This is a genomic window from Cupriavidus sp. HMR-1, from assembly GCF_000319775.1.
GTDB classification, from domain to species: domain Bacteria; phylum Pseudomonadota; class Gammaproteobacteria; order Burkholderiales; family Burkholderiaceae; genus Cupriavidus; species Cupriavidus metallidurans.
This window is the reverse complement of the sequence record NZ_ANKP01000095.1, coordinates 1-56,337: the sequence shown is the minus strand read 5'-3', so window position 1 is coordinate 56,337 and position 56,337 is coordinate 1. Positions and strand designations below refer to the sequence as shown.

Sequence of the window (56,337 nt, the reverse complement as noted above, 5' to 3'; positions counted from 1 at the left end):
CGCTCGACAACAACAAGAAACGGGAATTGCTTGCCGCATGAGCCGCAACGCCATCGACCAATGCATCCGGGATAGCCTGGATACCTACTTTCGCGATCTGGACGGCGAAGTGCCGTCCAACATGTACAACATGGTGCTGGAGGCCGTGGAGCGGCCCCTGCTGGAAGCCGTGATGACGCGCGCCGAGCGCAACCAGTCACTGGCAGCCGCGTATCTCGGCATCAACCGCAACACCCTTCGCAAGAAGCTGCAGCAACACGGTTTACTTTGAATTTGACGCATTCCCCACAGCCATGATCAAGCAAGCTCTTCTCTCCGTTTCAGACAAAACCGGCATCGTCGACTTCGCGCGCGAACTCAATGCGCTTGGCGTCACGCTGCTTTCCACCGGCGGTACCGCCAAGTTGCTGGCCGAGGCCGGCCTGCCTGTCACGGAGGTGGCCGATTACACGGGCTTCCCCGAGATGCTCGACGGCCGCGTGAAGACGCTGCACCCGAAGGTTCACGGCGGCATCCTGGCCCGTCGCGACCTGCCGGAACACATGGCAGCCCTGGCCGAGCACAACATTCCGACGATCGACCTGCTGGTGGTGAACCTGTACCCGTTCCAGCAGACCGTGGCCAAGGATGACTGCACGCTGCCGGACGCCATCGAGAACATCGACATCGGCGGCCCGACCATGCTGCGCTCGGCGGCCAAAAATCACCGCGACGTGACCGTGATCGTCGATCCGGCCGATTACGCGGTGGTACTCGGCGAGATGCGCGCCAATGGCAACAGCGTCGGCTACGACACGAACTTCCGCCTGGCTACCAAGGTGTTCGCCCACACCGCCCAGTACGACGGCGCGATCACTAACTACCTGACCAGCCTCGGCGCCGACAAGTCGCACCAGGCCCGCAGCGCCTATCCGCAGACGCTGAACCTGGCCTTCGAGAAGGTCCAGGAAATGCGCTACGGCGAGAACCCGCACCAGTCGGCCGCGTTCTACCGCGACCTCAAGGCCTTCGACGGCGCGCTGGCCAACTACGTGCAGTTGCAGGGCAAGGAACTGTCCTACAACAACATCGCCGATGCCGACGCCGCGTGGGAATGCGTCAAGTCGTTCGACGCCGCCAACAGCGCCGCATGCGTGATCGTCAAGCACGCCAATCCGTGCGGTGTGGCGGTTGGCGCGAACGCGCTGGAAGCCTACGACAAGGCCTTCAAGACCGACTCGACCTCGGCCTTCGGCGGCATCATCGCCTTCAACGTCGAACTGGACGAAGCTGCCGCACAAGCCGTGGCCAAACAGTTCGTGGAAGTGCTGATCGCCCCGTCGTTCAGCGCGGCCGCGCGCAACGTGTTCGCCGCCAAGCAGAACGTGCGTCTGCTGGAGATCCCGCTGGGCAAGGGCGTGAATCAGTACGACCTGAAGCGCGTGGGCGGCGGCCTGCTGGTGCAGGGCCCGGATGCGCGCAACGTGCAGCCGTCCGAACTGCGCGTGGTGACGCGCCGTCACCCGACGCCGAAGGAAATGGACGATCTGATGTTCGCCTGGCGCGTGGCCAAGTTCGTCAAGTCGAACGCCATCGTGTTCTGCGGCAACGGCATGACGCTGGGCGTGGGCGCGGGCCAGATGAGCCGCGTGGACTCGGCACGCATCGCCAGCATCAAGGCCCAGAACGCCGGCCTCACGCTGGCGGGTTCGGCCGTGGCATCGGACGCGTTCTTCCCGTTCCGCGATGGTCTGGACGTGGTGGTCGACGCTGGCGCGACTTGCGTGATCCAGCCGGGCGGCTCGATGCGCGACGATGAAGTGATCGCCGCCGCCGACGAGCGCGGCATCGCCATGGTGCTGACCGGCACGCGCCACTTCCGCCACTAAAACGGTAGCGAGGGCACACCGCTGCCCTCGCCCCGGCGCCTCTCCCGCGCTACGGGAGAGGCGCGCAACCCCTCCCCTGCGGCGTAATCCTCTACACTACGCCCATCTCCCCCTGCCCTTGCTTCATGCGTATTCTCGGCATTGACCCCGGTTTGCGAACCACTGGCTTTGGCGTGCTCGAAAAGCACGGCAACAAGCTCGCCTACGTCGCGTCGGGCACGATCCGCAGCAATGGCGAGACCAGCCTGCCCGAACGCCTGAAGACGCTTTACGACGGCATCTCCGAAGTCGCGCGGACCTACGCGCCAGACTGCGCGGCGATTGAAAAGGTCTTCGTCAACGTCAATCCTCAATCGACCCTGCTGCTCGGCCAGGCACGCGGCGCGGCGATCTGCGGGCTGGTCGGGCAAGGGCTGCCGGTGTTCGAATATACCGCGCTGCAGCTCAAGGTGGCCGTGGTCGGATACGGCCGGGCCAACAAGGAGCAGGTTCAGGAGATGGTGATGCGGCTGCTGTCGCTGTCCGGCCGTCCGAGCTCCGATGCGGCCGATGCGCTTGGCGTGGCGATCTGCCATGCCAATGGCGGCGACACGCTCGGCACGCTGGCCGGGCTGGCGCCTGAGCTGGCGCGCAAGGGAATGCGCGTGCGGCGCGGCCGGCTGGTCGGCTGATTCGTCGCCGGCGGACCGACGCCGATCGATTGCCATTTTCAGAGCAACGCCTACGGATGACCGCTACGGCCGGCGCTTACAATCGTCGTTCGTGACACCGTCAGGAATGCTCCGATGCACCATCCGTTCATCACCCGATTCTCGCTTGCCGCGCTGACCGCCGGCCTCGTTGCCGGCTGCGCGGCGCCACCTCGTGCGCCCACGTCCACGGCTGCGCCGGAGGTGCCATCCACGGCATCCGTTCCCACCGGCGCCGCGCGGAAGCCCGTGCTGATCATCGGCCATCGCGGCGCCAGCGCGCTGCGGCCGGAACACACGCTGGCGTCCTATCAGAAGGCGATCGACGACAGCGCCGACATCATCGAGCCCGATCTCGTGGCAACGAAGGATGGCGTGCTGGTGGCACGGCACGAGAACGACATCACGGGTACCACCAATGTGGCCGAGGTGCCGGAGTTCGCGGACCGCAAGCGTGTGAAGGTCATCGACGGCGAGCGTCTGACCGGCTGGTTCACCGAGGACTTCACGCTGGCCGAACTGAAGACGCTGCGCGCCCGTGAGCGGATTCCGAAGCTGCGTCCCGCCAATGCGAAGCTCAATGACCAGTTCGAGATCCCGACATTCGACGAAATCCTGAAGCTCGCCGAGCTGGCCGCCATGAAGCGTGGACGGTCGGTTGGGATCTATCCCGAACTCAAGCATCCCACTTACTATCGCGGTATCGGCCTGCCGCTGGAGGAGCGACTCGTAACCGCGCTGCAGGGCAGCGCCTACGCGAAGACCGTGCCGGTCTATGTGCAGTCGTTCGAAGCCACGCCGCTGCGCACCGTCAAGCGATTGCTGGGTAATTCGATGCCCAACGTGATGATCGTCCAGCTTATCGGCAATCCGCGCAGCCGTCCCGCGGACTGGCGTCTGGCAGGTGATACGCGCACGTACGCCGACATGATGAAGCCGATCGGCCTGCGCGAAGTGGCCACCTACGCCAACGGCATCGGCCCCGAGAAGAACAGCGTGATCCCGCGCGACGCCAACGGCAATCTCGCCTCGCCGACCGCGCTGCTCGCCAACGCTCACGCGGCGGGCCTGGTAGTGCATCCTTACACATTCCGGCCCGAGAACGCGTTCCTGCCGAAATCGCTGCGTGCGCCCGGTGACGATGCCACGCGCAACCCGGCCGGCATGATCAGCGAGATCCAGACTTTCGCAGCCGCGGGTGTCGACGGCGTATTCACCGACGACCCGGCGCTGGGTCGTCGCGCCGTGGATCCACCCGCCAACGGCGGCCATTAAGCACGCTCGCCGCGCTACACTTGCGGCCAATTTCGCTTCTTCATCGCACCCACCATGATCGGACGTATCGCCGGCACCCTGCTCGAAAAGAATCCCCCGCATCTGCTGGTCGACTGCCATGGCGTCGGCTACGAGATCGATGTGCCGATGAGCACGTTCTACAACCTGCCGGCGATCGGCCATCCCGTAACGCTGCTGACCCAGCAGATCGTGCGGGAGGACGCGCACCTGCTCTTCGGCTTTGCCACGGCCACCGAACGCAATACGTTCCGGGAGCTGATCAAGATCACCGGCGTCGGCGCGCGCATGGCGCTGGCCGTGCTGTCTGGGCTTTCGGTACCGGAACTGGCACAGGCCGTGACGATGCAGGAAGCGGGCCGGCTGACCAAGATCCCGGGCATCGGCAAAAAGACAGCAGAGCGGCTGCTACTGGAGCTCAAGGGCAAGCTTGGCGCGGATCTGGGCCATGCTCCCGGCGCCACCCCGGTGGCCGATAGCGCCATCGACATCCTCAACGCGCTGCTCGCGCTCGGCTACTCGGAGAAGGAGGCCGCGCAGGCCATCAAGCAGGTGCCGGCCGGCACCGGCGTGTCCGACGGTATCAAGCTCGCGCTGAAGGCGCTGTCGAAAGGCTAAGGACGCACCGCGAACGGCTCGGGGCGGGGGCGCAGCGTAGAATGGCGGCAAATTGCTTCTGACTGCCATGATTGAAACCGACAAGCTGACCGGCGCCGACCGCCTGCCCGACCGCGTGATCTCGGCCACGCCCGCTTCCACGCAGGAAGAAGCGTTCGAGCGGGCGCTACGGCCCAAGCTGCTCGACGAATACGTCGGCCAGGAGAAGGTGCGCGGCCAGCTCGACATCTTCATGCACGCGGCCCGCAAGCGCCGCGAAGCACTGGACCACGTGCTGCTGTTCGGGCCTCCCGGCCTGGGCAAGACCACGCTGGCCCACATCATCGCGCGCGAGATGGGCGTCAATCTGCGCCAGACATCGGGGCCGGTGCTCGAACGCCCGGGCGATCTGGCCGCCCTGCTGACCAATCTCGAAGCCCACGACGTCCTCTTCATCGACGAAATTCACCGGTTGTCGCCGGTGGTCGAGGAAATCCTGTACCCGGCGCTGGAGGACTACCAGATCGACATCATGATCGGCGAAGGCCCGGCGGCCCGCTCGGTCAAGCTCGACCTGCAACCCTTCACGCTGGTGGGCGCCACCACGCGCGCCGGGATGCTGACCAATCCGCTGCGCGACCGTTTCGGCATCGTGGCGCGGCTCGAGTTCTATACCCCGGACGAGCTCGCGCGCATCGTCGCGCGCTCGGCACAATTGCTGAATGCCGCCATCGACCCGGCCGGCGCATTGGAAATTGCCCGCCGCGCGCGTGGCACGCCCCGGATCGCCAACCGGCTGCTACGTCGCGTGCGCGACTTTGCCGAGGTGAAAAGCGACGGAACAATCACTAGAGAGCTGGCCGACGCCGCACTGGAGATGCTCGACGTGGATAGCGTTGGCTTCGACCTGATGGACCGCAAGCTGCTGGAAGCCGTGTTGCATAAATTCGACGGTGGCCCGGTCGGCGTGGACAATCTGGCCGCAGCGATCGGCGAAGCCCGCGACACGATCGAGGACGTGCTGGAGCCCTACATGATCCAGCAGGGCTACCTGCAGCGGACCCCGCGAGGACGTATGGCGACAGCCGCCGCCTACCGCCATTTCGGGCTGGCATCGCCCCGCGACGGTGGTGCCGAGCCCGCCGAAGGGCTCTGATTTTCCGCATCCCGCCCAAGGCCGTTCCACGGCCTTTTTTTTGCGCCTCCAGATGCCCCGGCGACCGTCGGGCGCGCCATTTAAACGTTTTAGCACCCCGTCGCAAATTTTTTCGAAGTGGATTGCTGGCCTCTGGCCGCTTGTCCACAATGGCTGCATCCCCTTTAATTACAGGTGCGCGTTTGCGCCATAAGGATCAGAAATGAATTTGCGAGCCAAACCAACTTCCCTGATCTCCGTACTTGCCGCGGCGGCCGCCCTGGCGATCGGCGCGACGGGCGTGGCGCACGCGCAAAAGCCGCAGGCAAAGACACCTGCGCCGATCGGCGTGGCCGAGGAAGCCGTGGTCAGCGGCAAGGTGGTCGATGTCGATCCGCAGTCGAAGGCCGTACTCGTCCAGGGCCCGCGCGGCAATCTGGTCGAACTCGTGGCTGGCGATGAAGCCAAGAACATCGGCAACGTGCGCAAGGGCGATATCGTGACGCTCACGCGCGGCGCGGCAGTGGTGGCGGCGCTCCAGCCGGTGGACAGCAAGGACACTCCGCTGCTGGAGCAGGTGGAACGCGTTTCCCACGCCGCCGAGGGCGGCAAGCCTGGCGTGATGCGTGAAATCACGACCACGATCACCGCTCAGATCACCAAGGTAGACGTGGCAAAGCGTATGGTGACCTTCCGCGGCCCGCGTGAAACCCTGCGTACCGTGAAGGTGCAGGACCCGAATATCGACCTGGCGAGCATTAAGCAGGGCCAAATGGCCAAGATTGTTGTGCGCGAAGTGGTGGCCATCACCGTCAAGTCGCCGAATGCCGGCTGATTTTCAGCCGGAGAATCCACCTGCCATCCCAATCAGGAGAACAACAATGAATCGACGCAACTTTGTCACCCGTATGGCAGGTTCCGGCCTGCTCGTCGCTACCGCCATGGCTGCAGGTTGCACGACCACGGGCTCCAGCGATTCGAAAGACGCGGCTGCTCGGCGTCAGGAAATCGATGCTGGCGCCGAGGGCGCGCTGAACCGGCTGTTCACGTCGGTCGATGGTTCGCGCGAACTGGCCAATAAGGCGCAGGGCATTCTGGTGTTCCCGCGCGTGCTGGCCGGTGGCCTGGTGATCGGCGGCGAGTACGGCGACGGCGTGCTGCGCAGCAAGGGCGCGAATGTGGGTTACTACCGCACGATCGCCGCGTCGTTCGGCCTGACGGCTGGCGGCCAGTCGCGCTCGGTGATCATCATGTTCATGACGCCGGAAGCCTACAACAAGTTCTTGCAGGCCAAGGGCTGGACGGCTGGCGTCGATGCCAGCGTGGCACTGGCCAAGGTCGGCGCGAACGGCAAGGTGGATACGGTTACGGGCCAGCAGCCGGTGATCGGCTTCGTCCAGACCAATGCCGGCCTGATGTTCGACGTTTCACTGGACGGGTCCAAGATCAGCAAGCTGGACCTGTAATTCGCAGGGTCTCTCCTCCTCTGCGATTGGACAACTCCCGGCCGTGGCCGGGAGTTTTTTATTGCACCGACGCTCGCGGCTGGACGCCCGGGCGTAGTCCGGAGAATCGGATCAGGTAGATAGGATCAGGGGACGCGTCGATCGACTTCGTCCAGCGCCAGCGCCTCTAGGTGGCTGACGTCGGCCCATTGCAGCAGCGTAAGGTGGGCGGTGTCGCACCGCAGGCGGTTGACGCTGGCATTGAGCAGTTCGTGCTCGCGCGGCGCTTCGAGGGTCATGCCCGCCGCCTCGCGGTAGAGGCAGTCGAGCACGCCGCCGTGCGCCACCAACGCGATGCGCTCGCCAGGATGGCGCCGCGACAGATACAGCGCCACCTCGACCGCCCGGTCGTGGAACTCGCGCAGCGATTCGCCCTCGGGCGGCGCGTAGTCGGGCACGCGCGCCTGCCAGCGCGCGAAATCCTCAGGGCGCTTCTCCGCCACTTCAGCGTAGGTCATCCCCTCCAGATCGCCATAGCAACGCTCCCGCAGTCGACGCTCGGGCCGCACCTGCAAACCCAGCGTCTCGGCCAGCGGCGCCGCCGTCTGCATGGCACGACCCAGGTCACTCGAATAGACCGCGTCGATCGGCTCGCCGGCCAGCGCCTCGGCCAGCGCGCTCGCCTGGGCGCGGCCAGTGTCGTTCAGTGGGATGTCGAGCTGGCCCTGCAGCCGCCGCTCGCGGTTCCAGGCCGTCTCGCCATGGCGAATCACGATCAGGTGGGTGTAGGCCAGCGATTGCGGGCCAGTGCTTTGCGACATTGCCGATTCCTCGGGGGGCGACGGTTCGGGCCGGGTCTGACGCCCGGCGGGGCGAACGAGGTTACTTCACGAGCCTCGGGTTAAGGGTGTATGTACCGGTCAGGCTGGCCTCGGCCAGGACATGGCCCTGGATCGCGCGGCGCACGTCGGCACCGGTGAACTTGCCTTCGACCGGAACGCGGTCGATATCGAGCGCGTACACGGTGAATACGTAGTGGTGAATGATCGAATCGTTCCACGGAGGGCACGGGCCGTCATAGCCGAAGTAGTCGCCCTTCATATCCGCGTCACCGGCGAACCAGCCCGTGTAGTCGTTCAGGCCGTGGCGCAGGCCGCCAGCCGTGGCAGTACCCACCAGCGCCTCGGGGCCCGGCTTGCCTCGCGCGATCACGCCGTCGCTGTGCGAGCCTGCCGAGATCGTGTGTAGACCGGGCGGAACGTCGATCAGCACCCAGTGGAAAAAGTCCACGCGCGGCAGCGATTCCGGAACCTCGCGGCCTTCCTGGTTGACGTCGTCGCCCTTGCTCGGCACATCGCGGTCATGGCAGATCAGCACGAACGAACGGGTGGCGGCGGGCACGTCATCCCAATGCAGATCCGGGTTGCGGTTGCTCGACAGCGCGACATGACTGGCCGCGTCGGGCACGCAAAACGCAAACTCGCCGGGAATCGGCGCATTGTCGGCAAAGGCCTTGCTCCAGAGTTTCATGGGGATCTCCTTGGGTGTCGATCTCGGGCGACGTCAGGCATTCGCTGCCGGTGGCACGCGCAGCCAGAACGTCACGGGACCATCGTTGGTCAGGCTGACCTGCATCATCGCGCCGAACTCGCCGGTCTGCACCGACGGATGCGCGGCGCGGGCGCGGGTCACGAAATGATCGTAAAGGCGGCGGCCGTCCTCGGGCGCGGCGGCCGGGGTGAAGCTCGGCCGGGTGCCGCTGTTGGTATCGGCAGCCAGCGTGAACTGGGACACCACGAGTAGCCCGCCTGCGGTGCCCTGGCCGTCCATGTTCTGCACCGGCAGGTTCATCCGCCCTTCCGCGTCGGAAAACACACGGTACGACAACAGCTTGGCCAGCAATCGCTCGGCCTGCGCCTCGGTGTCGCCGCGCTCGGCACAGACCAGCGCCAGCAGGCCCGCGCCGATCTCGCCGGTGGTGCGACCATCCACAGTCACGCGCGCCTGCGAAACGCGCTGGATCAGGGCGATCATCGCGGGCCCGGGCTCAGGAAAGCGTCACGCGCGCGAAGCGGCGCTTGCCCACCTGCACCACGTACGTGCCGGCGGCCACCTTGGTCGCCTTGTCGCTGACCACGGCACCATCGATCTTCACGCCGCCCTGCTCGATATTGCGGTTGGCCTCGGAGGTCGACGGCACGAGATTGGCCTGCTTGAGCAGTTGCGCGATGCCCAGCGGCGCGCCTTCGAGGCTCACGGCCGGGATGTCGTCGGGCACGCCGCCACGGGCGCGATGATTGAAGTCCTCGAGCGCCTTCTCGGCATCAGCCTGGCTGTGGAAACGCGTGACGATCTCCTGGGCCAGAGCCACCTTGCAGTCGCGCGGGTTGCGGCCCAGCGCCACTTCGTTCTTCATCAGGTCGATCTCGCTCATCGGGCGGGACGACAGCAGCGTGTAGTACTGCCACATCAGTTCGTCCGAGATGCTCATCAGCTTGCCGAACATGTCGTTCGGGGCCTCGGTCACGCCGATGTAGTTGTTCTTGGACTTCGACATCTTCTCAACGCCGTCCAGCCCCACCAGCAGCGGCATCGTCAGGATGCACTGCGATTCCTGGCCGTACTCCTTCTGCAGCTCGCGACCCACCAGCAGATTGAACTTCTGGTCGGTGCCGCCCAGCTCCAGATCCGACTTCAGCGCCACGGAATCGTAGCCCTGCATGAGCGGATAAAGGAACTCATGGACCGAAATCGGAATCCCAGACCGGAACCGTTTGGTGAAGTCGTCGCGCTCCATCATCCGGGCCACGGTGTACTTGGCCGCGAGCTGGATCATGCCGCGGGCGCCCAGTGGGTCGCACCACTCGCTGTTGTAGCGGATTTCGGTACGTGCCGGATCGAGCACCAGGCTGGCCTGGCGGTAGTAGGTCTGGGCGTTGGCCTCGATCTGCTCCCGGGTCAGCGGCGGGCGGGTGGAATTGCGGCCCGAGGGATCGCCGATCGTCGACGTGAAATCGCCGATCAGAAAGATCACCTGGTGGCCCAGATCCTGGAGCTGGCGCAGCTTGTTCAGGACCACGGTGTGGCCCAGATGGATGTCGGGCGCGGTCGGGTCCAGGCCAAGCTTGATCCGCAGCGGCACGCCGGTGGCCTCGCTGCGGGCCAGCTTCTGCAACCATTCGGATTCAACAAGGAGCTCGTCGCAGCCGCGCTTGGTGATCTCCAGTGCGCGCATCACCGACGGCGTAAGTGGATAGTTGGCCGCGGCGGCCGGGGACACTTCACTCATGACGTAAGTCTTTGAAATCTATAAAGAATTTGCGACGGACAATCAGATTCGTTCTGGTATAATCCGCGCTTTGCGCCAGACGGGATAAACCGTCGGCCAACCGTCATTCTAGGCGGCATACAAACAACGCCCGCACCGCACCTCGGGGGAGGAAGGCAGACGACACATATCGTCGCGGCAGCGGCCCTAGGTAATACGGAAAGCTTGAATTCTACGTGATGTGGTCTAGTCTCCGCGAAGTTTTCGCGCGCGAGCTGGTGGTACTCGTCGACCCTACCAATCCCCAGCACACGCGTCGCCGCAAACAATTGACCGTCGCCGTTGGCACGGTATTCACCCTTGGCATGGCTGCAGCCATGGGCGTCGCCCCGCGCAATGCCTTCGATGATCCGCTGGCCCCGCGCGTCGAGCAGGCCCTGCGGATGCCGGATGTGCGCCAGCAACTCGAACTGCTCACCGAGACGGATGAGCAGAGTGTCTACGTGCGTCAGGAACGAATGCAGCGCGGCGACACCATCTCCACGCTGTTGCGCCGGCTCGGCGTCGACGATCCCGACGCGCAATCGTTCATCCTCAAGAACCCGACCGCCCGTGGCCTGTTCGGCCTGAATCCCGGCCAGACGGTGCAGGCCGAGATCGACGACAGCAATCTGCTGGTCGCGCTGCAGGCCAACCTGGGCGGCGACGCCGCGAGTTCCCGCGAACTCGTGGTCGAGCGCGTGGCCCCGCAGAAGGACGGCGGCGACTACACGTACAGGGCGCGTATCGCTTCAGTGGACAACGACGTGCACTACGAGATGGCCTCTGGCGCCATCGAGAACAACGGCTTCTTCAAGTCGATGGACGCGGCGAACGTGCCGGACGAGATCGTCAGCCAGATGATCTCGATCTTCTCGGGGGTCATCGACTTCCACCATGACATTGCCCGTGGCGACCGTTTCCGCATCGTCTATGAAGCCGGCTTCCGCGACGGCGCCTTCGTGCGCAACGGCCGCGTGGTGGCGATCGAACTGATCAACCGGAACACGCTGTACCAGGCGCTCTGGTATTCGCCCACGGACGGCGAACCCGGGGCCTATTACACGTTCGACGGCCGCAGCATGAAGCGCCCGTTCCTGCGTTCGCCGGTGGAGTTCTCGCGCGTCTCGTCGGGCTTCGGCGGCCGCGACCATCCGCTGCATCACAAGTGGGCGCAGCACAAGGGCGTCGACTTCGCCGCCCCCACGGGCACCAAGGTGTTCGCCTCGGGCGAAGGCACGGTAGAGTTCGTGGGCCAGCAGAACGGCTACGGCAACTTGATCATCCTGCGACATGCCGGCGGCTATTCGACTTACTACGCCCACCTGTCCGGCTTTGCCGGCCTGCGTGACGGCCAGCACGTCGGCCAGGGCGAGGTGATCGGCTACGTCGGGTCCACCGGCTGGGCTACCGGGCCGCACCTGCATTACGAATTCCGCTACAACGACGTGCCCCAGAATCCGCTGACGACAACACTGATGGAAGCGCCCACGCTGACCGGCAAGTCGCGCTCGGAATTCCTGAACTACACGAGCGCCATGCTGAGCCGGATCAACATGCTGCGCACCTACAACGTCCTGACGGCCAGCAACTGACCATGCCCGCCTCCCCGCAGTCCAGCGAGATGTTTATCGGCCTGATGTCCGGCACCTCCATGGACGGCGCGGACGGCGTGCTCGTCGACTTCTCCGGCGCACAGCCGGCAGTGCTGGCAGCCGCCCATACACCGTTCCCCGCGCCGCTGCGCGAGGCCTTTGGCGCCCTGCAGCAGCCCGGTGACGATGAGGTCCATCGCGAAGCACTGGCATCGAACGGCCTGGCCCGGGTCTACGCCGATTGCGTGGCAACGCTGCTCCGGATGGCCAGTGTGACTGCCGGCAGCGTGGCGGCCATCGGCGCGCACGGCCAGACGATCCGTCACCGGCCGGGCCAGTACGATGGCATTGGATATACCCGACAGAGCCAGCACCCGGCGCTGCTGGCCGAGCTAACGGGCATCGACGTGGTGGCCGACTTCCGCAGCCGCGATGTCGCGGCCGGCGGGCAAGGCGCGCCGCTGGTGCCGGCGGTACACGCCGCGCTGTTCGGCGCTGTCGACGAAACGCGTGTGGTCTGCAACATCGGCGGGATCTCGAACATCAGCATCCTGCCTGCGGCTGGCACCGGGCGCCCGGTGACGGGGTTCGACTGCGGCCCGGGCAATGCGCTGCTCGACGACTGGGTTCATCGCCACCGTGGCACGCCCTACGACGATGGTGGCGTGTGGGCAGCCAGTGGCAAGGTCGACGAAGACCTGCTGGGCCAGATGCTCGCCGAACCCTACTTTCGCGCGTTGCCACCCAAGAGCACCGGGCGCGACCTGTTTCATCCGGGGTGGCTGCAGTCGCTGCTTGACGCATATGGCAATGCTGCCCAGCCGCAGCCGGTGGACATCCAGGCCACACTGGCCACGCTGACGGCCACGGCGATCGCCCAGGACGTGCAACGGTATGCGCCCGAGGCGCGGCGGTTGATCGTATGTGGAGGCGGTGCGCACAACGACTTCGTCATGACGACGATGGCGAGGCAGTTACCGGGTGTGCTGGTGCAGACAACGGCCGATTTCGGGGTGCCAGTGTCGCAAGTGGAAGCCATCGCGTTCGCATGGCTGGCACGGCAGTGCACGCGCCGCGCACCAGGCAACGTGGCCACCGTCACCGGTGCGATGGGGCCGCGCGTGCTTGGCGCCATCTATCCGCGATAGGCTGCGCGCTGATCCGGTCGAGTTGTCGACGGCCCGAAAACAAAAAAGCGCACCGACTGGTGCGCTTTTTTTGGGGGGACGAACCCGGCTCAGACCGAGAACGACGAACCGCAACCGCAGGTGGTCGACGCGTTCGGGTTCTTGATCACGAACTGCGCGCCGTTGATGTCTTCCTTGTAGTCGATCTCGGCGCCCACCAGATACTGGTAGCTCATCGAGTCAATCAACAGCGTGACGCCGTTCTTGACCATCGTGGTGTCGTCTTCGTTCACATCTTCATCGAAGGTGAAGCCGTACTGGAAGCCCGAGCAGCCGCCACCCTGCACAAACACGCGCAGCTTCAGTTCGGCATTGCCCTCTTCCTCGATCAACTGCTTGACCTTGTCGGCTGCGCTGTCGGTAAAGACGAACGGTGCCGGCACGTCCTCGGTTGCGGGTGCCTCTGCGACTGCGTTCATGGGAATCTCCTGGTTAGATACGCCCGTATTCTAAGCGTTACTGACAAATCGTGCCGAAACCCCTTGTTTTCAAGGGGCTCTGGGCCCTCGGGGTACCGCTTGCTTCACTCAGGCCGGCACGCCCGCGCCTTCCGGCGCCTTGTCGTTATCGGCTGCCTGATCCGACGCCGTCGCCTCGCCATTATTGGCCGGCGCATCAGTCTTGGCTTCCGCGGAGGGAACGAGGTTCGGCAGCGCCCTCACCTCGGTTTGCGTCAGTGGCACAAGTCGACCTTCGACGATTGCGCCCTGGTGCATTTCGAGCGCTGCATAGCGCACCTCTCCATACACCCTCGCGTGCGGCTGCAGTTCGAGCAACTCCACGGCATGCACCGGACCGGTCACGGTGCCGTTCAGGATCAGGTGGTCCACACGGATCTCGCCCTCGACAATCCCTTTCTCGCTGATCACGAGCATGCTCGACTTGCCTTCGGCAGCGATCACGTTGCCACGCACCCGACCATCGAGACGAAGCCCCCCGGAAAACGTCACATCGCCTTCGATCGTGGCACCCAGCCCGATCAGGGTGTCGATGGACAGGCCTTTCTTCTTCGAAAACAGCATGCTTTCTCTCCTTTTCGCGCAGACTAGGGCGTAGCCGACTGCGTTGCACGGACTTGGCCGTTCTGGACGATGCGGACCATGACGGCACGTACTTCGACGCCCTGCGGAACCATCAGATCGCCTTCAATACGCTGGTAATGTGTAAGCCTCACTTTTGGCAACGGCGGATCCCCCGGTTGTGGCAAGGTCAATGCCAACGGCTTGCCGTCGCGAACCGCCGAGATAGTGAACTGTAGCTCACCCATGAAATCCGGCTGCTCGACGAAGGCCTTGGACCCACCCTGCATCGCAAGCAGCCGGTAGTGCACGGCACGCGGCTGGGCCTCGTCCAACGCGACCCGGAAACTCCGCACGTGGATGCCCGAGGTGTCCCCGCTGGCCGGGAGCAGCGATTCGAAGAATCCAAGATCCTCCTTGAGCTGCCCGACATCGGCTTCGGCTGTCTTGAGCTGCTGGGCCAGCCGCTCCTGCGCCGCGCGCGCCATCTGCAACTCCGCGCCGGCGGTATTCGCGGTGGCCCGCAGTCGATCGCGCTCTCCAGTGATATCGACCAGTTGCTGCTGCAACCGCGCGATCTCTTCGGAGCGATTCGTGACCGATTTGGCAGCCGGCTTGCCGGCGCGGCGGCCCATTTCATACATCCCCGCCGCCAACGCACCCCCGACCAGAAGCAGCGCGACCACAAGTACCCAGACGCGCCAAGGCCGTTGCTGGCGGATCACCGCCGTATGCGAGCGCAAGCCGCGGCGCGGCCGTAGCGGCCGGTACGTCAAGCCCATCGTGCCATCCCTCGACCCATTGTTCGCCCCCTCATTCCGCAGGCCGGTGATTGTATCGCTGGCTGGTCAGCGCGCGGATGAAAATTGTAGCAATCGGCATACATGGGCCGTGCCAACGTTTGACCTGGGCTTGCTTTGGACGAAAAAAAACCGCACGCCAGGGCGTGCGGTTTTTCTGGATTTGCCGGCTCCGCTTGGCAGAACCTGGCAAATGCGCATTAGCGCTTCGAGAACTGCTTGCGGCGACGTGCCTTGTGCAGACCGACCTTCTTACGCTCGACTTCACGGGCGTCACGCGTAACGTAGCCTGCCTTCGACAGGGTCGGCTTCAGCGTGGCATCGTAGTCGATCAGGGCGCGGGTGATGCCGTGACGGACAGCACCGGCCTGGCCGGTTTCGCCACCACCGGTCACATTGACCTTGATGTCGAACGTTTCGGCGTGAGCGGTCAGCTCCAGCGGCTGGCGCACGATCATCAGCGAGGTTTCGCGAGCGAAGTACTCTTTGATGGGCTTGCCGTTGACGATGATATCGCCCTTGCCCGACTTGATGAAGACACGAGCCACGGCGCTCTTGCGGCGGCCAGTACCGTAATTCCAGTTACCGATCATGGATATTGGCCCCTTTAGATTTCCAGCACCTTGGGCTGCTGTGCGCTATGCGGATGTTCGGCTTCGGCATAAACCTTCAGCTTCTTGATCATCGCGTAGCCCAGCGGACCCTTAGGCAGCATGCCCTTAACAGCCTTTTCCAGGGCGCGACCCGGGAAACGCTGCTGCATCTTGCCGAACGTGGTTTCGTAGATACCGCCCGGGTAACCCGAGTGACGGTAGTACTTCTTGTCCTGTTCCTTGGTACCCGTCACGCGCAGCTTGGCCGCATTGACGATGATGATGAAATCACCAGTATCGACGTGAGGAGTGAATTCCGGCTTGTGCTTGCCGCGCAGTCGGCGTGCCACTTCGCTGGCAACACGGCCGAGGACTTTGTCCGTCGCGTCAATCACGTACCAGTCGCGCTTTACCTCTGCAGGCTTGGCGGAAAAGGTCTTCATGATTTTTCCTGAATTTTGAAAACTGCCCGAGGTGACGGTCGCCGTTTTAGCGTCCTGTCAATCGGCCGGCCCTTTGGACCTGACCTTCCTGCTTGTATCTGCAGGCTCTCCCTGACTTCTTTCCGGGGGCAATGACCGGAAAAGTCGGCCATTATACGGGCTGTCGAGTCGATCGCACAAGCAAAGTTGTGGCTTTTCGTCAAGATGGCCAGTGGCCAGCAAAGGGCCATAGAACTGGATGGGCAGCCTGCGTCACGATTTCGCCGGGCCGCCCTTGCAAAAGACGAAAAAAAACCCAAGTCGGTTGGACTTGGGTTCGAATCCACCAAAGGAGGAGGGTGGAGGAGACACCGGGCGATCGACGGGGCCGGTCCTGGCGGGCGGTGCGACGAGCGATTTGGGTACGTTACCGACTTTCGCTTTCGCACTCTGGCGCGCTCTCATGCGCCGTCGTTCGATGGATTGAATTATACATATCGGCACAGCCGTTGCAAGAAAATTTGCAGTGCGAAATGCGATACCGCAATATGAAATTGCGGATAGATCATATCGAATGCCTCACATTCCTTATTAAACAAGGAGTTGAGTGTGAATCCACAAGGTCTCGCAGGCATCGCATTAGAGGAAACCCTCAGAATTTCGCGGGAAATGGCATGGTCGGAGGCCAATTCCCGCATGTCATATACTCACGAAATGCAAGATGCGTGATCGCGCGGTGATGCGCGAAAACACACAAACCAGAACCGAGGAACGAAAAAAATGGAATGCAAAGTGACATGGATGGGGCCGGAGGGCATGAGCTTCGTAGCCCAGACCGGCAGCGGTCACATCGTGGCGATGGATGGCGCACCTGACGGCGGCGGCAACAACCTGGCGCCCCGGCCCATGGAAATGGTGTTGCTGGGCACCGGCGGCTGCACGGCATATGACGTGGTGCTGATCCTCAAGCGTGGCCGCCAGGACGTGCGCGGTTGCAGCGTCAAGCTGGAAGCCGAGCGCGCCGAGACCGACCCGAAGGTGTTCACGAAGATCAACTTCCACTTCACCGTGACCGGCCGCAACCTGGATCCGGGCAAGGTCGAACGCGCGATCGAGCTGTCGCACGAGAAGTACTGCTCGGCCTCGATCATGCTGGCCAAGACGGCCGAGATCACGCACACGATGGAAATCGTCGAAGGCTGACCGTCTTCGTGCAAGCCGGGCGAAAGCATCCGTCCCGGCCAAATAAAAACGCCCGGCGCAATGCCGGGCGTTCGCGTATCTGAAGCAAAGCAGGCCGATAAGCCGGATTCTGTGCGCCCCGCACGCCTTGCGGCGCCCGGAACGTGACAACCATTCCTCTAGGCCGACCGTTACCGGCCGGCTCCAGCTCCCTACCCGCAGACTCGGCGGGCCGCTTCATCGTCTGCCTATTTGGGATTGCTCCAGGTGGAGGTTACCGCGTTTCACCCTTCCCGCCAGCCGAAGCCGGCGGCAAGACTCGTCTCTGTGGCCCTATTCCGCACGTTACCGTGGATGGCTGTTAGCCAACACCCTGCCCTGTGGAGTCCGGACTTTCCTCCCCTTGCACCTTGCGATGCAAGCAGCGATTGTCTGGCCTGCTTTGCGGCCCGCAGTCTAACACCGATGCGCGGTTGCCGGTCAGCCCGCCTCGGCATTGGTGGCCGCACCGCGGCGTCCGGGCCGGAACACGCTGAGATCGTCGTAGAAACCAGGGGCAGCGCTCTCGTCACACCAACCTGGAATGCCCATCACCGGTAGCGGCGCGAAACTGCGGCCACCCTTGAGACGCCCCTGCTCCGCAGCTTCGGCCAGTGACGCCGCCAGCAAGCCGTCGAGCCTGGCGATCGGCGTCATCGGCGACGCCGGAATCCACCATGCATGGGCGGTCACGGACTTGTAGGGCTGCACCAGTTTTTCCAGCAGCGCATGGCCGAACGGCACTACCGCGCAGGTATCGCGCCAGGCATCACGACGTGAGACAAACAGTTTGCGCCAGGCAAAACCGCGCAGCGCATCGGCAAGCGTTGCATCTTCACTGACCAGAATCACGGCGTTCTCGTCGAACAGCGTCGCCGCGTCACGCAGGCCCCCGCGCACGGCTTGCACGCCGTCCCGCTCGATGGCCTCGGCTTGCAGCCGGTTGAGCAGTCGCTTGGTCTCGGGGAAATGCAGCCAGATCAGCGCGTTGAATGCGTCGTGCAGGTTATCGCGCGTTGGCACCTGCCCGGTGGCGAAGATGTGGGACTCGTAGGCCACACCTTCGGGCAGGGTGTCCTGGGGCACGAAGCGCAGCGGCAGCCCCTGGGCGTTGAGGCTGCCCGATGCCGCCGCGTCGAAAGCCTCGCGCAGGTCACTGCCACGGAGGCGGGATGCGGACGCGGCGAACGGCATGAACCACGGCCGCGTCCAGTCGATCTTCGACAGCAACCGACTTAGCTCGCCTTCCAGCGCAGCGTTTCGCCGGCGCGCAGCGGCACCAGCGTGGTATCACCGTACGGCAGCTCGGCCGGCAATTCCCAGTCTTCGCGCGTCAGCGTCAGCGTGCCGCTGTTGCGCGGCAGGCCATAGAAGGCCGGGCCGTTGAAGCTGGAGAATGCCTCGAGCTTGTCCAGCGCGCCGGCAGCGTCGAACGCTTCGGCATAGAGCTCCATGGCATGGAGCGCCGTGTAGCAGCCGGCGCAGCCGCATGCGTGCTCCTTGAGGCCGCGTGCGTGGGGTGCGCTGTCGGTCCCAAGGAAGAAACGCGGGCTGCCCGACGTCGCGGCCTTGACCAGCGCCTCGCGGTGGATCTCGCGCTTGAGCACCGGCAGGCAGTAGTAGTGCGGACGAATCCCGCCCGTAAAGATTGCATTACGGTTGTACAGCAGGTGATGCGCGGTGATCGTCGCGCCGACCGGGCCTTCGGCCTCGGCCACGTACTGGGCCGCATCGCGGGTGGTGATGTGTTCGAACACCACCTTGAGCTCCGGGAAGTCGCGGCGCAGCGGCTTCATCACGCGGTCGATGAACACGGCCTCGCGATCGAAGATGTCGATGTCGCCATCAGTGACCTCGCCGTGGACCAGCAGCGGCACACCTTCACGCTGCATCGCCTCAAGCGTGGCGGCGCAGCGGCGGATATCGGTCACGCCGGCATCGCTGTTGGTGGTGGCGCCGGCCGGATACAGCTTGACGCCGTGGACGAAACCGCTCGCACGGGCCGCGACGATTTCCTCCGGCGGCGTGTTGTCGGTCAGGTACAGCGTCATCAGCGGCTCGAACGCCATGCCGGCCGGCAGCGCGGCCAGGATGCGCGCGCGGTAGGCACTGGCCTGCTCCACCGTGGTCACGGGCGGCTTCAGGTTCGGCATGATGATGGCACGTGCGAACTGGCGTGCCGTGTCGGGCAGTACGGCCGCCAGCGCCGCGCCATCGCGCAGGTGCAGGTGCCAGTCGTCCGGGCGGGTGATGGTGAGTTTCTGGGTCATGGGGACGAGCGAAACGAGTAAGACGGGGAAATCTAGAGAATCAGAATGGCGCGGTAGTCATTCACATTGGTACGCGTCGGGCCGGTCACGACCAGGTCGCCGATCGCATCGAAAAAGCCCCACGCGTCGTGTGCGTCGAGCTTCTGCCGGGCCGAAGTGCCGCTGCCTTCCGCGCGGGCCAGCGAATCGGGCGCCAGCAACGCGCCGGCATTGTCTTCGGACCCGTCGATACCGTCGGTATCGGCCGCGATCGCGTGGACATTCGGCGTGCCTGCCAATTCGATCGCCAGAGACAGCAGGAATTCGGAGCACCGCCCGCCGCGCGCCGATTCGGACGCGCCGCTTGGCAATGTGACCGTGCATTCACCGCCAGAAATCAGCGCAACCGGCGCGGCGAACGGCGCATTGTACGCCCGAATCTCGCGCACCAGCGCCGCGTAGACGCGGGCCACCTCCTGCGCCTCGCCAGTCACGGTATCGCCGAGCACCACCGCATTGACGCCCTGCCGACGGAACTCGGCCGCCGCGGCTTCCAGGCTGTCGTGTGCCGTGGCGATCATGCGATTGTCCACGTTCATGAACAGCGGATCGCCCGGCTTCGGCGTTTCCTCGATCTCGCCACGCGCGCCGCGCTCCAGATGCGCCTGCACGGTTGCCGGCACCGCCGCGCCATAGCGCTTGAGGATCGCCAGCGCATCGGCGTACGTGCTCGCGTCCGGCACGGTCGGGCCCGATGCAATCGCGCTCGGGTCGTCCCCGGCCACGTCCGAGACGATCAACGTGGTCACCGGCGCGCGGCTGGCCTGCGCCAGGCGGCCGCCCTGGATGCGCGAGGTGTGCTTGCGCACGATATTCATGTCCGTGATCGGCGCCCCGCAGCGCAGCAACTCGCGCGTGGTGGCCTTGAGGTCGGCCATGGGAATGCCCTCGGCCGGCAACGACAGCAGGCTCGACCCGCCGCCGGAGACCAGCACGATCAACCGGTCATCCGGGCCCAGCGCCTGCACACGGGCAAGGATGTCGGCGGCCGCCTGCTCGCCGGCCTCGTCCGGCACGGGATGGCCGGCTTCGATCACGCGGATATGTTCGGTCGGCAGGCCGTGCGCATAGCGCGTGACGACGATGCCTTCCAGGCTGGCCTTGCCCTGGTACGCGCGTTCGACGGCCAGCGCCATCGACGCCGCGGCCTTGCCTGCCCCCACGACCAGCGTGCGGCCGCCCGCGTGCGGTGGTGGCAGGTGCGCGGCCACGATTTCGAGCGGATCGGCTGCAGCCACGGCGGCGCGGAAGCTCTCCAGCAGCAATGTACGGGGATCGACCTGTGCGTTCACAGCGCCTCCGCGATGGCCTGGCCGAGATCGACCGTGGAGGCGGTACCGCCAATATCACGCGTCAGCGGCGCATGACCCGGTCCCGCGGCCAGCACCTGCTCGATGGCCGCCAGCACGGCCGCGCCAGCCTCGGCGTGGCCCAGGTGTTCGAGCATCATCGCACCGCACCAGATCTGGCCGATCGGATTGGCGATGCCCTGGCCAGCGATGTCGGGCGCCGAGCCGTGCACGGGCTCGAACAGGCTGGGATAAACCTTGTCAGGATTGATGTTGCCCGACGGCGCCACGCCGATCGTGCCGGTACAGGCCGGGCCGAGATCGGACAGGATGTCGCCAAACAGGTTGCTGGCCACCACTACGTCGAACCAGTCCGGGTGCTGTACGAAGTGGGCGGTCAGGATGTCGATGTGGTACTTGTCGACCTTCATGCCGGGATAGTTGGCGGCCATCGCCTCCACCCGTTCGTCCCAGTACGGCATCGTGATCGAGATCCCGTTGGACTTGGTGGCCGACGTCAGGTGCTTCTTCGGACGTTTCTGCGCCAGTTCGAACGCGAATTTCAGGATGCGGTCGACGCCGTGCCGGCTCATCACCGTCTCCTGCATCACGATCTCGCGCTCGGTGCCCGGGAACATGCGCCCACCGATACTCGAATACTCGCCCTCGGTGTTCTCGCGCACCACGTAGAAATCAATGTCGCCCGGCTTTCGGTCGGCTAGCGGGCTCTTGATGCCGGGCATCAGCCGGACCGGGCGCAGGTTCACGTACTGGTCGAACGAGCGCCGGAACTGCAGCAGGGAGCCCCACAGCGACACGTGATCGGCAATCTTCGCCGGCCAGCCAACCGCGCCAAAGTAGATGGCGTCGTACTTGACCAGGGTGTCAAACCAGTCGTCCGGCAGCATCTTGCCGTGGCGCTCGTAGTACGCGTAACTGGAAAAATCGAAGTGGTCCCACTGAAAATCGATGCCGAAACGGCGTGCGGCGGCATCCATGACGCGGATGCCTTCGGGCATCACTTCCGTTCCGATTCCGTCTCCGGGAATGACAGCGATCTTGTATTGACTCATGGCTGGGAAGGAGGGGGTGACTGCGGGGGGAGGCGCGTACCGCCGCCGTGCTTGGCAGCGCCGGGCACGCGCAGGATAATGCCTGCATTCTATTGCAAAGCGGCAGCCCCCTGCCGCACGGTGCCTTCGCCATGTGCCAGCTTCTAGGCATGAATTGCGCCACGCCCACGGACGTGACGTTCTCCTTTACCGGCTTCGCCGCCCGCGGCGGTGTGACCGACCATCATTCCGATGGATTCGGCGTCGCATTCTTCGAGGACAAGGCCTGCCGGCTGTTCATCGACAACCAGTCGGCGGGTACCTCGCCGGTGGCCGACCTGATCAAGCGCTACCCGATCAAGTCAAAGAACGTGATCTCGCATATCCGCAAGGCCACTCAGGGCACTGTCTTGCTCGAGAACTGCCATCCGTTCATGCGAGAACTCTGGGGACGGCACTGGATCTTTGCCCACAACGGTGACTTGCACGGCTTTGCGCCGTTCCTGTCCGGCGTCTACCAGCCGGTGGGAGACACCGACAGCGAGCTGGCGTTCTGCGCGCTGATGCAGGGCCTGCGCAAGCGCTTCCCCGGATCTCAGCCGCCGCTCAACGAACTCGGCCATGCGCTGGCCGACATCACGCGCGACATCACGCTGCACGGGGTGTTCAACTACCTGCTCTGCAACGGGCAGGCGCTGTTCGCGCACTGCTCCACGCGCCTGTACTACATCGTGCGCCAGTGGCCGTTCTCGAAGGCGCACCTGATTGATGCCGACCTGTCGATCGACTTCGCGCAGGTGACCACACCCGACGACCGCGTGGCCGTGATCGCCACCGCGCCGCTGACGGACAACGAGACCTGGACCCAGTTCGCGCCGGGAGACTTGATCATGTTCGAGGACGGTAGGCCCACCATGACGTGGAGCGTGCCCATCCCGCCGGAAGTCCAGGCGAAGAACGCGGCGAATACGGCCTGCACCTGAGTCCGACCCTGAGTCCGACCCTGACCAAATGAAAATGCCCCTCCCCGCGTGGCGGGAAGGGGCACTTGGCGCCTGCGTCCGTCTGGTTGCCTGCGCTCAGTGGTGCAGGATCTTCGACAGGAACTGCTTGGCTCGGTCCGAGCGGGCGTCAATGTTGCCGAAGAACTCTTCCTTCGCGCAGTCTTCCACGATCTTGCCGGCGTCCATGAAGATCACACGGTTGGCCACCTTGCGCGCGAAACCCATTTCGTGGGTCACGCACATCATGGTCATGCCTTCCTGTGCGAGCTGCACCATCACGTCCAGCACCTCGTTGACCATCTCCGGGTCGAGCGCCGAGGTCGGTTCGTCGAACAGCATGCAGATCGGGTCCATCGACAGCGCGCGGGCAATCGCCACGCGCTGCTGCTGACCGCCGGAAAGCTGGCCCGGGTACTTTTCCGCCTGGCTCTTCAGGCCCACGCGCTCCAGGTACTTCAGGCCCTTTGCCATCGCCTCGTCCTTCGAGCGGCCCAGCACCTTCATCTGCGCGATGGTCAGGTTCTCGGTGATCGACAGGTGCGGGAACAGTTCGAAGTTCTGGAACACCATGCCCACGCGCGAACGCAGCTTGGGCAGGTTGGTCTTCGGATTGCCCACCGACGTGCCGTCGACGAGGATGTCGCCCTTCTGGAACGGCTCCAGCGCATTGACGGTCTTGATCAGCGTGGACTTGCCCGAACCGGACGGACCGCACACCACCACCACTTCACCCTTGGCAACCTTGGTGGTGCAGTCGGTCAGCACCTGGAAGGCGCCGTACCACTTGGAAACGTTATTGATTTCGATCATACAGCCACCTTTTTCTGGTAACGCTTGACCAGCAGCGAAGCGGAGAAACAAATGATGAAGTAGATGAGGCCGGCGAAAAGCAGCATCTCGACGATGCGGCCATCACGTTCGCCAATGCCGTACGCCTGACCGAAGAAGTCCGCCAGCGCGCTCACGTAGACCAGCGACGTATCCTGGAACAGGATGATGCCCTGCGTCAGCAGCAGCGGCACCATGTTGCGGAACGCCTGCGGCAGGATCACCAGCCGCATGCTCTGGCCATAGGTCATGCCCATCGCCTGCGCGGCGAACATCTGTCCGCGCGACACGCTCTGGATACCGGCGCGGATGATCTCCGAGTAATACGCGGCCTCGAACAGCGAGAACGCGATCAGCGCCGAAGTCATGCGCAGGTCCGATGCCGCCGACAGGTTGAACGTCTTCTGCAGCAACTGCGGAATGATCAGGAAGAACCACAACAGCACCATCACCAGCGGGATGGAGCGGAAGAGGGTCACATACCCCTGCGCGAACCAGTTCAGCAGCTTGTTCGACGACAGGCGCATCATCGCCAGGATCGTGCCCCAGACGATACCGACGATCACCGCGGTCACGGTGATCTTGGCCGACACGAGCATCCCTTCGCCCAGCACATGCAGCGTGGAGGGGTTGATCGAGCTGAAATCAAATTCGTATGCCATGTTCCAGCTCCTTACTTGCCACCGATGAAGCCGGGCACGCGGGTGCGACGTTCCACCCAGCGCATTAACAGCATCACGGTGAAGTTGATGAGCGCGTACAGCACCGTGACGGCGATGAACGACTCATACGGGCGCGCGGTGTAGTCCACCAGCTGGCGTCCCTGCGCGGCCAGTTCCAGCAGACCGATCGTCGACGCCACGGCCGAGTTCTTGAAGATGTTCAGGAACTCGGAAGTCAGCGGCGGCACGATAACGCGGAATGCCATCGGCAGCAGCACGTAGCGATACGTCTGCGGCAGCGTGAAACCCATCGCCAGACCCGCGTTCTTCTGGCCGCGCGGCAGCGAGTTGATACCCGAGCGCACCTGTTCGCAAACCCGGGCGGCCGTGAAGGTGCCCAGACAGAGCATGGCGGCCAGGAACTGCTGGGTGAACGGATTCATCTGCTTGATCGTCTCGCCGCCGGGCAGCAGTTCGGGGCCGACGAAGTACCAGATGAAAAGCTGCACCAGCAGCGGAATGTTCCGGAAGATCTCGACGTAGGTAGCGGCGATCCCCGACAGCCACTTGTTCGGCACGGTGCGCAGCACACCCAGCACCGACCCGATGGCGAGAGCGATGATCCACGAGGACAGGCCAAGCGCGATCGTCACCTTGAGACCGGAAATCATCCAGTCCAGGTAGGTCTCGTTCGCCGCCGCCTGCTCGAGGAAGACTCCCCAATGAAAAGCGTAATCCATGATGCGTCCTCAAAAAGAAACGGAAGGACTGCTCCTTCCGTTTCGCACTGCTCCAATCGTGGGGATCAGTCGAGTGCCTTGTCGTTCGGGTTCTTGAAGAGCGCCTTCATGTCATCGGACAGCGGGAAGTCCAGGTTCAGGCCCTTCGGCGGCACCGGTTGCATGAACCACTTGGTGTACATCGTGTTGATCGTGCCATCCTTCATCAGGCCGGCGATCACGTGATCAGACACCTTCTTGAACGGCGCATCATCCTTGCGGATCATGCAACCATAGGCTTCGCGCGATTGCGGCTTGCCCACCACGATCCAGTCGTTCGGGTTCTTGGCCTTGGCGCGCTCGCCGTAGAGCAGTGCGTCGTCCATCATGAATGCCACGGCACGGCCCGATTCCAGCGTCAGGAACGACTGGCCATGATCCTTGGTGCTGATGATGCTCATGCCCAGCTTCTGGTCATCGTTCATCTTGCGCAGCAGGCGCTCGGACGTCGTGCCGGCAGTGGTCACCACGTTCTTGCCCTTCAGGTCGGCCCAATCCTTGATGCCGCCGTCCTTCTTCACCATGATGCGCGTGCCGATGATGAAGATCGTGTCGGTGAAGGAGACCTGCTTCTGGCGTTCCAGATTATTGGTCGTGGAGCCGCACTCGATGTCGATCGTGCCGTTCTGCAGCAGCGTGATGCGGTTCTGCGACGTGATCGGGATTTCCTTGACCTGCAGGTTCGGCAGCTTGAGCTGGTCCTTGATGGCTTCCACGATCTTCATATTGATATCGTAGGAATAGCCCACCTGACGCACGCCGCCCAGGTTGTAGTTGAAAGGAATCGACGAATCGCGCACGCCCAGCGTGATGACACCCGTATCCTTGATCTTCTGCAGCGTGCCCGTGAGCTGCTCTGCGGCCTGCGCGTTACCGCACAGGACGCCTGCGGCGATCATCAGGCCAGCCAGCTTGGCTACATTCATAACATCTCCTTGACCATGAAGAGAAAGGCGGGACTTTATCAAATGTCCCACCGACGAAACAGTATTGCTTAGCTCGCCACCCAGCACAACGGGTATTCCCCTAATTGGGGCAAGTTAGAGCACAGATTCGCGGCGATGCGCCAAATCGAGACACAACTGCCCACGTGGCCTCGTTCCCCCGCAAGCCCCGGAAATAAAAAAGCGGCGACTGGAACCAACCAGTCGCCGCGTTTCGGTGTCATCCAGGCAATGGGCAACCTTGCTGCGTCGCAGCACCGGCCGCCCACCGGGAACCCTGCCTCATCAGGGATACAGGCCGCGCATTTCGCGCGCCTGCAGAATACGCGTACAGGCAACGATAAACGCAGCCGTCCGCAACGTGACCTTGTTGTCCTGGGCAACCTGCCAGATTGCCCGGAAGGCCTCTTGCATGATCCGTACCAGGCGCTCGTTGATCTCCTCTTCGGTCCAGAAGAAGCTCGAGAAATCCTGCACCCACTCAAAGTAGGACACGGTCACGCCGCCGGCGTTGGCGATCACGTCCGGGCAAACCAGGATATTGCGCTCGCGCAGGATATCGTCGGCCTCGGGCGTGGTCGGACCGTTGGCGCCCTCGATCACCAGCTTCGCCTTGATCTTCGGCGCATTGCTGGCGGTCAGTTGCCCTTCCAGCGCGGCCGGGATCAGGATGTCGCAATCAACTTCCCAGAACTGCTCGGTGGAGATGACCTCGGCGCGGTAGCCTTCGATCGTGCCGCTGTGCGACGCGTATTCCATCATCTTTGGCACGTCCAGGCCGGCCGGGTCGAACAGCGTGGTGCGATGGTCCTGCACCGCCACCACCGTCGCGCCCGCCTCATGGAACAGCTTGGCTGCCACGGCACCCACGTTGCCGAAGCCCTGCACCGCCACTCGCGCGCCCTTGATGTCCATGCCAAGATTGCGGGCCGCCTCGGAACCGACGACGAACACGCCGCGGCCCGTGGCTTCGTGACGACCCAGCGAGCCGCCCAGCGAGATCGGCTTGCCGGTCACCACGCCGGTAGCCGTGCTGCCCGAGTTCATCGAGTAGGTATCCATCATCCAGGCCATGACCTGGGCGTTGGTGTTCACGTCCGGGGCGGGAATGTCCTTGCTCGGTCCGATGATGATGTTGATTTCGCTCGTGTACCGGCGGGTCAGGCGTTCCAGTTCGCCATGCGACAGGGTGCGCGGATCAACGCGGATACCGCCCTTGGCGCCGCCGTACGGCACGTTCACAGCCGCGTTCTTGACCGACATCCAGGCGGACAGCGCCATCACCTCGGACAGCGTCACGTCCTGGTGGAAGCGGACGCCGCCCTTGCCCGGGCCGCGCGACAGGTTGTGCTGCACGCGATAGCCCTCGAAGTGGGCGATCGTGCCGTTGTCGAGTTCGATGGGTACGTCGACGATCAGCGCGCGCTTCGGGCGCTTCAGGGTTTCCACCCAGCGTGCCAGCGAGCCCAGGTAGGGCGTGACACGGTCGACTTGCTGCAGGTAGATCCCCCACGGGCCGAGGTTGTCGGCGTTCAGGTACGAAGGCAGGGTATGAGCATTGGAGACGTTTTGCGTCGGTGCTGCGGAAGACATCGTTGGGTCCCGAGTAAAGGTGACACGGAGCATATCGGCGGCCCCATCCCTGAATCCAATGCCGTTTGATCATCCCCATATGCATGGTTATGCAAGATTCGCATAACCATTACCCCACCCCAAATTGGGTTTTTTACGAGGTCAGCGCCGCCCAGATCTTGTCCACAAGCTGGCGCTTGCGGCGCTGCTGGCTGCCGCGCCGCTCGTTGGCGTTTTCTGGCGGCCGTTCGCGATAGAGCCGGATTTCCATGTCGATCGACTGGGGCAAGCCCTTCGCGGCATCGGCGCGTACCAGCCGGCCGGCGGCCACGTCCTCGCGTACCGCGCTCTCGGGCAGGAAGGCCATGCCATGCCCGGCCAGCGCCATGACCTTGAGCGCCTCGGCCATATCGGTCTCATAGCATTTGTCGAGCTTGAGCGTTTCCGGCGATTCGGCCAGCAGCATGTCCACCATGCGGCCAAGGAAGGCATTGGGCGTGTAGCTCAGGTACGGCACCGGCTTCTTGTCGGTGCCGGGCATCCGGAACAACGGGCGGCCGGACGCATCGGGGACGCTATAGGGCGACAGGCGCTCGGTGCCGAGCACCAGCATGTCGTAGTGCGCCGGGTCAAGCTGGATGGCCTGGCGCGAGTGGTGATAGACCATGACAAGATCGCACCCGCCTTCGACGAGCATCAGCACCGCGTCGTGCACGTTCAGCGCCCGCAGCCGGCATGGCAGCGTGCCGACCTTGCGCTCGACGCCCTTGAGCCACTCCGGGAAAAACGTCAGCGACAGCGTGTGCGGCACCGCGAATTCCAGCACCTGCGCGTTAGCCGAGCGCTGGCCGCGCATTAGCGCCCGCGTCTCGCTGACCTGCGCCAGCATCGCCAGCGCCTGTTCGTAGAACACCTTGCCGGCGGCAGTCAGGCTGGTGGGATAACTCGAACGGTCGATCAGTTCGGTGCCGACCCACGCCTCGAGCGACTGAATCCGGCGCGAGAATGCCGGCTGCGTGACATGCCGCAGCTCTGCCGAGCGCGAGAAGCTGTGCGTCTCGGCCAGGCTGACGAAGTCTTCAAGCCATTTGATTTCCATGGCGCGGATTATCACCCGGCGCCCGCCCGGACGCACGATGCGCAAGCTCATTCCCCAAAATGCGCATCCAGTAGAACAGGATTACAATTCCAATCGATTCCAGACTGAAATTTGCATCATTGTGCTCGGAGGGTCCTCCTATGATGGAAGCCATAACACCACCAAGACGAGCTCGCCATGCAAACCTCCGCCCCTTGCGCCCGCTCCGGCGCCCCGGAACCGTCGCCACTGACGCCGTTCACCAGCGGAATCGAAGCCACCCTGGCCAAGAACGCCCGCATGGTCGCCGAACAGGTCGCCGCGAGCCTGCCCGATGCCGAAACGCTGCTGGCCAGCCTGCCGCCGGGCGCGCTGGAAGGCAGCCCGGATACCTACACCCGCCATCTGGTCCACGCCGACCCGTTCGAACGCTTTTCCGTGATGCTGCTGGTCTGGCGTCCTGGCCAGTTCAGCCCGGTGCACGGCCATCGCACGTGGTGCGCCTATCGCGTGCTGCGCGGCACCATGTACGAACGGCACTACCGCTGGGATCCGGAAAGCCGCACGGCGTCGCAGGTCGGCGCCGTGACGCGCGAAGCCGGCGACACGTTCAGCGTGCCGGCCGGCCTGCAACACATCCACGCTCTCGGCAATGCCAGCGACGACGTCACCGTCTCGCTGCACATCTACGGCGTGGAACAGAGCCGTATCTCCACCGGCGTCAACCTGCTGGTGGACACCGTCGTCAGCTGACACTCGCACCGCAAGGGCGGCGGGTGCCCGGCACCCCTTCCGCCCCTTGATTGCGAGACCCCATGGACCGTTATGACCGTCAGATCCTCGGCATTCTGCAGGAGGACGCCACCGTGCCCGTCGCCGAGATCGGCGAACAGGTCGGCCTGACATCAACACCCTGCTGGCGCCGAGTACAAAAGCTGGAAGAGTCCGGCATCATCCGCAAGCGCGTGGCGCTGCTCGACCCCGCCAAGCTGAACGTCGGCGTGACCGTCTTCGTCTCGGTCCGCACCAACCAGCACAGCGAGAAATGGCTCAAGACCTTCCACGGGCTGGTGGCGTCGATCCCGGAAGTCACCGAGTTCTATCGCATGGCGGGCGATACCGACTACCTGCTGCGCGTGGTGGTGCCCGATATCGCCGCCTATGACGCCGTGTACAAGAAGCTGATCCAGGGCTCCGAGCTTGCTGACGTCAGCTCCAGCTTCGCGATGGAGCAGATCAAGTACACGACGGCGCTGCCGCTGGACTACGCGTAGCGGGTCAGGCGTCCGAGAGGCTACTCCCTGCTCCCTCCGAGCGGGAGCGGGGAGAAACGCAGAAACCTCACCCCCGATGCGCCCAGCCCGTCATCCGTTTCTCCAGCACCGAGAACAGCTCATACATGCCCATCGCCATGATGGCGATGACGACGAGACCGGCGAACGCGAGCGGCATCTTCATGGCCGATCCTGCCGATACGAGCAGATAGCCGATGCCTTCGTTGGCGGCGCTCATCTCCGACACCGTGGTGCCGACGAACGCAAGCGTGATCGCCACCTTCAGCGAGGCGAAGAAGAACGGCATCGCGCGAGGCAGGCCCACCTTCAGCAGCACGTCGCGGCGCTTGGCGCCGAGCACGCGCAGTACGTCCTCGAGTTCGGGTTCGAGCGTCGCCAGCCCCGTCGCGATATTGACCATGATCGGGAAGAACGAGATCAGGAACGCGGTCAGGATCGCCGGCCCGGCGCCAAGCCCGAACCACACCACCAGGATCGGCACGAACGCCGCCTTCGGCAGTGCGTTGAAGGCCGTCATCAGCGGATAGGTCGCCGCGTACGCCAGCTTCGACGATCCCATCAGCATGCCGAGCACCACGCCCACCACGATGGCCATGCCGAAGCCGACCATCGTGGTCCAGAAGGTGCGCCACGCGTGCGCGGCGATCACATCGCCATACTCGGTCATCGACGCGACAATCGAAGACGGGCTCGGCAAGATGAAGTCCGACACGTTGAACGCGAGACACGCCACCTGCCACAGCAACAGAAATGCACCCAGCAACAGCCAAGGCGCCACGCGCTGCACGCGCTTTGCCTGAATCGAAGACATCGTGTTCATGATCATTGCTGCCTGACGTGGCCGATCTTCTCGCGCAACTCGTGCACGCGTTCGGCGAAGGGTTCGGAATAGGTGACATCGAGCGGACGCGGGCGCGGCAGGTCGATCTCCCGGCGCAGCAGGATGCGTCCCGGCCGCGCGCTCATGACGTACACGGTATCGGCCAGGAACACGGCCTCGCGCAGATCGTGCGTGACGAGGATCACGTTGAAGCGCTGCGCCTGCCAGAGGTCCCGCAGCACGCACCAGAGTTCCTCGCGCGTGAACGCATCGAGCGCGCCGAACGGCTCATCCAGCAGCAGCATTCGCGGCTGATGGATCAGCGCCCGGCAAATCGACGCCCGCTGCTGCATGCCGCCCGAAAGCTGCCACGGATACTTGTCCTCGTAGCCAGCAAGCCCGACCGTCTTCAGCAGATCGCGGGCGCGCGCCACATACTCGTCGCGCTTCGCGCGCATCGTCGAGCGGTACGGCTCGACGATCTCGAGCGGCAGCATCACGTTGTCGAGCGTGGTGCGCCATGGCAGCAGCGTCGGCGCCTGGAAAGCCATGCCCACCTGCTTGAGCGGCCCGCTGACCTTCTCGCCGTTGATGCTGACCGCACCACGCGTGGCTTGCCGCAGGCCGGTAGCCAGCTTCATGAACGTCGACTTGCCGCATCCGGATGGGCCGACGATGGCGATGAACTCGCCTTCGGCTGCCTGCAGCGAGATGTCCTCGACCGCGAACTCCCCGCGCCGCGCCAGCTCGTCGTCGTAGGCCAGCCAGACGCGATTGAAATCGACGAATGGCCGGGTAGCGGTGGAGGCCCCGCCAGTGGCGGGGTGAAGCGCTTGCCGGGCCATCATCGCAGGACATCCAGTTCGGCTGCCGAAGGCAGGTAGGCATCGGTCCACAGCGCATCGGGATTGATGCGCCCCTTGGTGGCAAAGGCGTCGGCCACCTGGGATGCCATCAGCGACAGGCGCGGCTTGTTGACGCGCCCGAAACCTTCCGCCTTGGCATCGGGCGACTTGACCACCGCGTCGAGCGCCATCTTCAGCCGGCGAACTTCGAGCTTCTCGTCGATGATCCCGTCGCGCGCCTTCACCGCCTTGACCCCCTCTTCCGGGTTCGCGATCACGTCCTTCGCCGATTTCGCGAACGCCCGCAGGAAGGCCTTGACGGCTTCAGGATGGGTCTTCAGAAACTGCTCCGACGCAATGATCGCGTTGCCATACAGCTTCACGCCGTACTGCGGATAGGGGAGCACGACGATGTCCTCATCCTTCACGCCGCGCGCATTGAGATTCAGGATCGACGTGAACGAGAAGCCGGTGATCGCATCGAGATCGCCACGCGTCAGCATGGTCTCGCGCAGCGTCGGATCCATCGCCTGCCAGTTGAACGACGCCGCCTGAAGGCCGTTGGCCTTGGCGAAGATCGGGAACGCGCGGCGGCCGGCATCGAATACCGGGGCGCCGAGCTTCTTGCCGGTCAGGTCCTTCGGCGCGCGAATGCCGGACTTCTTCAGCGCCAGCACCGCGGCTGGCGTGTTGTTGTAGACCATCATCACGGCCACCGGCTTGTTCTTCGCGTCCGGGTTGTTGCCGTAGAACTCCATCACCGATGCCAGATCGGCAAAACCCATGTCATACGTGCCGGAGGCCACGCGATTGACCACGTTGCCCGATCCGTTGCCGGCGTCGATCGACACGTCGAGCTTCTCGGCCTTGTAGTAGCCCTTCTGCTCGCCAAGCAGGAACAGCGCGGATGGTCCTTCAAAGCGCCAGTCGAGCTGAAAGCGGATCTTCGTCGCGGTCTGCGCCTGCGCGGTGCCCGCGCAGAGTGTCGACAGCACCATGGTGGTGCCCATGACGGTGCACAGCTTCAGCAGATGACGGCGCAGAGGGGATTGCGGCATGGACCTTCTCCAGTAGTTGATCTCTCTGGAGAGGGCTTTTCGCAAGTGGCGTGCCAGCTTTTCAGGCGTCGCTCATGCACCGGTGCAAGGCGCGCCGGTAGCGCAATGACGAACCAGGATTGTGCGCGGACAGTTTTCAGCCGCGGTTGCTGGCATCGATTGTCGACAATCGATGCCTTGCGCTATGCATCCTGCGTGGCGTCGCCCACATCGATCGCCAGCGCGTCGGCATCGGGCGAGCCCTCCGCCGCGTTCCGCGCCTGGATCTGCCACATCTCGGCGTAGTGGCCATTGGCCCGCATCAGTTCGGCATGGGTGCCGCGCTCGATGATGCGTCCACGGTCCATCACAAGGATCTGGTCGGCGTGCACCACGGTCGATAGCCGGTGCGCGATCAGCAGCGTGGTGCGATTCTGCGCAAGCCGCATCAGCTCCGACTGGATCGCCTGTTCGGTGCGGGAGTCGAGCGCCGACGTGGCTTCGTCGAATACCAGAATCGGTGGGTTCTTCAGCAGCGTGCGCGCGATGGCCACCCGCTGCTTTTCACCGCCGGACAGCTTCAGGCCCCGCTCGCCCACCGGCGTGTCGTAGCCCTGCGGCAATTCGCTGATAAAGGTGTCGATCTGCGCGGCGCGCGCTGCCTCGATGACTTCCTCGCGCGTGGCCTCCGGGCGGCCATAGGCGATGTTGTAGTAGATGCTGTCATTAAACAGCACGGTGTCCTGGGGCACGATGCCGATCGACGCGCGCAGGCTGACCTGCCGCACCTTGCGGATGTCCTGCCCATCGACCTCGATGCTGCCCCGCGTGACGTCGTAGAAGCGGAACAGTAGCCGCGCGAGCGTGGACTTGCCCGAGCCGCTGTGCCCAACCACGGCCGTCGTCGTCCCCGCCGCGATCGTGAAATCGACATCGTCGAGAATCACGCGGTTCTTCTCGTAGCCAAAGCCGACATGGCGGAAGCGCACCTCGGCGCCGTTGACGGCGAGCACCGGCGCGCCGGGCGTGTCGGCCACCTCCTGTTGCGTGCCGAGCAGCACGAACATGCGGTCCATATCGGTGGTGGCCTGCTTGATCTCGCGATAGATCACGCCCAGGAAGTTGAGCGGGATATAGAGCTGGATCATCAGCGTATTGACCAGCACGAGGTCACCAAGCGTGAGCTTGCCGGCGGCAACGCCCACCGTGGCACGCCACAGGATCAGGATCAGGCCCAGGGCGATGATCGCCTGCTGGCCGAAATTCAGGAACGACAGCGAGTTCTGCGAACGGATTGCCGCCGTGCGATAGGTACGCAGGTTCTCGTCGTAGCGGCGTGCCTCGTACTCCTCGTTCCCGAAATACTTCACGGTCTCGAAGTTCAGCAGCGAGTCGATCGCCTTCTGGTTGGCGCGCGAGTCGAGCTCGTTCATCTTGCGCCGGAAATGCGTGCGCCATTCGGTCACGACGATCGTGAACACGATATAGCCAGCCAGCGCGCAGATCGTGATCGCGGCGAACCAGATGTCGTAGCGCACAACGAAGAAGCCGATCACGAGCGACATCTCGACCAGCGTGGGCAGGATGCTGTACAGCGAGTACGAGATCAGGGACTGGATGCCCCGCGTCCCGCGCTCGATGTCCCGGCTCATCCCCCCGGTCTGCCGATCCAGATGGAAGCGCAGCGACAGCGCGTGCAAATGGCGGAACACCTGCAGCGCGATCTCTCGCACCGCGCTCTGCGTGACCTTCGAGAAGAGGATTTCACGCAACTCGGTGAACAGCGTGCTCGAGAGCCGCAACAGGCCGTAGCCAACAATCAATCCCACTGGCACGGCCAGCAACGCCGCCGGATCGCCAGGCGCGATGTTCATGCTGTCGACCAGCTTCTTCATCAGCACCGGCACGCCCAGGTTGGCCACCTTGGCGGCGACCAGGCAGGTCAGCGCCAGCATCACGCGCCACTTGTAGTGCCAGACGTAGGGGAGCAGGTTGCGAACGGTCTGCCAGTCACTGCGGCGCGCGCCGCCCTGGAACAGCGAATTTGCCGGCTCGGCGGGGGCGGGCTCGGCGGTCGTGGAATAGCGGCGCATACGTTAGAATTCGGGCCAATGCCGCGATTGTCGCAGAGATCCGACAACCCGGCTGGCCTCCGCTTCATCCGCCCCGAAAGACCCGCCATGACCACTTCCAGCTTTGTTCCCGAACTCCCTTCCGGCAAGAATCCCGCGCTGCGCGTGGTGCCGATGCCGGCCGACGCCAACGTTCACGGCGATGTGTTCGGCGGGTGGATCATGTCGCAGGTGGACATGGCCGGATCGATCCCCGCCGTGGAGCGCGCGCAAGGCCGCGTGGCCACCGTGGCGGTGAATTCGTTCCTGTTCAAGAATCCGGTGTTCGTCGGCGATCTGGTCAGCTTCTATGCCGACATCGTCAAGACGGGCCGCACGTCGATCACAGTCTCCGTGGAGGTCTACGCGCAACGAATGCGCCACGCCAACGAGATCGTGAAAGTGACGGAGGCCACGCTGACTTACGTGGCCACCGACGAGAGCCGGCAACCGAGGGTGTTGCCGGCGGCTTGATCGCAGAGCGTTCTCTCCTCTCCGCAGCCTCTCTCCCATCGCATGGGAGAGGGACGCAAACAAGCTACACCTTGCTTCGCCTTAGCTGAATTTCGAGAAATCCGGCTTGCGCTTCTCGAAGAATGCCGTAAAGGCCTCCTTCGCTTCCGGCGCCACCAGCATGCGGCGGAACACCTCGCCCTCCTCAAGCATCTTCTTTTCCACGGCAGCCGCGTCATCGCCCTTCATCAGGCGCTTGGTTTCGCGCAGCGACGACGCGGGCAACACCGCCAGCTTGGCCGCCTGCTGACGCACATAACCCTGCAGTTCCGCCACCGGCAGCACCTTCGTCACCAGACCGATCTCAAAGGCTTCCTGTGCGCTGAATGCCTCGCCAAGCAGCAGCTTTTCGGCGGCGCGCTGATAGCCGACCATGCGCGGCAACAGCAGGCTCGATGCCGCCTCCGGGCAGAGGCCGAGTTGGGCAAACGGCAACGCCAGCTTTGCCGTCTCGGATGCGTAGACGAGATCGCAATGCAGCAGCAGCGTGGTGCCGATGCCAACGGCTGCGCCGCTGACCGATGCCACGATGGGCTTGGTCGCCCGGCTGATCGCCTGGAGGAACTGGAACACCGGAGCCGGCGCGCCATCGGCGCCGTTGGTCGGCGGGCGCTTCAGGAAGTCTTCGATATCGTTGCCCGCCGTGAAGACCTCGGGCTTGCCTTCGATCACGATGACGCGTACCGCGGCGTCGGTCTCGGCGGCGCGCAGCGCGTCGGCCATGGTCTGGTACATCGCCGCGGTGATCGCGTTCTTCTTGTCGATGCGATCGAAGCCAATGGTCAGTACGCCCTGGTCGATGCTGGTTGCAATGCTCATTTCTACCTCGTCTCCGTTTTGAGAAGGAAGCCGATCACACGAACGGTGGCGGCGCTTCGGAAAGATAACTCAAGCCGAACGCGCCCGCTCCCACGTTCAGCGCGACGGTCAGGCTCATCGGCGCCAGCATCAGCTCGACGTTGCGCGATGCGGCGATGTGCTTCAAGGACTGCCAGGCCGGCAGCGATTCCACCTCGTCGATATCGCCCGCATAACACGCGGCCACGGCCGGCGTCAGCAGGCTGTCGGCGCGAATGCAGGCTTCGACGTGGGAGAGCAGCCGGCGAACGCCCTCTTCGTTGCCACGCGCCTTGGCAATGGCCTGGGTGACGCCCCGGTGCATATGGATCACGGGGCGGATGTTGAACGCGCTGCCAAGCATGTAGCGGCTCCACGTGATGCTGTTCTCGCCCTTGAGCTTGGCACGCGTGTACATGTAGAGCAGTTCGTCGGGAATCAGGAACATGTGGGCCGCATCGCGCAGGCGGTTCTCGACCGCATCGACCACGGATGCCGCACTGGCGCCGTCGGCGAGCATTCGCGCAGCCTCGCGCACGATCAGCGCCTGGCCAGGGCCGATGGCGCCGGTGTCGATCACGGTCAGGTCGAACAACCCGCTGCGGCCAGCATCCTTGCGCAGCTTGAAACTGCGCGCGACAGTACCGACCACCGCGCCGGTGGCATTCGAATACAGCTTGCTGCGGCTGCTGGCGATGGTCAGCAGAATGGCCCGGTCACAACCGGCCACCACGTTCTTGAGCAAATGGTCTTCCAGCTCGCGCTCGAGCAGCGGGATCGATTCCGCGTAGTGGTCCTGCTTGCCGACCAGATACTTCTGGTACAGGTTTGGAAGCTCGGCTTCGTCGCGGGTGTCGACTACGAAGCGGTCGCCGGCCCGGATGCGGAATGGAATCGTGCGGACGCCTAGCGCGTCCATCATCGCGCGCGGCATGTCACACGCCGCGTCGGCCAGAATGGCGGTCTCCTGCATATTATTGTTCTCCCCTCGGTTTCAGTGTGTTGGCATCTCCGTGTCCATGCATTTCCTCACCTGATCGAAGGTCGGGACAGCCCACCCGTCGGGCTGTCCCTGGCGCGTTTTATTTATACGCGCTCGAAAATCCCGGCGGCGCCCATGCCCGTGCCCACGCACATGGTCACCATGCCGTACTTCATGTTGTGGCGACGCAGCGCGTGCACCACGGTGGCCGAACGGATCGCTCCGGTCGCGCCGAGCGGATGGCCCAGCGCGATAGCGCCGCCCATCCGGTTTACCTTGGCCGGATCAAGTTCCAGATCACGCATCACCGCCAGCGATTGCGCGGCAAACGCTTCGTTCAGCTCGATCCAGTCGATCTGGTCCTGCGTCAGGCCAGCGGCCTTCAGCGCAGCCGGAATCGCTGCCTTCGGACCGATCCCCATGATCTCCGGCGGCACGCCACGCACCGCGAACGATACGAAACGGGCCAGCGGCACCAGGTTGAACTGCTTGAGGATCTTCTCCGAAACCAGGATCAGCGCGCCGGCGCCATCGGACGTCTGCGAGCTATTGCCGGCCGTCACGCTGCCCTTGTTGGCGAACACCGCGCGCAGCTTGCCAAGGCCTTCCACCGACGTATCGGGACGCGGTCCCTCGTCCAGCGAGATAGTACGCGTCTTGACGTTGATCTGACCAGACGCGAGATCCGGGAACCGTTCAACTACCTCAATCGGGGTAATTTCGTCCTTGAACTCGCCAGCCTGCTGCGCGGCGATGGCCTTCTGGTGCGATGCCAGCGAGAACGCATCCTGGTCCTCGCGGCTGACCTTCCACTGCGTGGCCACCTTCTCGGCCGTCAGGCCCATGCCGTAGGCAATGCCGATATTCTCGTCGCGCTCGAAGATCGACGGCGACATCGACGGCGAGTTGCCCATCATCGGCACCATGCTCATCGACTCCACGCCGGCGGCGATCATCACATCCGACTCGCCCACGCGGATACGGTCCGCAGCCATTGCCACGGCCGACAGGCCCGACGCGCAGAAGCGGTTCACGGTGATGCCGCCCACGGTATTGGGCAGGCCGGCCAGCAACGCGCCGATACGCGCCACGTTCAGGCCCTGCTGCGCTTCGGGAATCGCGCAGCCGACGATGGCGTCCTCGATCAGCGCGGGGTCCAGGCTCGGCACCTGGGCCACGGCCGCTTGCAGGATCGTGGCCAGCAGGTCATCGGGACGGGTGTTCTTGAAAGCGCCCTTCGGGGCCTTGCCGATCGGCGAACGGGTAGCCGCGACAATGTATGCGTCTTGCAGTTGTTTCATGATGTCGGTTCCTCGTTGGCCTGATTAGTTGCGCACCGGCTTGCCCGTCTGCAGCATTCCCATGATCCGCTCCTGGGTCTTGCCGTTGCCCAGCAGGTCGATGAATGCGCGGCGCTCCAGCGCCAGCAGCCAGTCTTCGCTGACCAGCGAGCCAGCCTCCACGTCGCCGCCGCAAACCACTTCCGCGATGCGCGAGGCAATCAGGAAGTCGTGCGCCGAGATGAAGTTGCCGTCGCGCATGTTGACCAGCGATGCCTTGATCGTGGCGATGCCCGAGCGGCCAGCCACCGGAATCAGCTGGCCGGGCAGCGGCGCGCGATAGCCGGCGTTGGCCAGCGCGCGCACTTCGTTCTGCGCCACGTACAGCAGTTCATGGACGTTGTAGACGATCGTGTCGGTCGGCTGGACGTAGCCGATCTTCTGCGCGTCGAGCGCCGACGACGACACCTTGGCCATCGCCGCTGCCTGGAAGCGATTGGTGATGAAGTTCAGGTAGTTCGTGCTGCCCGCTGCCTGCGCGGCCTTGGCTGCTGCGATCGCAGCTTCCTTGAGGCCACCGCCGGCCGGCACCAGCCCCACGCCCACCTCGACGAGGCCGACATAGCTTTCCAGCGCCACCACCCGCTTCGCGGAATGCAGCATCAGTTCGCAGCCACCGCCGAGCGCGATGCCCGACACGGCCGGCACCACCGGCACCGCCGCGTACTTCACGCGCATCATCGTGTCCTGGAACTTCTTGACGAACGGCTCGATGCCCTTGGCACCGCTCATCATGAAGGCCGGCATCGCGGCTTCCAGATTGGCACCCGCCGAGAACGGACCACCCGGCGCGCCCAGTTGCAGCGACGTCGGCTGCCAGACCACCAGACCCTTGTAGCTGGCTTCGGCCAGTTCCACGGCGCGCACGATGGTATCGAGCACATCCGGGCCAACCGTGTTCATCTTGCTCTTGAACGAGATCACGAGCACATCGTCGGCACCATCAGCGGTCCAGATGCGCGCGCCATCGTTCTCCTCGATCGTTTTGCCGGCACGGCGCGGATCGGGCGAATCGGTACCCTTCAGCGCGGCACGGAACACCTGGCGCTGGTACACCGGCAATTCGGCACGCTTGACGAATGCACTGGCAGCCGGCGACCACGAACCCTGCGCGCCATGCACGCCACCGTTCTCGGCCACGGCACCGTTCAGCACCCATGCCGGCAGCGGAGCGTTCGACAGCGCCTTGCCTGCCTCGACATCTTCCTTGACCCACTCGGCCACCTGCTTCCAGCCAGCGGCCTGCCAGTCTTCGAACGGACCCGAGTTCCAGCCGAAGCCCCAGCGAATGGCCAGGTCGATATCGGCGGCCGAACCGGCGATCTGCTCGAGATAGACGGCGATGTAGTGGAACACGTCACGGAACACGCCCCACAGGAACTGGGCCTGCGGATTGGTCGATTCACGCAGCAGCTTGATACGTTCGGCCGGTTCCTTCTTCAGGATGCGCACGACGATCTCGTCGGCCTTCTTGCCGGACTCGACATACTGGCCAGACTTGGCGTCCAGCACCTTGATCGCCTTGCCTTCCTTCTTGTAGAAACCGGCGCCGGTCTTCTGGCCCAGCGCGCCGGCATCCACCAGCCCCTTCAGCACGGCCGGCGTCTTGTACACCGGTGCGAACGGGTCATCGGTCAGGTTGTCCTGCATCGTCTTGATGACGTGCGCCATCGTGTCCAGGCCGACCACGTCGGCGGTGCGGAACGTGGCCGACTTGGCGCGGCCCAGCTTGGTGCCGGTCAGGTCGTCGACGATATCGAACGGAATGCCGAACTTCTCGGCTTCGGCGAACACAGCCAGGATCGAGAAGATGCCGACACGGTTGGCAATGAAGTTCGGCGTGTCCTTGGCGCGGACGACGCCCTTGCCCAGCGACGTGGTCAGGAACGATTCCAGACGGTCGAGAATCTCCGGCTTGGTCGTCGCGGTCGGGATCAGCTCCACCAGGTGCATGTAGCGCGGCGGATTGAAGAAGTGCACACCGCAGAAGCGCGACTTCAGGTCGGCATCGAAGCCCTCGGACAGCGCCGTGATCGACAGGCCCGACGTGTTCGTGGCGAAGATCGCGTTCGGCGCGAGATGCGGCGACACCTTCTTGTAGAGGTCATGCTTCCAGTCCATGCGCTCGGCGATCGCCTCGATCACCACGTCGCACTCCTTGAGCAGGGCGATGTCGTCCTCGTAGTTGGCGGCGCGAATCAGGCTGGCCTCTTCCTTGATGCCGAGCGGCGCGGGCGAGAGCTTCTTCAGGTTCTCGATCGCGCGATCGGCGATACCGTTCTTCGGGCCTTCCTTGGCCGGGAGGTCGAACAGGATCACGGGAACGCGGGCGTTGATCAGATGGGCGGCAATCTGCGCCCCCATGACGCCGGCACCGAGCACAGCGACTTTCTTGACGATGAAATTGGACATGCGCGCTCCTTGGCTAGTGAGCGTTTGAGGAGAGATGAATATGCTGCGGGTGGATTCTCCCCTTCTCCCGTGTCAGGGGAGAAGGGAGGCAACCCTCAGTAGAGCAACTCGATCAGAACAGATCTGCGTCCAGCGCCATCAGCGTGGATGCGCCTGCGCGAGCCTTGCGAATCTCGCCCGCGGTCTCCGGCAGCAGCTTGGCGAAGTAGAAGCGCGCCGTAGCCAGTTTGGTCGTGTAGAACTTGTCGCCGCTGTCCTGCTTGTCCAGGGCGATCTTGGCCATGCGGGCCCAGAAGTACGAGAACACGAGGTGTCCCACCACGCGCAGGTACGGCACGGCGGCAGCACCCACTTCGTCGGCATTGCCCATCGCCTTCATGCCGATTTCCATCGTCAGCTTCTGCACCTTGTCGCCGATGTCGGCCAGCGGGTTGATGAACTCCTGCATCGCCTCGCTCGTGCCTTCTTCCTCGACAAACGTCTGCACGATCTTGCCGAAGGCCTTCAGCTTGGCGCCCATGTCGCCCAGAACCTTGCGGCCCAGCAGGTCAAGCGACTGAACCGTGTTAGTGCCTTCGTAGATCATGTTGATACGCGCGTCGCGCACGTATTGCTCCATGCCCCACTCGGAGATGTAGCCGTGGCCGCCGAACACCTGCATGCCCTCGTTGGTCGAGGTGAAGGCGTTGTCGGTCAGGAAGGCCTTGATGACCGGGGTCAGCAGCGCCACGAGGTCGCCGGCTTCCTTGCGCACGCTTTCGTCGGGGTGCGACAGCTCACGGTCGATCTGCAGCGCGGTCCAGTAGGCGAACGCGCGGCCACCTTCGGCGTAGGCTTTTTGCGTCAGCAACATGCGACGCACGTCCGGGTGCACGATGATCGGGTCGGCCGGCTTGTCCGGTGCCTTCGGGCCGGTCAGCGAGCGCATCTGCAGACGGTCCTTCGCGTAGGCCAGCGAGTTCTGATAGGCCACCTCGGTCAGGCCCAGACCCTGGGCGCCAACACCGAGGCGCGCGGCGTTCATCATCACGAACATCGCGTTCAGGCCCTTGTTGGGCTCGCCCACCATCCAGCCGCGCGCGCCGTCGAGGTTCATCACGCAGGTGGCGTTGCCGTGGATGCCCATCTTGTGTTCGATCGAACCGCACTTGATGCCGTTGCGCTCGCCCGGGTTGCCGTTGGCGTCGGGGATGAACTTCGGCACGACGAACAGCGAAATGCCCTTGGTGCCGCCAGGTGCGTCCGGCAGGCGTGCCAGCACGAGGTGGATGATGTTCTCGGCCATGTCATGCTCGCCGGCCGAGATGAAGATCTTGGTGCCGGTGATCGAGTACGAGCCATCGGCCTGCGGTTCGGCCTTGCTGCGCAGGATGCCGAGATCGGTGCCGCAGTGCGGCTCGGTCAGGCACATCGTGCCCGTCCAGACACCCGACACCAGCTTCGGCAGATACGTCTGCTTCAGTTCCGGCGTGCCGTGCGCGTGCAGCGCTTCATAGGCACCGTGCGACAGGCCCGGATACATCGTCCATGCCTGGCCGGCCGAGTTCAGCATCTCGTACAGCGCGTTGTTGATGATGATCGGCAAACCCTGGCCGCCAAACTCCGGATCGCACGCCAGTGCGGGCCAGCCGGCTTCCACGAACTGCTGATAGGCCTCCTTGAAGCCCTTGGGCGCGCGCACCACGCCGTCGCCGACGTAGGTGCAGCCTTCACGGTCACCAGGCTGGTTCAGCGGGAAGACCACGTCGGAGCAGAATTTGCCGGCTTCCTCGAGCACCTGGTTGATGGTGTCCACGTCGATGTCCGCGTGCTGCGGCATCGCCTTGAGTTCGGCTTCGGCGCCGAGCAGTTCATGGAGCACGAACTGCATGTCGCGCAACGGTGCGGTGTACTGGCCCATCAAAGACTCCTTGGAGGTTTGCTAGTGCCACCACACGCGCGAGCCGCACACCCTGAAGCGGGATTGCGCGAGCGCTGCCCGTGGGGCGGCTCAGGTTCGGTAAGACTGAATCAGTTTGTTGAGCGCAACCATGGCAAGCTCGGCGCTGTCCGGCAGGCGCAGGAAACGGGCGTCGTGATGCAAGCCTAGTTCAAGACTGTACATTTCGAACAGCATCAGGCGCGGATCGCAATCCGCGCGCAGGTGCCCCTCTTCCTTGGCCTGATCGATCGCACGCATCAGCGCGGCACGCCAGATCGTGACGCTCTTGACGAGCTCGTCACGCACCGGGCTTTCCGCGCGATCGTCGTACTCGACCGCACCGCTGATGTAGATGCACCCCGTGGTCACCTCCTGGATACGCTTTTCCATCCAGCGTCGCACCATCGACCACAGGCGAGGCAACCCGCGCGGCTCTTGCAGCGAGGGGTAGAACACCTCCTGCTCGAACCGCCGGTGATACTCGCGCACCACTTCAACCTGCAAGTCCTCGCGCGAACCGAAATGCGCGAAGACACCGCTCTTGCTCATCTGCATACGTTCCGCGAGCAGGCCGATGGTCAGCCCTTCGAGCCCGTCGCGAGACGACAGTTCCAGTGCCGCATCGAGAATCGCCACGCGCGTCATCTCGCCCTTGCGCAAGGGCGCGGGCGCGGCGGCGGATTCAAGGCGAACTGACTGGTGGCGCATGTTTTTTCTCCGTTCTTTGCAGTGCTCTCAGGAGCACTGTTCTTGACCTGACGTTGCGGTCGGCAGGCACTTCGGTCGCTGATTTTCAATAGGGGGCGGCCGCGAATGCACGAAGTCTAAGCCAAAAAAGAACGGTCGTTCAGATTATTCTGGCGAGGCCGATTGGCATCAAGCTTTTAATTAGACCCGTGTTTCTAAACGGACGGCATCGCGCTGGTATCTTGCGGCGCAATGCAGCATCGGCTTAAAACCGGCTTGAAATGGCCGGGGCACGTTTGCGCGGAAGGCGCGGCTTGCGGCAGGGCAGCATGTTACCGTGCCCGGCTTGCGCGGCGTCAGTAACGGCCTGTGACACCCGCGATCACGACGCCGAGACGCAACACGTAGTACGCCGCCCAATTGGCAAACCGGCGCAGTCGCGGCAGGCGTGCGTGAACCTCGGGCACCACGCGCGCGCTACGCTGCGCCATGGCCCGCTCCAGACGCGCGCGCAGCACACCGGCAAAGCCCGGGTCATACACCGCGACGTTAGCTTCTCGTGCCAGCAGCAGGCTGAACGGATCCAGGTTGCTCGAGCCAACCGTCGCCCACGAGTTATCAATGACCGCGACCTTCGCGTGCAGGAAACTCGCTTCGTATTCGTAGATTTCGATGCCGGCCTCGAGCAGCCGCGCATACAGCGCGTGCGTCGCGAAATGTTGCAGCCGGTACTCGACCATCCCCTGCAGCAGCAGTCGCACGCGCACCCCGCGCTCGCGGCACGCCAGCAACGCGCGCCGCATCTTCGTGCCAGGCAGGAAATAGGCGTTGGCGATAATCACGTCATGACGCGCGGCGCCCAGCGCGTAGAGATATTCGCGCTCGATCGTGCGGCGATTGCGCAGATTGTCGCGCAGCAGCAAGGCCGCAGCCACGCCGCCCTCATGATGCTCGCGCCGGGCCTGCCGCGCGGCGGTGGTCAGGGTTTCCACTTCGGCGAAAGCCGCTGCGGTTTCGCGCAGCCCACGTTGCTGTGCCATCCGGAACCACAGCCGCGCCGAAGCCAGCGCGATCTGCGCCACCAGCGGGCCGCGCACGCGCACGGCGAAGTCGTAGCGTGGGCCGACTTCGGGCAATTCCAGCGGGCCGTAGTTGTGGTCGTCGATGATATTGATACCGCCGACGAACGCCACGTTGTCGTCGATCACCGCCATCTTGCGATGCAACCGCCGCAGATGCCTGCGCGCCAGTCTGAATCCGCGCACCGGACGAAAGACCTCGAGGCGCACGCCTCCATCGCGCAGCCGGCTGGCGAGCGTGGCAGGCATATCCCCCGCGCCGAATCCGTCGACGACCAGCCGGACATCCACACCGCGTTGCGCCGCCCGGATCAGCGCATCGGTGACGCGGGCGCCGACAGCATCGTCGGCATAGATATAGGTCTCAAGCACGACGTGCACGCGCGCGGCATCAATCGCCTCGATCAGGGCAGGAAAATACTCCTGGCCGTTGCTCAGCAGATCGACCAGGTTGCCCTGGACCGGGCTGCCGCGCCGGCGCACCCAGCGGATCAATGGCGCAGTGGCGGTGGCAACGGTGGTGGCAGTGGGATCGCCATCCTCGTGATGCAATGCGCTCGATGGCGATTCCGGTGTGCCTGGGGCACTCGACGTTGGGGACGATGCCCGATCGTAGATCCGTGACATGGACTCGATTATCGGCGAACGGGCGGCTCCTGCACATGGCCCTGGCGAAGTCTGATATTGTCGGAGCATTGTGACGCCCAACAGGGAAAGCATTGTGAAGGTATTCGGCATCGCCGGCTCGTCGGGCAGCGGCAAGAGCACGCTACTGGACCAGTTGATCCCCCGTTTCGTAGCCGATGGCTTATGCGTCGCGGGCATCAAGCACACGCACCACGGGTTCGACCCTGACACCCCGGGCAAGGATTCATGGCGGATGCGCGAGGGCGGATGTCAGAACGTGGTGCTTGTGGGCGCCCGTCACCTGACGCTGATGCGGCACTACCCCGAGGAAAAGCCGTCGCCCGAGATCGGCGAGGCATTGTCGGTGCTGCCGCCTGAAACCGATCTGGTGATGGTGGAAGGCTACAAGTGGAGCGATTTCCCCAAGCTGGAAATCTATCGCCCCGCCAACGGCAAGGCGCCGCTGTGGACGGATGTGCCGGGTGTGGTCGCAGTGGCGACCGACGTCCCTGAAGAGGTCTCCCGGCAGACGACCCTGCCCGTTCTGAAGCTGTCGGATGTCGACGCGATCTACGCGTGGATCCGCGCTTACCTCGATCGCTGAATCCGATCCCCAGGCGTCAGACTTCCGGAATTGCCACCCGCCGGGCCAGTTCCGCCATCAGCGGGACATGGTCCGAGCGTTGCGCCCATTCGCGGCCGGTCAGCGCTTGCGTGCGCTCGAACTCGAAGCCCCGTGCGTAGATGCGATCGAGCTGCCACCATGGCATATGGCTCGGGAACGTATGGATGCGTCCGTTCTTCGCGTCCGCCGACTCGACGGCATTGAGCGTGTTGCAGATCTTCGAGTCGAGCTTGTGGTTCCAGTCGTTGAAGTCGCCCGCGATCACCAGCGGCGCATCGGCCGGCACCACGCTGCGCACGCGCTCCACCAACGCGCTGGTCTGACGCACGCGGCTTCCCGCGAACAGGCCGAAGTGCACACAGATCAGGTGTGCCTCGACGCCGTTGATATCGGCCACCGCGTGCAACAGCCCGCGCTGCTCGAAGCGGTGATCGGAGATATCGAGGTTCTCCGACATCAGGATCGGATGGCGCGACAGGATGGCATTGCCATGATGGCCGTGGTCATACACCGCGTTGCGGCCATAGACCGAATGCGGATAGGCATCCGTCGCCAGGTAGTTGAGCTGGGTGTGATCGGGGTCAAACAACTCGGCCGCGACCAGGCGATCGTTGCGGTCCTGCACTTCCTGCAGGAACACGATGTCCGCGTCCATCGACTGCAGGCCGGTTCGCACGCTCTGGATGCGTGGCTTGCCGGTGAACCCCTTTACGCCCTTGTGAATGTTGTAGGTGACAACGCGCAACTTCATGGTGCGGCGGCTCCGTTCGTGACGTCGAGCCCGGCGCCCTGGCCGCCAGCCACGCGCCAGGCAAGCTGGCGCACCGCTTCGGCATTGCTGCTGGAGAAGCAACGCGCCGCGGCCGCCTGCCAGGGCAGCCATTCGAAGCGCAGGTGCTCACGCGGCGCCAGCGTCACCGGCATCGGCGCGGGTACGCACAATCCGAACCAGTGTTCGGTATTGCGAGTGATGCCCGGCGCATAGCGGTGGCGCCATTGCGGATAGATCTCGTAGTCGATGGTGTGTTGCCAGTCGGTCAGCGAATAGCGGCTGGCGATAAGTCCGGTTTCCTCGGCCACCTCGCGCGCGGCGGTCATGGGTAGCGGCTCGTCCTCGGCATCAAGGCTGCCGGTCACCGACTGCCAATAGCCGGGCCGGTCGGCGCGCTCGATCAGGAGGACTTGCAGGTCTGGTGTGTGGATGACGACCAGTACCGATTCGGGAATCTTGTAGCGCATGGGAAGGGTGGCAGGGACAAACCAAAGCATAGCGCAGCCGGACGCCAATGGCGCGCTCCGGCCGCTGCCTCCCCCCTACTCAGGCCAATGTATGTTCGCCGGGGCGGATCGTCGCCTGACGGTCACCCGGCTGCTCGGCCGGCGCGGCTCGGAGCCAGGTATCGAACACCTCAGGCGAATCGCCATGCCCCCATGCTGAGCGAAGCTGCTGCATCAGTGGCGCCAGCGCCTGCGTATAGCGCTGCGAGGCTGTATGCGCAAGGCTGGCCAGCGCATCGGCGGCCTCGCGTGCCTGTGCTGCCATCGACGCGCGTTCCTGCCCGATTTCCTTCTCGCGCACGCCGAGTTGGTTGTATTTCTGGATCAGGAACCGCTGGTAGTCGCCTGCTTCCACGCCTTGGGCGACTTGGGCATTGACCTGTTCGAAGCGCATCACAATGCTTGCCGTTTCCTGCTCGACATGAGCCGCCTCGGCATTAAGTGCCTGCAACGCCTCTTGAAGCCGAAGCGCCTCGCGCCGATGGTTCTGCAGTGTGGTCGCTTCATCGTCAAAGGTGCGCTGGGCGTTCAGGTACGCCTGCACCACCGGTTGCGGCGCCACCACGAGCAGCGGATCCGCGCCACCGGCACGCCGGCCGGACAACAGCGCATCCTCGCCCAGGCGCAGGTTGCCAACGTCTTCAAGCCAGCGGCCACGCGTCATGACGGTAGCCACGGTGTCGAGCGCGAGCTTGCGCAGTGCGTCCGCGCGCTGGGTGGCCATCGGTTCGGCGCCGGTAGCAGCCAGTTCGCCCGGCACCGTATGTCCTTGCTGCGCCGCGTGCGCGATATCAGGTACACAAGCGGCCACCGTGGCGGCCACCGATTGGGACATCGCCTGCGCCGACTTGCGTACCGCGCGGCGCAGTTCGAAGCGGGCCAGCAGCATCATGAGCAACCCGGCCGCCAGCCAGGTCAGGATCGTTTCCGCATGAACTTGCAGGAACGCACGGATCAGTTCGGTATCTAGATTCACGCCTTGGTCCTCCCACGTCGTGGCGGCCTTCGAGGCGGGCCTGCATCACGCGTATCAACGCAGAAAGACATTCTCCCCGCCGGCTTCGTTCCGGGTAGTAACAAATGGAAACGCATCATTGCGCCAAGAACAAAAAAGCCGCGCATCGGCGCGGCTTTTTTGCAGGTCTGAACAACGATCAGGCCGTGGTCTTCGGCTCCTGGGCACGCAGACGAATGTGCAGTTCTCGCAACTGCTTCTCGTCGACCGTGCTCGGAGCCTGCGTCAGCAGATCCTGCGCGCGTTGCGTCTTCGGGAACGCGATCACGTCACGGATCGAGTCGGCGCCGGCCATCATCGTCACGATACGGTCCAGGCCGAAAGCCAGGCCACCGTGCGGCGGTGCGCCGTACTGCAGCGCGTCGAGCAGGTAACCGAACTTGGCGCGAGCTTCCTCGGCGTTGATCTTCAGGGCGCGGAACACCTTGCTCTGCACGTCCTCACGGTAGATACGCACCGAGCCGCCGCCCATTTCCCAGCCGTTCAGCACCATGTCGTAGGCCTTGGCGATGCACTTGCCCGGATCGGTTTCCAGGTACTGCATGTGCTCGTCCTTCGGGCTCGTGAACGGGTGGTGCATGGCCACCCAGCGGGCGTCTTCCTCGTCGTACTCGAACATCGGGAAGTCGATCACCCACAGCGGCTTCCAGGTGTCTTCGAACAGGCCCGTGCTCTTGCCAAACTCCGAATGGCCGACCTTCAGGCGCAGCGCGCCGATCGCGTCGTTGACGATCTTGGCCTTGTCAGCGCCGAAGAAGATGATGTCGCCGTCCTGGGCGCCGGTGCGCTTCAGGATCTCGGCAATCGCGGCGTCGTGCAGGTTCTTCACGATCGGCGATTGCAGGCCGTCACGACCCTTGGCCACTTCATTGACCTTGATCCACGCCAAGCCCTTGGCGCCATAGATCGCCACGAACTGCGTGTAGGCATCGATTTCGCCACGCGAGATCGCGCCGCCACCCGGCACGCGCAGGCCGACCACGCGACCGTTGTCGCTGTTGGCCGGGCCCGAGAACACCTTGAAGTCGACGTCCTTCATCACTTCGGTCAGCTCGGTGAATTCGAGCTTGACGCGCAGGTCCGGCTTGTCCGAGCCGAAGCGGGCCATCGCCTCGCGGAACTCCATCACCGGGAACTTGGCGTCCAGGTCCACGTCGATCGCGTTCTTGAACACGGTGCGCATCATGTCCTCGAACAAGTCACGGATTTCCTGTTCGGTCAGGAACGACGTTTCGCAGTCGATCTGCGTGAATTCGGGCTGGCGGTCAGCGCGCAGGTCCTCGTCACGGAAGCACTTGGTGATCTGGTAGTAACGGTCGAAGCCCGAGACCATCAGCATCTGCTTGAAGATCTGCGGCGACTGCGGCAGCGCGAAGAAGTGACCCGGGTTCACGCGCGACGGCACGAGATAGTCGCGGGCGCCTTCGGGCGTGCTCTTGCCGAGCATCGGCGTCTCGATGTCGATGAAGCCCTGTGCGTCCAGGTACTTGCGCACTTCCATCGCCACCTTGTAGCGCAGGCGCAGGTTGTATTGCATCTGCGGACGGCGCAGATCCAGCACGCGGTGCGTCAGGCGGGTGGTTTCCGACAGGTTGTCATCGTCGAGCTGGAACGGCGGCGTGACCGACGGGTTCAGCACGGTCAGCTCATGGCACAGCACCTCGATCTTGCCCGAGGTCAGGTTGGCGTTCTCGGTGCCGGCCGGACGCGGGCGCACCTTGCCGGTGATGCGGATGCAGAACTCGTTGCGGATTTCTTCCGCGGCCTTGAACATCTCCGGACGATCCGGGTCGCACACCACCTGAACCAGGCCCTCGCGATCGCGCAGGTCGATGAAGATCACGCCACCGTGATCGCGGCGGCGCTGCACCCAGCCGGTCAGGGCCACTTCCTGGCCGATCAGTTGTTCGGTCACCAGACCGCAGTAGTGAGTACGCATGGAGGACATAGGAGAGATTCCCTGTAATGCACGGCCGCGATGAACGGCCGCGCGCAATCAGTTGGTATGAGTGTCGGCTACGACGTCGTCGGCATCGGCATCGGCCACTGCGCCATGCGCCGGGCGCGTGTCGGCGCCGGACTTGCGCGGCAGGTCCGCCGGGGCCACGACGCCCATCGACACGATGTACTTCAGCGCGGCGTCGACGGTCATGTCGAGTTCGATCGTATCGGCCCTGGGCATCATCAGGAAGAAGCCCGAGGTCGGGTTCGGCGTGGTCGGCACGTAGACGCTGACGTAATCGCCCTGCAGGTGATTCTGCACGTCACCGCCGGGCCGGCCGGTCAGGAATGCGATGGTCCACGATCCCTCGCGCGGGTACTGCACCAGCAGCGCCTTGCGGAACGCGTTGCCCGACGACGACAGCAGTGTGTCCGAGACCTGCTTGACGCTGGTATAGATCGGACCGACCACGGGGATATGACGAAGCAGCGCTTCCCACCACTTCACCAGCCGCTGGCCGATGAAGTTATGGGCCAGCACGCCCACCACCAGGATGAACAGCAGCGTCAGGATGGCGCCCAGGCCCGGAATGCGGAGCCCGAACAGATTTTCGGGCTGCCATGCCAGCGGCAGCAGCGCCATGCTCTGATCCATCGTGCTGATGACGGCGTTGAGCACCCACAGGGTGATGCCCAGCGGCACCAGCACGAGCAGCCCGGTCAGGAACCAGGTCTTCAAGGCGGAGGTTTTCTTGGTGACCACGGCTTGCCTGTGCGTCAGTGGCAGGCGCACGAACCGCCGCATCCACCGGCGGCCGGAGCCGCGGAAGTGGTCGATGCGGTAGACGACTCGGCGGATGCTGCCGGGGCGGCAGGCGCGGCGGCGTTGCCCGAGGTGGCCGGGGCACTGGTGCCGCCGCTGCCACCGCGGAAGTCCGTGACGTACCAGCCCGATCCCTTGAGCTGGAAGCCGGCGGCAGTCAGCTGCTTCTTATAGGTTCCGGCGGCGCCGCAGGATGGGCAGTCCGTGAGCGGGGCATCGCTCATCTTCTGCAGCACATCGCGCCCGTATCCGCAGGCGTCGCAACGGTAGGCATAGATCGGCATGGTGGTTCTTTCGCGGAAAACTGAAACGTAAAACTGATAGATGGCAGCGCCACGCCAAATGACAAGGGCGTCGATCAAGGCGAATTGCGCGAGATCGGGGGCGCGCGGCGATGCAAAGCCGTTGATTATAAACCGTTGCCGGACCGGCTACCGACCGGAAAAGGGGACATTCGGGGCCGCAAACGTCCGCAAGCAGGCCAGATAAGGCCTCGAAGGCATAAAGTTATGCAATATGCACTTCACGAACGGGCGGCCGATCGCTGATCCATTGAGGCAGCAGCGACCCGAATACCATCCCGCTGATCGAGAACAGCAACCCTACCATTTGCGGTGGCACCGTGGCATCGGCAAAGGCGACCTCGCAGGTCAGCCACGAGGCCAGGCCAAGCAGGATCGCGGCCAGACCGCCCTGGCGGGTGGCCGGCTTCCAGAACATGCCGAAGGCCAGCGGCACGAACGACGACACCAGCGTCACCTTGTAGGCGTTCTCGACCATGTGGAAGATCGACAGGTGCGAGTTCAGCGCGAACAGCGTGACCAGCGACGTGAAGACGAGCACCACCACCTGCATCACGCGCAGGAACTGCTTGTCCGCGAGATGGCGGAAGTACGGACGCAAGATGTTCTCGGCGAAGGTTACCGACGGCGCCAGCAGCGTGGCCGAGGCGCAGCTCTTGATGGCGGAAAGCAGCGCGCCGAAGAACATCACCTGGGCGAACATCGGCGCGTGCGTCAGGATCAGTTGCGGAAGAATCAGTTGCGAATCCGAGTTGATGTACTTCTCCACCATCGCCGGGTCGATCAGTGTGGCCGAATAGGCCAGGAACATCGGAATGAACGCGAAGAAGAAGTACAGCACGCCACCCAGCACCGACGCACGACCGGCGATCTGCTCGGTGCGCGAGGAAGTGACCCGCTGGAACACGTCCTGCTGGGGAATCGAGCCGAGCATCATCGTGAACAGCGCCGCGGCAAACCCGATGATCTGCACCAGGTCCAGCGACGGCAGGAACTCGAACTTGCCGGCCGCCGCCGCGTGCGACACCACGGCCGTCACGCCACCCGCCTGGCCACTGACTTCGTAACCGATATAGAGCATGCCGATCACGATGATGATCATCTGGATGAAGTCGGTCACGGCCACCGACCACATGCCACCGAACAGCGTATAGACCAGCACGCTGGCCGCGCCGATCATCATCCCGGCATCCTGGGACAGCGCGCCGTCCGACACCGTATAGAACACCAGCCCCAGCGCCTTGATCTGCGCAGCCACCCAGCCCAGATACGAGACCACGATACATAGCGTGGTCAGCACTTCGGCCAGCCGGCCATAGCGGTTGTGATAGTAGTCGCCGATCGTCAGCAGGTTCATCCGGTACAGCGGCCGGGCGAAGAACAGGCCAACCAGGATCAGGCAGAGCGAGGAACCGAAGGGATCCGATACCACCCCGGACAGGCCTTCCTTGAGGAACACGGCCGGGATGCCGAGCACAGTTTCAGAGCCAAACCAGGTGGCAAAAACCGTGGCGGTGACGATATAGAACGGCAGGCTGCGGCCAGCCACGGCGAAGTCGGCGGTTCCCTTGACGCGAAGCGCCGCCCACAGGCCGATACCGACCGAGATGATCCAATAGATGATGACGAACCAGATCAGCATACCGCTGCCCTTATCCCAGAATGGCCAGAATTGATGTGCCCTGGCGGCGAAAAACCGAATGCCGGCGGGGCACCTGACGCCCTTGACCGGGTCAAGGGTTGGGGCCAGCCGGAGTCCAATTCATCGGTCGGGGCCGCGGGCGCCCGGGCGGGCATTTGGCGGTCGTAGCCGAATCAAAACGCGGATTATAGCGACGCGCCCCCATCCGGGGGGCAAAAATTCCCCCGAGGGCGGGCAAATCCCCATCTTGGTTCACTTGGGTGTTGTATGGTGGTTCTCCCCTCCCACCGACTGCGGGGGAAAGGGGAACCAGGGACGCTTCAGGCGCAGTGACTACCAGTATCCCGCCCAGGCCAGTGCCTGGACGATCACGATGCCGGCCAGGAATCCGCCCATCAGCAGCAGGGCCGTGGACAGCCGGCGGTTCGTGCGGCGCTGCTCGGCCACCAGTTGGGAAAGCAGTCGCTCCTGCCCTTCGCTGTTCTGCAGCGCGCGGCGCTCCAGGAACTGGTGGGCCAGCCGTGGAAAGTCGGGCAACATCTTCGCCCATTGCGGCGCTTCGATCTTGATCCGCTCCCAGGCGCCCTGCCAGCCCACCTGCTCGTACATCCAGCGTTCCAGGAAGGGCTTGGCGGTCTTCCAGAGGTCGAGGTCCGGGTCAAGCTGCCGGCCCAGGCCTTCGATATTGAGCAGCGTCTTCTGCAGCAGCACGAGTTGCGGCTGGATCTCGACGTTGAAGCGGCGCGAGGTCTGGAACAACCGCATCAGCACCATGCCGAGCGAAATCTCGCGCAGCGGTTTGTCGAAGTACGGTTCGCAGCAGGCACGCACGGCGGATTCGAGTTCCTCGACCCGGGTCTCCGGCGGCACCCAGCCCGACTCCACGTGCAGGAGCGCCACGCGGTGGTAGTCGCGACGGAAAAACGCGATGAAGTTCTGCGCCAGGTAGTTCTTGTCGAACTCGGACAGCGCGCCAACGATGCCGAAGTCCAGCGCGATATACCGGCCGAACGTCTCGGGCCTGACCGATACCAGGATGTTGCCGGGGTGCATGTCTGCGTGGAAGAACCCGTCGCGGAACACCTGCGTGAAGAAGATTTCGACACCCTCTTCGGCCAGCTTGTGCATGTCGACGCCCGCGGCCTTCAGCGATTCGGTGCGGGAGATCGGAATGCCATGCATCCGCTCCATTGTGAAGACGCTGCTCGTGCACCAGTCCCAGAACACCTCGGGCACGCAAAGCAGATCGCTTTCGGCAAAGTTGCGGCGCAACTGACTGGCGTTGGCGGCCTCGATCATCAGGTCGAGTTCGTCGTGCAGGTATTTGTCGAACTCCGCCACCACCTCGCGGGGCTTGAGCCGACGACCGTCCACCCAGACGCGCTCGAGCCACGTGGCCATGTCGCGCATCAGCGCCAGATCGCTGTCGATTACCGGCAACATGCCCGGACGCAGCACCTTCACGGCCACCTCGCGGCCATGGCTCGGGCCGCCGCGCAGCGTGGCGAAGTGAACCTGGGCGATCGACGCGCTGGCCACGGGCTCGTGCTCGAATGTCTCGAACAGCTCCGTCAGTCGGCGGCCCAGCGATTTCTCGATGATCTTCACCGCCACCGCTGACTCGAATGGCGGCACCTGGTCCTGCAGCTTGGCCAGTTCGTCGGCGATATCGGGCGGCATCAGGTCACGGCGCGTGGACAGCACCTGGCCGAACTTGACGAAAATCGGGCCCAGCGTCGTCAGCGCCATACGCAGGCGTTCGCCGCGCGGCTGATCGAGCTTGCGGCCGATGGTGATGACTCGGACGAGGAACTTGATGCGCCGGTTCTTGAAGCCGGACAGCACGAGTTCATCGAGCCCGTAGTACAGGATGACAAACAGTATCTTGCAGAGACGCAGCAGGCGGGTCATGCGAAATCTTCAGGAAACGACACGTGGCGGGTCAGGGCAGGTCAGCGATGGGCCGAGGGCAAGGCATCCGGGGAGCCCGCGCCCGGAGCACGCTCCAGCCGTTCGAGCCGTTTTTCCAGGCGGGCCAGATCGTCGCGCAGCCGCGCCAGGTCGTCGCCGAAGCCATCCAGCGCAGCGTGTCGTACCAGCGTCGGCTGTTCATCCAGCAGGTATTCGGTGACGTTGTCGAGCAAGGCGCGGCCGGCTCGCGTCGCGCTTTCGTGCACCTGACGCGCGCCGTCGACCACGCGCTGCGCCACGCTGTCACTGACTGGCCCGCCCATCACGCCACGCAGCGCGCGGGACAAGTCCTCGGCCGCATCCCAGCGCAGGTTGCGTGCGAGCGTCGACACCGCATTGGCCAGTTCCGCGTCGCCGTCGATGCGCACGTGACGCATCGCGGCCGCCTGGCCGCCTTCGGCAACATCGGCCACGACCAGCGGCCACTGCTGCAATGGCACGATCAGCGTGACTGCGGCCGCTTCGGCCTCAGGTGCCTGGTCGATACCGCCCTGCTCCGTGACCTTGAGCGACAGCGCGAACGCTGCCGCGTCGAACCGGATCACACGTCCGGCAAACGGCGTGAGCAGGCTGCAAGCCCACGGCTCCTGTTCGATCAGGTGATTCAGCGCGGCGACGATCGGTGCGGCCAGCGGGGTCGGCAATGCGTTCATGGCATCCGGTGCTCGGGCAGACAGCCCAAATAAAAAGGCCCACGCAATGCGCGGGCCTCCATTCTAAGCTACTCGCCCGCCGCATCATGTCACCGATGCGGCGGAGGATTCATGCGGCGCTCAGGATTCCTGCTGGATGCCGGCGAGCAGCCAGCCACCGTTGCCCGACGTCGCCTTTGCCAGGTTCCAGACCTCGCCGAACGGCTGGGCCGGCTCGCCTGCCTTCTCGCGGATCATGCCCGAGAAACGCACGCTGGCGATGTGCTGGGTCGGGGCCGACTCGATACCGAGCAACTGGGCGTCCAGCGTCACGACGTCGGTCTTGTTGACCTCGCTGCCGCGCTCGGACAGGTCCATCTTGATCTCGGCAAACATTTCCGGCGTGGTGAATTCGCGGATGTCGTCCTGATTGCCCGCATCCCAAGCAGCCTGCAGACGCACATAGTGAACCTTGGCGTTACGCAGGAAGGACTCGGTGTCGAAATCCGCCGGCACGCCCCACGGCTGCTGGACGGCCGCCGCGGTTGCGGCCGCTGCCGCGCCACCCATCACCGGATTGCTCGCGGCGCCGCCATTGCCAACAGGCTCGGCCGTGCGCAGCGTCGGTTCGGCGTGCGACGGACCGCCGTAATTCGACCCATTGCCGCCCATGCCGGCGTACGAAGGCTGCTGCGTGCGAGCCGAACCACCGCGGAACTTGCGGATCAGCCACATTGCGACCAGCGCGATCACGCCGAACAGGATCACGTTGGACAGGATGCTGGCGGCCGCACCGCCCAGGCCGAAGTGCGAAAGCAGGTAGCCGATGCCAAGGCCGGCTGCCAGACCACCCAACATCCCGCCCCAGTTACGCTTGGGCGCCGCCGCGGCGGCTGCGCCACCTGCCGCACCCG

General features: G+C 64.2%; 57 protein-coding genes and 1 other RNA gene (1 of these 58 only partly in view). 17 read left to right on the top strand and 41 right to left on the bottom strand.

All coding sequences use genetic code 11. The annotated features are described in order from the left end of the window. The 9 genes from dusB to D769_RS13750 form a co-directional block, all read left to right on the top strand. On the top strand, positions 1-41 hold the end of the coding sequence (gene dusB, locus D769_RS13790) for a tRNA dihydrouridine synthase DusB (protein WP_008646033.1). The gene continues 1,024 nt to the left of window position 1, outside the view; 41 of the gene's 1,065 nt are visible here — the last part of the coding sequence; the start codon falls outside the window, past its left edge; its stop codon occupies positions 39-41. Then, positions 38-271, top strand: a complete 234-nt coding sequence (locus tag D769_RS13785) for a Fis family transcriptional regulator (RefSeq protein ID WP_008646031.1) — start codon at positions 38-40, stop codon at positions 269-271. Before dusB ends, D769_RS13785 begins: the two co-directional genes overlap by 4 nt. A 22-nt stretch (positions 272-293) precedes the next feature. Next, positions 294-1,868 carry a bifunctional phosphoribosylaminoimidazolecarboxamide formyltransferase/IMP cyclohydrolase gene (gene purH / locus D769_RS13780; RefSeq protein ID WP_008646028.1) on the top strand — a complete coding sequence of 525 codons (1,575 nt, stop codon included), beginning with the start codon at positions 294-296 and terminating at the stop codon, positions 1,866-1,868. A gap of 125 nt (positions 1,869-1,993) precedes the next feature. Continuing rightward, positions 1,994-2,539 (top strand): crossover junction endodeoxyribonuclease RuvC, encoded by a 546-nt coding sequence (gene ruvC, locus D769_RS13775; protein WP_008646027.1) that lies wholly within the window; start codon positions 1,994-1,996, stop codon positions 2,537-2,539. 114 nt (positions 2,540-2,653) lie between these two features. After that, positions 2,654-3,832, top strand: a complete 1,179-nt coding sequence (locus D769_RS13770; RefSeq protein ID WP_008646025.1) for a glycerophosphodiester phosphodiesterase — start codon at positions 2,654-2,656, stop codon at positions 3,830-3,832. A gap of 54 nt (positions 3,833-3,886) precedes the next feature. After that, positions 3,887-4,468, top strand: a complete 582-nt coding sequence (ruvA, locus tag D769_RS13765; RefSeq protein WP_008646023.1) for a Holliday junction branch migration protein RuvA — start codon at positions 3,887-3,889, stop codon at positions 4,466-4,468. Between the two features lie 67 nt (positions 4,469-4,535). Then, complete coding sequence (ruvB, locus tag D769_RS13760; RefSeq protein ID WP_008646022.1) at positions 4,536-5,603, top strand: Holliday junction branch migration DNA helicase RuvB; 1,068 nt, start codon at positions 4,536-4,538, stop codon at positions 5,601-5,603. Positions 5,604-5,805: 202 nt separating this feature from the next. Then, the gene (locus D769_RS13755) at positions 5,806-6,417 is read left to right on the top strand and encodes a hypothetical protein (RefSeq protein ID WP_008646021.1); all 612 of its coding nucleotides are present in this window, start codon (positions 5,806-5,808) and stop codon (positions 6,415-6,417) included. Between the two features lie 46 nt (positions 6,418-6,463). Continuing rightward, positions 6,464-7,048: a YSC84-related protein gene (locus D769_RS13750; protein WP_008646020.1), complete on the top strand. Its 585-nt coding sequence runs from the start codon at positions 6,464-6,466 to the stop codon at positions 7,046-7,048. Positions 7,049-7,173: 125 nt separating this feature from the next. On the opposite strand, the gene D769_RS13745 is transcribed toward D769_RS13750, so the two are convergent. From D769_RS13745 to tyrS, 4 genes are all read right to left on the bottom strand, one after another. Further along, on the bottom strand, positions 7,174-7,848 hold the full coding sequence (locus D769_RS13745; protein WP_008646019.1) for a histidine phosphatase family protein: 675 nt from the start codon (positions 7,846-7,848) through the stop codon (positions 7,174-7,176). Positions 7,849-7,909: 61 nt separating this feature from the next. After that, positions 7,910-8,557 (bottom strand): YbhB/YbcL family Raf kinase inhibitor-like protein, encoded by a 648-nt coding sequence (locus D769_RS13740; protein ID WP_008646018.1) that lies wholly within the window; start codon positions 8,555-8,557, stop codon positions 7,910-7,912. Positions 8,558-8,590: 33 nt separating this feature from the next. Beyond that, positions 8,591-9,061, bottom strand: a complete 471-nt coding sequence (gene dtd, locus D769_RS13735; RefSeq protein WP_008646017.1) for a D-aminoacyl-tRNA deacylase — start codon at positions 9,059-9,061, stop codon at positions 8,591-8,593. Between the two features lie 13 nt (positions 9,062-9,074). Beyond that, the gene (gene tyrS / locus D769_RS13730) at positions 9,075-10,316 is read right to left on the bottom strand and encodes a tyrosine--tRNA ligase (protein WP_008646015.1); all 1,242 of its coding nucleotides are present in this window, start codon (positions 10,314-10,316) and stop codon (positions 9,075-9,077) included. A 218-nt stretch (positions 10,317-10,534) separates the two neighbouring features. Between tyrS and D769_RS13725 the strand changes: the two genes are divergently transcribed. Next, positions 10,535-11,929 (top strand): M23 family metallopeptidase, encoded by a 1,395-nt coding sequence (locus tag D769_RS13725; protein ID WP_008646013.1) that lies wholly within the window; start codon positions 10,535-10,537, stop codon positions 11,927-11,929. Positions 11,930-11,931: 2 nt separating this feature from the next. Further along, a complete protein-coding gene (locus tag D769_RS13720) occupies positions 11,932-13,077 on the top strand; it encodes an anhydro-N-acetylmuramic acid kinase (RefSeq protein WP_008646010.1) in 1,146 nt (381 codons plus the stop codon). An 89-nt stretch (positions 13,078-13,166) separates the two neighbouring features. Here D769_RS13720 and erpA read toward each other — a convergent pair whose 3' ends face one another. The 5 genes from erpA to rplM form a co-directional block, all read right to left on the bottom strand. Then, positions 13,167-13,535, bottom strand: coding sequence for an iron-sulfur cluster insertion protein ErpA (erpA, locus tag D769_RS13715; protein WP_008646009.1), 369 nt, complete (start codon positions 13,533-13,535; stop codon positions 13,167-13,169). Positions 13,536-13,643: 108 nt separating this feature from the next. Next, the gene (locus D769_RS13710; RefSeq protein ID WP_008646006.1) at positions 13,644-14,138 is read right to left on the bottom strand and encodes a polymer-forming cytoskeletal protein; all 495 of its coding nucleotides are present in this window, start codon (positions 14,136-14,138) and stop codon (positions 13,644-13,646) included. A gap of 23 nt (positions 14,139-14,161) precedes the next feature. Further along, positions 14,162-14,860, bottom strand: a complete 699-nt coding sequence (locus D769_RS13705) for a DUF6776 family protein (protein ID WP_234706931.1) — start codon at positions 14,858-14,860, stop codon at positions 14,162-14,164. Between the two features lie 275 nt (positions 14,861-15,135). Further along, positions 15,136-15,528 carry a 30S ribosomal protein S9 gene (rpsI, locus tag D769_RS13700; protein ID WP_008646004.1) on the bottom strand — a complete coding sequence of 131 codons (393 nt, stop codon included), beginning with the start codon at positions 15,526-15,528 and terminating at the stop codon, positions 15,136-15,138. Between the two features lie 14 nt (positions 15,529-15,542). Continuing rightward, entirely contained in the window at positions 15,543-15,971 is a 429-nt protein-coding gene (rplM, locus tag D769_RS13695) for a 50S ribosomal protein L13 (protein WP_008646003.1), read from the bottom strand. 759 nt (positions 15,972-16,730) lie between these two features. Between rplM and D769_RS13690 the strand changes: the two genes are divergently transcribed. Beyond that, positions 16,731-17,153, top strand: coding sequence for an OsmC family protein (locus D769_RS13690; RefSeq protein WP_008646002.1), 423 nt, complete (start codon positions 16,731-16,733; stop codon positions 17,151-17,153). An 82-nt stretch (positions 17,154-17,235) separates the two neighbouring features. On the opposite strand, the gene rnpB is transcribed toward D769_RS13690, so the two are convergent. From rnpB to D769_RS13670, 5 genes are all read right to left on the bottom strand, one after another. Next, positions 17,236-17,576, bottom strand: an RNA gene (gene rnpB / locus D769_RS30680) — RNase P RNA component class A. A 36-nt stretch (positions 17,577-17,612) separates the two neighbouring features. Then, entirely contained in the window at positions 17,613-18,401 is a 789-nt protein-coding gene (locus D769_RS13685; protein WP_008646001.1) for a DUF3025 domain-containing protein, read from the bottom strand. 5 nt (positions 18,402-18,406) lie between these two features. Beyond that, on the bottom strand, positions 18,407-19,441 hold the full coding sequence (gene pyrC, locus D769_RS13680; RefSeq protein WP_008646000.1) for a dihydroorotase: 1,035 nt from the start codon (positions 19,439-19,441) through the stop codon (positions 18,407-18,409). A gap of 32 nt (positions 19,442-19,473) precedes the next feature. Beyond that, positions 19,474-20,772 (bottom strand): glycerate kinase, encoded by a 1,299-nt coding sequence (locus D769_RS13675; protein WP_008645998.1) that lies wholly within the window; start codon positions 20,770-20,772, stop codon positions 19,474-19,476. Continuing rightward, positions 20,769-21,842, bottom strand: coding sequence for a tartrate dehydrogenase (locus D769_RS13670; protein ID WP_008645997.1), 1,074 nt, complete (start codon positions 21,840-21,842; stop codon positions 20,769-20,771). The genes D769_RS13675 and D769_RS13670 overlap by 4 nt, the downstream gene beginning before the upstream one ends. Before the next feature lie 131 nt (positions 21,843-21,973). Between D769_RS13670 and D769_RS13665 the strand changes: the two genes are divergently transcribed. Further along, positions 21,974-22,804 carry a class II glutamine amidotransferase gene (locus D769_RS13665; RefSeq protein ID WP_008645996.1) on the top strand — a complete coding sequence of 277 codons (831 nt, stop codon included), beginning with the start codon at positions 21,974-21,976 and terminating at the stop codon, positions 22,802-22,804. Between the two features lie 96 nt (positions 22,805-22,900). Here the strand turns inward: D769_RS13665 and D769_RS13660 are convergent, their stop codons facing one another. From D769_RS13660 to D769_RS13635, 6 genes are all read right to left on the bottom strand, one after another. Next, positions 22,901-23,635, bottom strand: coding sequence for an amino acid ABC transporter ATP-binding protein (locus D769_RS13660; RefSeq protein ID WP_008645995.1), 735 nt, complete (start codon positions 23,633-23,635; stop codon positions 22,901-22,903). Further along, positions 23,632-24,315 carry a glutamate/aspartate ABC transporter permease GltK gene (gltK, locus tag D769_RS13655; protein ID WP_008645994.1) on the bottom strand — a complete coding sequence of 228 codons (684 nt, stop codon included), beginning with the start codon at positions 24,313-24,315 and terminating at the stop codon, positions 23,632-23,634. Before gltK ends, D769_RS13660 begins: the two co-directional genes overlap by 4 nt. An 11-nt stretch (positions 24,316-24,326) precedes the next feature. Beyond that, entirely contained in the window at positions 24,327-25,055 is a 729-nt protein-coding gene (locus tag D769_RS13650) for an amino acid ABC transporter permease (RefSeq protein WP_008645993.1), read from the bottom strand. Between the two features lie 65 nt (positions 25,056-25,120). Then, positions 25,121-26,020, bottom strand: a complete 900-nt coding sequence (locus D769_RS13645) for a glutamate/aspartate ABC transporter substrate-binding protein (RefSeq protein ID WP_008645991.1) — start codon at positions 26,018-26,020, stop codon at positions 25,121-25,123. Between the two features lie 303 nt (positions 26,021-26,323). Further along, positions 26,324-27,631 (bottom strand): Glu/Leu/Phe/Val dehydrogenase, encoded by a 1,308-nt coding sequence (locus D769_RS13640; RefSeq protein WP_008645988.1) that lies wholly within the window; start codon positions 27,629-27,631, stop codon positions 26,324-26,326. A 133-nt stretch (positions 27,632-27,764) separates the two neighbouring features. Then, positions 27,765-28,709, bottom strand: a complete 945-nt coding sequence (locus D769_RS13635; protein WP_008645987.1) for a LysR family transcriptional regulator — start codon at positions 28,707-28,709, stop codon at positions 27,765-27,767. 177 nt (positions 28,710-28,886) lie between these two features. On the opposite strand from D769_RS13635, the gene D769_RS13630 reads away from it, so the two are divergent. Both D769_RS13630 and D769_RS13625 read left to right on the top strand, forming a co-directional pair. Beyond that, positions 28,887-29,441 (top strand): cysteine dioxygenase family protein, encoded by a 555-nt coding sequence (locus D769_RS13630; RefSeq protein WP_008645985.1) that lies wholly within the window; start codon positions 28,887-28,889, stop codon positions 29,439-29,441. Positions 29,442-29,503: 62 nt separating this feature from the next. Beyond that, positions 29,504-29,962, top strand: a complete 459-nt coding sequence (locus D769_RS13625; protein WP_008645983.1) for an Lrp/AsnC family transcriptional regulator — start codon at positions 29,504-29,506, stop codon at positions 29,960-29,962. A 67-nt stretch (positions 29,963-30,029) separates the two neighbouring features. Here the strand turns inward: D769_RS13625 and D769_RS13620 are convergent, their stop codons facing one another. From D769_RS13620 to D769_RS13605, 4 genes are all read right to left on the bottom strand, one after another. Next, positions 30,030-30,803, bottom strand: a complete 774-nt coding sequence (locus D769_RS13620) for an ABC transporter permease (protein ID WP_187192324.1) — start codon at positions 30,801-30,803, stop codon at positions 30,030-30,032. 2 nt (positions 30,804-30,805) lie between these two features. Beyond that, positions 30,806-31,651, bottom strand: a complete 846-nt coding sequence (locus D769_RS13615) for an ABC transporter ATP-binding protein (protein ID WP_008645974.1) — start codon at positions 31,649-31,651, stop codon at positions 30,806-30,808. Then, complete coding sequence (locus tag D769_RS13610; protein WP_008645972.1) at positions 31,648-32,706, bottom strand: ABC transporter substrate-binding protein; 1,059 nt, start codon at positions 32,704-32,706, stop codon at positions 31,648-31,650. The genes D769_RS13615 and D769_RS13610 overlap by 4 nt, the downstream gene beginning before the upstream one ends. 182 nt (positions 32,707-32,888) lie before the next feature. Continuing rightward, entirely contained in the window at positions 32,889-34,778 is a 1,890-nt protein-coding gene (locus tag D769_RS13605; RefSeq protein ID WP_008645970.1) for an ABC transporter ATP-binding protein/permease, read from the bottom strand. Positions 34,779-34,865: 87 nt separating this feature from the next. Here D769_RS13605 and D769_RS13600 point away from each other — a divergent pair, with 87 nt between their 5' ends. Then, positions 34,866-35,270 carry an acyl-CoA thioesterase gene (locus D769_RS13600; RefSeq protein ID WP_008645967.1) on the top strand — a complete coding sequence of 135 codons (405 nt, stop codon included), beginning with the start codon at positions 34,866-34,868 and terminating at the stop codon, positions 35,268-35,270. Between the two features lie 81 nt (positions 35,271-35,351). On the opposite strand, the gene D769_RS13595 is transcribed toward D769_RS13600, so the two are convergent. From D769_RS13595 to clsB, 7 genes are all read right to left on the bottom strand, one after another. Beyond that, entirely contained in the window at positions 35,352-36,128 is a 777-nt protein-coding gene (locus tag D769_RS13595) for an enoyl-CoA hydratase (protein WP_008645965.1), read from the bottom strand. 34 nt (positions 36,129-36,162) lie between these two features. Beyond that, on the bottom strand, positions 36,163-37,119 hold the full coding sequence (locus D769_RS13590) for a DegV family protein (RefSeq protein ID WP_008645964.1): 957 nt from the start codon (positions 37,117-37,119) through the stop codon (positions 36,163-36,165). Positions 37,120-37,232: 113 nt separating this feature from the next. After that, a complete protein-coding gene (locus D769_RS13585; RefSeq protein WP_040011042.1) occupies positions 37,233-38,432 on the bottom strand; it encodes an acetyl-CoA C-acyltransferase in 1,200 nt (399 codons plus the stop codon). 21 nt (positions 38,433-38,453) lie between these two features. Continuing rightward, a complete protein-coding gene (locus D769_RS13580; protein WP_008645961.1) occupies positions 38,454-40,880 on the bottom strand; it encodes a 3-hydroxyacyl-CoA dehydrogenase/enoyl-CoA hydratase family protein in 2,427 nt (808 codons plus the stop codon). Positions 40,881-40,992: 112 nt separating this feature from the next. Continuing rightward, the gene (locus D769_RS13575; protein WP_008645959.1) at positions 40,993-42,780 is read right to left on the bottom strand and encodes an acyl-CoA dehydrogenase C-terminal domain-containing protein; all 1,788 of its coding nucleotides are present in this window, start codon (positions 42,778-42,780) and stop codon (positions 40,993-40,995) included. Between the two features lie 90 nt (positions 42,781-42,870). Beyond that, complete coding sequence (locus D769_RS13570; RefSeq protein WP_008645958.1) at positions 42,871-43,461, bottom strand: TetR/AcrR family transcriptional regulator; 591 nt, start codon at positions 43,459-43,461, stop codon at positions 42,871-42,873. Between the two features lie 383 nt (positions 43,462-43,844). Beyond that, positions 43,845-45,194, bottom strand: a complete 1,350-nt coding sequence (clsB, locus tag D769_RS13565) for a cardiolipin synthase ClsB (RefSeq protein ID WP_035881365.1) — start codon at positions 45,192-45,194, stop codon at positions 43,845-43,847. Positions 45,195-45,288: 94 nt separating this feature from the next. Here clsB and mobB point away from each other — a divergent pair, with 94 nt between their 5' ends. Continuing rightward, positions 45,289-45,798 (top strand): molybdopterin-guanine dinucleotide biosynthesis protein B, encoded by a 510-nt coding sequence (gene mobB, locus D769_RS13560; RefSeq protein WP_008645956.1) that lies wholly within the window; start codon positions 45,289-45,291, stop codon positions 45,796-45,798. Between the two features lie 16 nt (positions 45,799-45,814). Here mobB and D769_RS13555 read toward each other — a convergent pair whose 3' ends face one another. The 10 genes from D769_RS13555 to D769_RS13510 all read right to left on the bottom strand — a co-directional run. Then, entirely contained in the window at positions 45,815-46,570 is a 756-nt protein-coding gene (locus D769_RS13555) for an endonuclease/exonuclease/phosphatase family protein (RefSeq protein WP_008645955.1), read from the bottom strand. Further along, the gene (gene nudB / locus D769_RS13550) at positions 46,567-47,058 is read right to left on the bottom strand and encodes a dihydroneopterin triphosphate diphosphatase (RefSeq protein ID WP_008645954.1); all 492 of its coding nucleotides are present in this window, start codon (positions 47,056-47,058) and stop codon (positions 46,567-46,569) included. Before nudB ends, D769_RS13555 begins: the two co-directional genes overlap by 4 nt. A gap of 79 nt (positions 47,059-47,137) precedes the next feature. Continuing rightward, positions 47,138-48,073 carry a hypothetical protein gene (locus tag D769_RS13545; RefSeq protein ID WP_008645953.1) on the bottom strand — a complete coding sequence of 312 codons (936 nt, stop codon included), beginning with the start codon at positions 48,071-48,073 and terminating at the stop codon, positions 47,138-47,140. A gap of 178 nt (positions 48,074-48,251) precedes the next feature. Then, on the bottom strand, positions 48,252-50,060 hold the full coding sequence (gene aspS, locus D769_RS13540) for an aspartate--tRNA ligase (RefSeq protein ID WP_017512028.1): 1,809 nt from the start codon (positions 50,058-50,060) through the stop codon (positions 48,252-48,254). 48 nt (positions 50,061-50,108) lie between these two features. Next, positions 50,109-50,816: a DUF502 domain-containing protein gene (locus D769_RS13535; RefSeq protein WP_035881496.1), complete on the bottom strand. Its 708-nt coding sequence runs from the start codon at positions 50,814-50,816 to the stop codon at positions 50,109-50,111. Positions 50,817-50,830: 14 nt separating this feature from the next. Further along, positions 50,831-51,160: an FmdB family zinc ribbon protein gene (locus D769_RS13530; RefSeq protein WP_035881495.1), complete on the bottom strand. Its 330-nt coding sequence runs from the start codon at positions 51,158-51,160 to the stop codon at positions 50,831-50,833. Between the two features lie 223 nt (positions 51,161-51,383). Then, entirely contained in the window at positions 51,384-52,820 is a 1,437-nt protein-coding gene (locus tag D769_RS13525; protein WP_008645949.1) for a sodium:solute symporter family protein, read from the bottom strand. 333 nt (positions 52,821-53,153) lie between these two features. Continuing rightward, positions 53,154-54,731 carry a ubiquinone biosynthesis regulatory protein kinase UbiB gene (gene ubiB / locus D769_RS13520; protein ID WP_008645948.1) on the bottom strand — a complete coding sequence of 526 codons (1,578 nt, stop codon included), beginning with the start codon at positions 54,729-54,731 and terminating at the stop codon, positions 53,154-53,156. 41 nt (positions 54,732-54,772) lie between these two features. After that, positions 54,773-55,444: an SCP2 sterol-binding domain-containing protein gene (locus D769_RS13515; protein ID WP_008645947.1), complete on the bottom strand. Its 672-nt coding sequence runs from the start codon at positions 55,442-55,444 to the stop codon at positions 54,773-54,775. A gap of 120 nt (positions 55,445-55,564) precedes the next feature. Next, on the bottom strand, positions 55,565-56,337 hold a 773-nt coding region (locus tag D769_RS13510; protein WP_008645946.1), incomplete at its 5' end, for a Tim44-like domain-containing protein.

Excerpts from the sequence above, each read along its gene's own strand:
- clsB (WP_035881365.1), bottom strand. The coding sequence starts at position 45,194 with ATGTCACGGATCTACGATCGGGCATCGTCCCCAACGTCGAGTGCCCCA.
- D769_RS13665 (WP_008645996.1), top strand. The coding sequence starts at position 21,974 with ATGTGCCAGCTTCTAGGCATGAATTGCGCCACGCCCACGGACGTGACG.
- D769_RS13625 (WP_008645983.1), top strand. The coding sequence starts at position 29,504 with ATGGACCGTTATGACCGTCAGATCCTCGGCATTCTGCAGGAGGACGCC.
- D769_RS13515 (WP_008645947.1), bottom strand. The coding sequence starts at position 55,444 with ATGAACGCATTGCCGACCCCGCTGGCCGCACCGATCGTCGCCGCGCTG.
- D769_RS13555 (WP_008645955.1), bottom strand. The coding sequence starts at position 46,570 with ATGAAGTTGCGCGTTGTCACCTACAACATTCACAAGGGCGTAAAGGGG.
- D769_RS13645 (WP_008645991.1), bottom strand. The coding sequence starts at position 26,020 with ATGAATGTAGCCAAGCTGGCTGGCCTGATGATCGCCGCAGGCGTCCTG.
- D769_RS13615 (WP_008645974.1), bottom strand. The coding sequence starts at position 31,651 with ATGATGGCCCGGCAAGCGCTTCACCCCGCCACTGGCGGGGCCTCCACC.
- D769_RS13525 (WP_008645949.1), bottom strand. The coding sequence starts at position 52,820 with ATGCTGATCTGGTTCGTCATCATCTATTGGATCATCTCGGTCGGTATC.
- D769_RS13575 (WP_008645959.1), bottom strand. The coding sequence starts at position 42,780 with ATGGGCCAGTACACCGCACCGTTGCGCGACATGCAGTTCGTGCTCCAT.
- ubiB (WP_008645948.1), bottom strand. The coding sequence starts at position 54,731 with ATGACCCGCCTGCTGCGTCTCTGCAAGATACTGTTTGTCATCCTGTAC.
- D769_RS13770 (WP_008646025.1), top strand. The coding sequence starts at position 2,654 with ATGCACCATCCGTTCATCACCCGATTCTCGCTTGCCGCGCTGACCGCC.
- D769_RS13600 (WP_008645967.1), top strand. The coding sequence starts at position 34,866 with ATGACCACTTCCAGCTTTGTTCCCGAACTCCCTTCCGGCAAGAATCCC.
- purH (WP_008646028.1), top strand. The coding sequence starts at position 294 with ATGATCAAGCAAGCTCTTCTCTCCGTTTCAGACAAAACCGGCATCGTC.
- D769_RS13740 (WP_008646018.1), bottom strand. The coding sequence starts at position 8,557 with ATGAAACTCTGGAGCAAGGCCTTTGCCGACAATGCGCCGATTCCCGGC.
- D769_RS13725 (WP_008646013.1), top strand. The coding sequence starts at position 10,535 with ATGTGGTCTAGTCTCCGCGAAGTTTTCGCGCGCGAGCTGGTGGTACTC.
- D769_RS13650 (WP_008645993.1), bottom strand. The coding sequence starts at position 25,055 with ATGGATTACGCTTTTCATTGGGGAGTCTTCCTCGAGCAGGCGGCGGCG.
- D769_RS13580 (WP_008645961.1), bottom strand. The coding sequence starts at position 40,880 with ATGTCCAATTTCATCGTCAAGAAAGTCGCTGTGCTCGGTGCCGGCGTC.
- D769_RS13530 (WP_035881495.1), bottom strand. The coding sequence starts at position 51,160 with ATGCCGATCTATGCCTACCGTTGCGACGCCTGCGGATACGGGCGCGAT.
- D769_RS13640 (WP_008645988.1), bottom strand. The coding sequence starts at position 27,631 with ATGTCTTCCGCAGCACCGACGCAAAACGTCTCCAATGCTCATACCCTG.
- D769_RS13590 (WP_008645964.1), bottom strand. The coding sequence starts at position 37,119 with ATGCAGGAGACCGCCATTCTGGCCGACGCGGCGTGTGACATGCCGCGC.
- D769_RS13710 (WP_008646006.1), bottom strand. The coding sequence starts at position 14,138 with ATGCTGTTTTCGAAGAAGAAAGGCCTGTCCATCGACACCCTGATCGGG.
- D769_RS13755 (WP_008646021.1), top strand. The coding sequence starts at position 5,806 with ATGAATTTGCGAGCCAAACCAACTTCCCTGATCTCCGTACTTGCCGCG.
- ruvA (WP_008646023.1), top strand. The coding sequence starts at position 3,887 with ATGATCGGACGTATCGCCGGCACCCTGCTCGAAAAGAATCCCCCGCAT.
- D769_RS13595 (WP_008645965.1), bottom strand. The coding sequence starts at position 36,128 with ATGAGCATTGCAACCAGCATCGACCAGGGCGTACTGACCATTGGCTTC.
- gltK (WP_008645994.1), bottom strand. The coding sequence starts at position 24,315 with ATGGCATACGAATTTGATTTCAGCTCGATCAACCCCTCCACGCTGCAT.
- D769_RS13620 (WP_187192324.1), bottom strand. The coding sequence starts at position 30,803 with ATGAACACGATGTCTTCGATTCAGGCAAAGCGCGTGCAGCGCGTGGCG.
- D769_RS13750 (WP_008646020.1), top strand. The coding sequence starts at position 6,464 with ATGAATCGACGCAACTTTGTCACCCGTATGGCAGGTTCCGGCCTGCTC.
- D769_RS13610 (WP_008645972.1), bottom strand. The coding sequence starts at position 32,706 with ATGCCGCAATCCCCTCTGCGCCGTCATCTGCTGAAGCTGTGCACCGTC.
- rpsI (WP_008646004.1), bottom strand. The coding sequence starts at position 15,528 with ATGATCGGTAACTGGAATTACGGTACTGGCCGCCGCAAGAGCGCCGTG.
- D769_RS13720 (WP_008646010.1), top strand. The coding sequence starts at position 11,932 with ATGCCCGCCTCCCCGCAGTCCAGCGAGATGTTTATCGGCCTGATGTCC.
- D769_RS13785 (WP_008646031.1), top strand. The coding sequence starts at position 38 with ATGAGCCGCAACGCCATCGACCAATGCATCCGGGATAGCCTGGATACC.
- tyrS (WP_008646015.1), bottom strand. The coding sequence starts at position 10,316 with ATGAGTGAAGTGTCCCCGGCCGCCGCGGCCAACTATCCACTTACGCCG.
- D769_RS13660 (WP_008645995.1), bottom strand. The coding sequence starts at position 23,635 with ATGATCGAAATCAATAACGTTTCCAAGTGGTACGGCGCCTTCCAGGTG.
- D769_RS13690 (WP_008646002.1), top strand. The coding sequence starts at position 16,731 with ATGGAATGCAAAGTGACATGGATGGGGCCGGAGGGCATGAGCTTCGTA.
- dtd (WP_008646017.1), bottom strand. The coding sequence starts at position 9,061 with ATGATCGCCCTGATCCAGCGCGTTTCGCAGGCGCGCGTGACTGTGGAT.
- ruvC (WP_008646027.1), top strand. The coding sequence starts at position 1,994 with ATGCGTATTCTCGGCATTGACCCCGGTTTGCGAACCACTGGCTTTGGC.
- erpA (WP_008646009.1), bottom strand. The coding sequence starts at position 13,535 with ATGAACGCAGTCGCAGAGGCACCCGCAACCGAGGACGTGCCGGCACCG.
- ruvB (WP_008646022.1), top strand. The coding sequence starts at position 4,536 with ATGATTGAAACCGACAAGCTGACCGGCGCCGACCGCCTGCCCGACCGC.
- rplM (WP_008646003.1), bottom strand. The coding sequence starts at position 15,971 with ATGAAGACCTTTTCCGCCAAGCCTGCAGAGGTAAAGCGCGACTGGTAC.
- D769_RS13605 (WP_008645970.1), bottom strand. The coding sequence starts at position 34,778 with ATGCGCCGCTATTCCACGACCGCCGAGCCCGCCCCCGCCGAGCCGGCA.
- D769_RS13670 (WP_008645997.1), bottom strand. The coding sequence starts at position 21,842 with ATGAGTCAATACAAGATCGCTGTCATTCCCGGAGACGGAATCGGAACG.
- D769_RS13635 (WP_008645987.1), bottom strand. The coding sequence starts at position 28,709 with ATGGAAATCAAATGGCTTGAAGACTTCGTCAGCCTGGCCGAGACGCAC.
- pyrC (WP_008646000.1), bottom strand. The coding sequence starts at position 19,441 with ATGACCCAGAAACTCACCATCACCCGCCCGGACGACTGGCACCTGCAC.
- D769_RS13630 (WP_008645985.1), top strand. The coding sequence starts at position 28,887 with ATGCAAACCTCCGCCCCTTGCGCCCGCTCCGGCGCCCCGGAACCGTCG.
- aspS (WP_017512028.1), bottom strand. The coding sequence starts at position 50,060 with ATGTCCTCCATGCGTACTCACTACTGCGGTCTGGTGACCGAACAACTG.
- D769_RS13745 (WP_008646019.1), bottom strand. The coding sequence starts at position 7,848 with ATGTCGCAAAGCACTGGCCCGCAATCGCTGGCCTACACCCACCTGATC.
- nudB (WP_008645954.1), bottom strand. The coding sequence starts at position 47,058 with ATGCGCTACAAGATTCCCGAATCGGTACTGGTCGTCATCCACACACCA.